Here is a 55,602-nt window from a genome sequence, read left to right on the forward strand (position 1 = left end):
TGAAAATACAGGTGGGGCGAGGGTAGAAATATTTTTCCTGAGTAGTCAGGAAACACGCTAAATTCGCTTTATAAGCATTTTTCATCCAAAGATGAAATTGTGGAAGCAATGTATCAGTTCCTCAGAGAACAGTCCAAGAAAAATGCCAATATAAAGGCTGTGGATTTCAGCCAAATTTTTCAAGGGAAAACTGCATACGAAGTATTGCAGGGAGTGGTGCAGGGTTATGTCAATATGAATCATCAGGAAAAACTGCTTACATTTTATAAGGTTATATATTCTGAGCGTAGCATTCAGCCGATGGCAGCCAGAATCGTTGCGGAAGAAACTGAGAGAATGATTATTGCAACAAAACAGCTATTTTATGCAATGGTGATACACAAGCTGCTTCATTTTGAAAATGCAGATATGAGTGCGGTCAGCTTTGCAATGACATCACGTCAAGGCAGGATGAAGAAGGTATTGTATGCAAGACAAAGATTGATGTTTGTGTAGGGACAGGATTTGGTTATAGTTGCAAGAGGGATAAGTATGATCCGACCTATTTATATACCTTGCCTTCAAAGCAGACGGCAGCCGGTGCAGTTGATATATTGTCCCACGTAATGGAGCAGTACTTCCAACCGAATGACGAGGCATATATCACAGATGTGCTCAGTGAAGCAGTAATGAAAGCCGTAATAAAATATGCCCGCAAGGCCATGGATGAGCCGGAAAATTACGAGGCGCGTTCCAATCTGATGTGGTCATCCACAGTAGCGCTGAATCATCTGCTTACCGTCGGAAAAGGTGGTGCATGGAGTGTTCATCCGATCGAGCATGTGATCAGTGCTTATTATGACATCACACACGGAGTTGGCCTGGCGGTACTGACACCTGCATGGATGAGCTATGTATTATCGGACATGACGGCACCCCGTTTTGCAAGATTTGCAAGAGAAGTATTTGGCGTAGAAGAGGCTGATAACCGGAAAGCGGCAGAGCTTGGAATCCAAAAGGTCAGAGCCTTCAATCAGTCACTTGAAATGCCGCAACTCTTTCTGAGGCGGGCGTACCGGAGGATTTATTTGATGAAATGGCATCAGAAGCAGTAAGGACAAGCACAATTGCCTCAAAGGCATACGTCAGGCTGGAGAGTTCTGATGTAAAGCAGATATTATTAAACTGCAAATAAGGAAGATAGTAATCCGGCATTCTTTTGATTTGGATGTAATGGAAGAAAAAAATAATATGAAATGTGAGATAGAGCGTATGGAAATAAACTATACGTTCTATTTTTGCCTTTTTGAGAAAAGGGATTAAATAACGATTGACATGACAATCTGATTTTAATCCTTTGTTCGTTTCTTTGAAAAAGATCGGGTGGAACTTTTGAAGCTGATGTGGCATAATCTTAGGGAGATTAAATCCATAAAAGTAGAGGAGTGTAGAGTTATGACGATTTTAAATCAGTTGAACAGCGCGCCCATGTACCTCATTTGCGGCGGTATTATTGCATTTGTGGCAGTCGTCTGTGTGATTTTCCTCATCAGAGCATATCAGGCGGGCAAGGCACTGGGAATGGATGAAACAAAAATGAAACGGACCATTATTTCAAGTGCAACCTTTTCGGTACTGCCGAGTATTGGAATTTTGCTGGGAGTCATTGCGCTTTCCGGAAGTCTGGGAACACCGTGGCCGTGGCTTCGTCTTTCCGTGATTGGAGCGCTTCATTATGAGACACAGGTAGCGCAGGCAGCAGCGGAGCAGGTGGGAATGACGACACTTTCTGCATCTGAAATGACAGCAACGTCATTTTCTACGATTGCTCTGTTGATGAGTATCTGTATTATGTGGGGCATGGTATTATCGATTTTCTTGAATAAGAAGTATACACAGAAGCTCACGAAGAATTCCTCCTCCGGCAAGTCGGGAACGGCCGGTTTTGCAGATCTTGCGATGACAGCAATGTTCATTGGACTTGTAAGTACCTACATTGGCCGTTACATCGGAGGCTTCATTTCTGAAAATGGTCTGTTTACCTTTCATGGTGATATCATTCCGCTTGTGGTTATGGTGGTTTCTGCACTGGTAATGGGAATCTTCGTATTTCTGTCTGAAAAGAAAAAGCTTGGCTGGGTAGACAGCTTTTCCATTGCGGGAAGTATGATTGCCGGTATGACAGCCGCTGTGATTGTCGGGCTGATCTGATAAGATAGATGAAGAAAAGCAGATACATAGAAGTGGATCACAATTTTAAGAAAGGGACAGGAGAATTATGGAAGAAAATAAAACAAGTACGTGGGAAGAATACCGGAAACGCACGCATGTAATCGGAAGAGTAGTAAGTGCCGTGACACTGGTTATGCTGGTAGGGGCACCGTTTTTGATGGGGAAAATTTTAGGAGCTTATCCGGATCTTGGAGCGGTGGCAAGAGCTTTTTTGTCCGTAGGACTGGTATGGCTGGTGAGCAGTGTGGCAGAGTTTTTGATCTACACACCGATGCTGGGTTCCGGTGGCGGATACCTTGCATTTATTACCGGTAATCTGATTAATATGAAGATTCCGTGTGCAGTCAATGCGCGTGATATGGTTGGAGCGAAGACCGGAACACCGGAAAATGAAATCATTTCTACAATTTCCATTGCAACCTCATCCCTTGTTACGATTCTGGTTTTGGCAGTCGGAGTCCTTTTAATGGTTCCGCTGCAGCCGGTTTTACAGAGTGAAGTATTGCAGCCGGCGTTTGAAAACGTGGTTCCGGCGTTATTTGGAGCGATGGCATATAAATATTACCGTAAGAATATGCATATCGCTGTATTCCCCCTTGTGTTGATGAGTGCGCTGTTTATTTTTGTGCCGGGACTGATCGGATCAACCAGCTTTATGATTATTCCGTCTGGTGCAGTTGCCATTCTGGTAGCGTGGATTTTCTTTAAGAAGGGAAAGAAGGAGAGAAAATCATGAAATATGTAGGATTGGTTTTACTGGGAATCCTTTTGATTATCATTTTATTGTTGCTGATTGCAATAGTCCGGACGCTTTTGATGCCGAAGAAAACTTCGAATTATAAGCCGGATGCAGATGAAAAAGAGGCACTTCGACTTGCCCAAAAGCTTTCCAAGATGGTACAGTGTGACACGACCTCACATGCCGGAGAGACGGAAATAGAGAAATATCTCGGATTTCATAAGGTTTTAGAGGAGCTTTTCCCGTTGGTACATAAAGAGCTTCAGAAAACCGAAATAGACGGAAATCTGTTATATTATTGGAAGGGAAAATCGTCCGAAAAGCCGATCCTTCTGATGAGTCATCAGGATGTCGTTCCGGCAGAGGGAGAGTGGATTCACGCTCCTTTTTCCGGAGATATTGCAGATGGTAAGGTATGGGGACGAGGCACGGCGGATACGAAGTGTACGGTAATGGCTTTTCTGGAGGCTGTGGAAGAACTGCTTGCGGAAGGCTTTGTGCCGCCGACGGACGTGTATCTGGCATCCTCCTGTACCGAAGAATGGGCAGGAGACGGAGCACCGAAGCTTGTAAAGGAACTGCAGAAAAGAGGAATCCGGCTGTTCCTTCTGTGTGACGAGGGCGGAGCTATCATTACGGAACCCGTTGGAGGAATTCCTGGAAACTTTGCAATGGTGGGTGTCTTTGAGAAGGGCAAGGCCGATGTGAAGTTTACTGCAAAAAGTAATGGAGGACATGCCAGCGCGCCGTCTAAGGGAACACCGATTGCACGCCTTTGTGCTTTTGTAAACGAAGTAGAGAAACATTCACCGTTCCAAAAGAAGATGCTTCCGGAGGTTTCTGCCATGTTTACTTCTCTGGCACCATATGCCTCTTTCGGGTTAAAGCTGGTGCTTGGAAATATGTGGCTGTTTAAGCCGCTCTTAAAAGCGGTACTTCCGAAGATCAGCGCACAGGCAGGAGCTATGCTGCAGACGACAATTGCATTTACCATGCAGTCCGGTTCCGATGCATATAATGTGATTCCGCAGGAAGCAACCCTTGGAGCCAATATGCGTTTTATTCCCCATCAGGGAGAAAAGGAAAGTCTTGAAATTATCAGGAATCTGGCTTCCAAATACGGTTTAGAGACGGAAATTATCCATTCCAATGACTATACAAAGCCCGTAGATATCCATGGTGAGGGCTATCGTCTGATGGAGCAGGTGATTGCACAGACCTTTCCGGGACTGCCATCCAGCCCTTATGTAATGACCGGGGCTACCGATGCACAGTTCTATAGTCCGGTATGTGACAACTGCATCCGCTTTGCGCCTGTGGTTTACGGACCGGAGCAGATGAAGGGCATGCATGGGCTGAACGAGTGCATGGAATATAACTGCCTGCCCGGCGCAGTGCAATTCTATAAGAATCTGATCTGCGCAGAGAAGTAGTTCAGGAAAGAGAGATATGACCAATTTAAAACACTGGACAAGCTGGTTCAAAAAAAAGACACCAGGCAAAAAGCTGTCCCCCAAAACAGGCAAAACAGAAGCTGGATATACCTATATCATGAGCGATCTGCACGGCTGTTTTGACGAGCTGAACGCGATGCTTGCAAAGATCGGCTTTTCGGATCAGGATAAGCTGATCCTGGCAGGAGATTATATTGACCGTGGAAGTCAAAATTATGAAATGCTATGCTGGATGGAGCAGGTTCCTCAAAATATCCTGCTGCTGCGCGGCAATCATGAGGAAGAGTTTTTATGTTATCTGGAGCTGCTTTTGGCAGTGCAGGAGAAGCGGCAGCTTGTGATCGATGAAAGCAGCAGCAAAGATCTGGAGCTGCTCTATCAGGAGACAAAGAACCTGATAGAGCAGCATAACCGGCAGGCAGACCAAATCCGGGTGTTCGATCATTACGGAACCCTGGAGGAGCTGATCACGGAACAGTGTATTTCCATGGCAGATCTGCGGCGGTGGGCAGCCAGGATGGAAGCAATGCCGTATTTTTGCAGATTTTCCCTGCCGGAGAGGGAATGTGTTGTAGTACATGCCGGATACCTGGAGCAGTTTCCGACAGCAGGTCTGACCGGAAAATATACCTGTGTCGAAGATTTTTATCTCCGGGCGCGGGAAGATGCGTATCTGGCAGGGGGAATCGAAAACGGGATGATCGTTGCGGGACATACGCCGACGCTATCCAAGGATTACATGATGTATAACGGCGGTCTGGTTTACCAGCATTATGATCCGCAGAAGAACTGTCTGTATTATGATATCGACTGCGGCTGCTCTTACCGTACTATTCGGGCAAACGCGCGGCTGGCGTGCCTGTGTGCGGAAACAGGAGCGATTTATTACTTGTAAAAAGCGTTCAAATAGTATAAAATCGGAAACGATAGGACTGCGAACAAAGGAGAACGGTAAAATGGCACTGAATAAAAAGCCTGTCACCGGTATGAAAGATATTCTGCCTGCAGAAATGCAGCTGCGGGATTACTGCATCAACGTGATTAAGGAAACCTACGGAAAATTTGGATTTACTTCTATTGAAACACCCTGTGTGGAATCCATTGGAAACTTAAACAGCAAGCAGGGCGGCGAAAATGAAAAACTGATTTTTAAAATTTTAAAACGCGGCGAGAAATTAAATCTTGCGGAAGCAAAAGAGGAGATGGATCTGGTAGACGGCGGTCTGCGTTATGACCTGACGGTTCCGCTGGTTCGTTTTTATGCAAATCATGCAAACGAGCTTCCGTCCCCGTTTAAGGCGCTTCAGATCGGCAATGTATGGAGAGCTGACCGTCCGCAGAGAGGTCGGTACCGTCAGTTTATGCAGTGTGATATTGATATTCTGGGCGAGCCTTCCAATCTGGCGGAGATCGAGCTGATTCTGGCAACGACTACGACCCTTGGCAAGCTCGGCTTTCAGGATTTCGTCATCCGCATCAATGAAAGAAGAATCTTAAAGGCAATGGCAGCCTACAGCGGCTTTGCAGAAGAGGATTATGATACGGTATTCATCATTCTGGACAAGATGGACAAGATCGGTGCAGATGGTGTAAAGGCTGAGCTGGTAGAGAGTGGTTTCGCAGCAGAAGCGGCAGACAAATATATGTCTCTGTTTGATGAGCTGACTGCAAACGGGAACAGCGTAGCATGGCTGGCAGAAAAGCTGGGGGATTTCCTCGAGCCTGAGGTTTCTCAGAACCTTTCTGAGATCATTGACAGCGTCCGCGCCACAAAGGCGTCTGAATTTGAGATCACCTTTGATCCGACTCTGGTGCGCGGTATGTCCTACTATACCGGAACCATTTTCGAAATTGCCATCCCTCAGTTTGGCGGAAGCTGCGGAGGCGGCGGTCGTTACGACAAGATGGTAGGCAAATTTACCGGAAAAGACGTTCCGGCGTGCGGATTTTCCATCGGCTTTGAGCGCATCATCCTGCTGATGATGGAAAACGGATTCCAGATTCCCGGACAGCCGAAAAAGATCGCATACCTGATCGAAAAAGGTGTATCCGGCGACCGCCTTTGCGAAGTGATCGCACAGGCGCAGGAAGCGAGAAAGAACGGCGATCAGATTCTGGTTGCGCGCATGAACAAAAACAAGAAGTTCCAGAAGGAACAGCTGACCAAAGAAGGGTACACGGATTTCGTAGAGTTTTATAAAAATCCGATCGAGAAACAATAGAATGCAGGCTCTGCGAGCATTCTGTTGTCATGAATCATTGCGTCAAAGCGCTGCGTGCCTGTTTGAGACGGTATTGGATGATTTAAGAAAATCTTAGGAAATTTTTCTGAAAAGAAACCGTTCCCTGTGATATCCTGTCGAGTATGGCAAACTGCCGGACAGGATATAAGGGAGCGGTTTTTTATATGACAAAAGAAAAAAGAAATTCGGAACCGGAGCTGAAATTGTGGGATAGCCCGGTGACGACGAAAAAATATACGAAGAACAGAAAAACAGGACAACTGGATCTTTTATGGGGCGAAGAACGGCCGCTGTTCGATGACTGGGATAACCGTATGGAGCAAAAAACGGCGCGTGCGCGGGATTGCCAGAGCTACAGCGACTTGGCGGTACGCCGTTCATCCGCTACGCAGTACGAACCGTCCATCCGCCGTCGTGCTACTGTACAATATGAAGCTCCTGCCAGGCGCCGCCCTGTACCGCCTGCTGCGCACAGGAAAAGGAGCTGCCGTCGTCGAACCCGCCTGCAGAAAGAATTGCAAAGCATTGCGGTTTATATTGCTGCGTTGCTGTTTTTAGTGCTGGCGGCGTTTGCGGTTTGGAAATTCGTCAGCATTTCGAAGAATCAGAGTACGGAAACCGGGGCGATTTCCCGGATTACCCAGATTCTGGAACAAAAAAAGTGCGAGAAACCGCCGATGGAAGAAGCACTCCTGACACCGAATCCATACTCCAGACCGCAGGATGCGCTTTCGACGGTTACGCAGCTGTATGTGCATTATACGGCGAATCCTGGGACATCTGCACGGCAGAACCGGGACTATTTCGAAGGACTGGCACAGACCGGGCTGACATCAGCTTCCGCACATTTTGTGATCGGATATGAGGGCGAGATTGTCCAGTGTATTCCGTTAAATGAGATGGCATATGCGGTGATTGGGGAAAACGACCACTCGATTTCCATTGAATGCTGCTATTTGGACCAGGACGGAAAATTTACGGATGCAACCTATCAGTCCCTGCTAAAGCTTTTGGGCTGGCTGATGGAGGAATACAATCTGGATGTTTCGGACGTAAAACGCCATTATGATGCGGGCGGAAAGCTCTGTCCGCTGTATTATGCGGAGCATGAGGATGCCTGGGAACAGTTAAAGCAGGATCTTTCCGACTATATTAGTGGGGAAAAAGTCTAAAAAAAGGTTTTCTATGAAAACGGTTTGTGCTAAAATAAACGCGACAAAAAAATCGCATAGACATAATAGCGGGTAAGGAGAAAAAATGAGCATCAGAATCGGAATTTTAGGATACGGAAACCTGGGCAGAGGCGTAGAGAGCGCAATCGCCCATAATGAGGATATGGAGTTAGTCGGAGTATTTACCAGAAGAAATCCGGAAAACGTAAAGATACGCACTGCAGGCGTAAAGGTGCTGGAAGCTTCTGAGCTGGAGCATATGCAGGATCAGATCGACGTGCTGGTTCTCTGCGGCGGAAGCGCGACGGATCTGCCGGCTCAGACCCCCAAATATGCAGCGGATTACAACGTTGTAGACAGCTTTGATACCCACGCAAGAATCCCGGAGCATTTCGCAGACGTTGACGCTGCTGCAAAAAAAGGCGGAAAAATCGGCATTATTTCCTGCGGCTGGGATCCTGGAATGTTCTCCTTAAACCGCTTATATGCAAACTGTATTCTGCCGGAAGGACAGGATTATACCTTCTGGGGCAAGGGCGTCAGTCAGGGTCATTCCGATGCGGTTCGCCGGATTGAGGGTGTAAAGGATGCCAGACAGTATACCATTCCGGTACCGGAGGCACTCGATGCGGTCAGAAGCGGCAAAAATCCTGAACTGACCACCAGACAGAAGCATACGAGAGAGTGCTTCGTTGTTGCCAAAGAGGGCGCAGATCTTGCAAAGATCGAAGAAGAGATCAAGACCATGCCGAACTATTTTGCAGACTATGATACAACCGTACATTTCATTTCTGAGGAAGAGATGAAGAGAGATCACAGCGGACTTCCCCACGGTGGCTGTGTCATTCGTACCGGCGTGACCGGAATGGACAACGAGCATAAGCATGTGATCGAATACAACTTAAAGCTCGATTCCAATCCGGAATTTACCGGTTCTGTTATCGTAGCTTATGCAAGAGCCGCTTATCGCATGAGCAAAGAGGGCATGAGTGGCTGCAAGACTGTATTTGATATCGCTCCGGCTTATCTTTCTTCCAGAAGTGCAGAAGACCTGCGCGCACATCTGCTGTAAAACGTAGCTCGAAAGGCTTTTTATCAGCGGCAGGGAAGGGGATAAAATTCCACTTTGCCGCAGGATGCTTTTCGCAGACAGAAAGGAGCGACCGGATGGTTCAAAACGGAAAAGTAAAAATTTATCTGGCGGATATCCGGCCGCTCCTTGATGAGACGATGCAGAAAAAGGCGCTCGCACAGCTGGATGAGGTTCGCAGACAAAAAGCATTGTCGTGCAGACAGACAAAACAGCGTGCGGCAAGTCTGACGGCAGGTCTTTTGGCAGAAGAGGCGAAACGCAGAAACGGATTTGACGGCTGTCCGGTGTGTTATACCAAAAACGGGCAGCCGTATCTTTTTATACAGGATGGGAGACGGGCATTTTTGAGCCTTTCCCATTCGGGAGATTATGCGGTGTGCGCTTTTTCTGACTGCCCGGTGGGCGTGGATCTTCAGCAAAGAACAAAGATCCGGCGCAGCGTTTTGCAGAAGTTTTATCTACAGGAACAGCTGGAGGCCTGGAAGAAACAGTTTGACAAGAAGGAAGAACTGTTCCTGTCAGAAGCAGAGACGGAGCGATTTTTACGGGAATGGACAGTCAAGGAAAGCTATGTCAAGCTGACCGGAACCGGGCTTTCGAGAGATTTGCGTGCACTGATGGTAGACTGGAACCAAAACAGGGTCGAGGAAGCAGACCGGCCTGGTTGGGGATCGAGGTTTTGTGAATACCCGGTTTTGGAGGATTATTTTTTATCCGCCTGCAGCTGCCCGGAAGAGGTGTGATGGTTTCTGTGCGGATACTGCCCGGGAAAGCCTTGAAACGCCGGAAGTTTTTATAAAAAACTTCTCTTATCGGAAAGTTTTTAGCTGACGGGGAATATACATGGGACATGAAGAAATGCAAAGCACTGTCTGCCGTCTGGCAGGCGGTATGCAGCAGGAGGCATGTCCATGGAAAAAAAGAAAACCGGAATTTCACAAACCGGTGCGCGGATGCCGGTTGTTTTGTTAAAAAGCCTGTTGGTGTCGTATCTTATGGCTGGGGCGCTGTTATTACTTCTGGCACTGTTGCTGTATCGGATGCAGCTTTCCGCACAGGCAGTGTCGATCGGAATTCTTGTAATTTATGCGGTGACAGCGGGACTTTCCGGTTGGCTTGCCGGAAAAGGAATGCAGGATCGGCGTTTTTTATGGGGACTTTTGACCGGGAGTCTGTATTTTTGTGTGCTGGCAGCTTTGACTTTGATAGTCAATCACGGTCTTCAGGATGTCGGTAATCACTTTTTTACTACACTGATGATCTGCAGCGGCGCGGGAATGCTGGGCGGAATGCTCAGCTGACGCCGGGAGAAGGGCAAAGACGCGGTTCATGACAATAGAATGTTCGCGGAGCGTGCATTCTATTGTATTGCGAATGGCGCGGGTAAACGGTAACATGAGTTCTGCCGCTTTGCAGCTCATTTTAAAAAAACACTTCCCCTATAGAAGAATCTATGCTATAATAAATTAAATTTCGAAAAGACGGCGCCTTTTTTGGCGTGACACATAAGGAGGTTATGTGAGATGAAGCACATCAAGACATTAACAACAAGAAACCTGAAGGAATCCATGAAGAAGGGCGGATGCGGCGAGTGTCAGACATCCTGCCAGTCCGCATGTAAGACATCCTGCACGGTTGGCAATCAGAGCTGCGAGAAGATGAAATAAGCAGACGACGCGACGAGATATAAGCAGCGATGCATATCGCTGCTTATTATGCGTTTAAGAGGAATACGAGAAACGAAAGGATTTTGGAAAGTGATACACCAGTATAAGAACAACGGCTACAATATCGTTATGGACGTCAACAGCGGCAGCGTGCATATTGTAGACGATGTGGTTTATGATGTAATCCCTCTGGCGGAACAGCTTGTTTCCGGCGGCATTCGGGATGTGGATACCGTGACAGCGGCAGTGGAAGCCTGTCAGAAGCTGACCTACAGCCACGACGAGGTGCGTGAGGCGGTAGAGGAGATTCTGGAGCTGGCGCAGGATAATGTCCTGTTTACAGAAGACATCTATGAAAAATATATCGGCAATTTCAAACAGCGCCAGACTGTAGTCAAGGCATTGTGCCTGCACATTGCCCATGACTGTAACCTCGCCTGTCAGTACTGCTTTGCAGAAGAGGGCGAATATCATGGCAGAAGAGCGCTGATGAGCTTTGAAGTCGGCAAGAAGGCGCTGGATTTCCTGGTAGCCAACTCCGGCAGCAGAGTAAATCTTGAGGTAGACTTTTTCGGCGGAGAACCGCTGATGAACTGGCAGGTTGTTAAGGATCTGGTTGCATATGGCAGAAGCCTGGAGGAGCCTCATAACAAAAAATTCCGCTTTACCCTGACGACCAACGGCGTGCTTTTAAATGATGAAATTATGGAATTTCTGAATAAAGAGATGAGCAATGTCGTTTTGAGTATCGACGGTCGGAAAGAGGTACATGACAGAATGCGCCCGTTTAGGGGTGGACAGGGCAGCTATGATCTGATTGTACCGAAGTTTCAGAAGCTGGCAGAGAGCCGTCACCAGACCAATTATTATGTACGCGGTACCTTTACCCATAATAATCTGGATTTTTCCGAGGATGTCAAGCATCTGGCAGACCTTGGTTTTGAACAGATCTCGGTAGAACCGGTTGTGACAGACCCCAAAGAGCCCTATGCATTGCGTCCGGAAGATGTTCCGCAGCTACTTGAGGAATATGACAAGCTGGCAGTCGAGCTGTTAAAGCGTCAGAAAGAGGGCAGAGGCGTCAACTTCTTCCACTTTATGATCGATTTAAGCGGCGGCCCGTGTGTGGCAAAGCGCCTTTCCGGCTGCGGCTCGGGTACAGAGTATCTGGCGGTAACACCCTGGGGCGATTTTTATCCCTGCCATCAGTTCGTCGGCAACGAGAAGTTCCTGATGGGCAACGTGGACGAAGGCATTGTGCGTCCTGACATCGTGGACGAGTTCAAATGCTGTAATGTTTACGCCAAAGAAAAGTGCAGAAGCTGTTTTGCAAAATTTTACTGCAGCGGTGGCTGTGCTGCCAATTCCTATAATTGTCACGGAAAGATCGACGACGTCTACGAGCTTGGCTGTGAGCTTCAGAAAAAGCGCGTGGAATGCGCGATTATGATAAAAGCGGCACTGGCCGACGAAGAAGAATAAGGAGTACGCAAAATGAGCAAGAAGAAAGGCATCATTACACTTGTCTGTGTGATCGCGTTTCTGCTGGCAGGTACCTGGACTGCGGTATTCGGACTGGATAGTGCAAAGACAGGCTCCGCTGCAAATATTAAGCAGGGACTTGATCTGGCAGGCGGCGTAAGCATCACCTATCAGGTGGTGGGAGACGAAGCACCCAGCTCGGAGGATATGGCAGATACCATATATAAGCTCCAGCAGCGTGTAGACAATTATTCCACAGAGGCGCAGGTATATCAGGAGGGCTCCGACCGGATCAATATTGAAATTCCCGGAGTAACTGACGCAAATGCGATTCTGGAAGAACTGGGTAAGCCCGGTTCCTTAACCTTCCTGGATAAGGACGGTAAGGAAGTATTAAGCGGTACGGATGTAGCAGATGCACAGGCAGCCTATCAGACCAATAGTATGAATAATCAGGAGCCTGTTGTATCTCTGACTATGACTGCAGATGGAACCAAAAAGTTCGCTGATGCGACAAAGGCAGCATATCCGAACCATGATGTTATTTACATCGTTTATGACAATCAGGTGATCAGTGCACCGTCTGTACAGGCGGAGATCACAGACGGCAAGGCAGTCATCAATGGCATGAGCTCCTTTGAAGAGGCGGAAAACCTTGCTTCTACCATCCGTATCGGCGGTTTGAAGCTGGAGCTGGAGGAGCTGCGTTCCAACGTAGTAGGCGCACAGCTCGGATCTGCAGCGGTCCGTACGAGCCTGATTGCCGGTGCAATTGGTCTTGCGATTGTTATTGTTTTCATGATCGCTGTTTACTGGATTCCCGGTGTTGCAAGCTCCATCGCACTGTGCATTTACACGGTGCTGGTTGTTCTGCTGCTGAATGGCTTTGATGTTACCCTGACCCTGTCCGGTATCGCAGGTATCATCCTGTCGATCGGTATGGCAGTCGATGCAAACGTTATTATTTTCGCCAGAATTCGGGAAGAAATCGCAACTGGCAAAACTGTAAAATCTGCGATTCAGATCGGTTTTAAGAAAGCGCTGTCCGCGATTATCGACGGCAACGTAACGACGCTGATCGCAGCTGTTGTACTGTACTTTATGGGTACCGGTACCGTCAAGGGCTTTGCCCAGACCCTGGCACTCGGTATCGTCGTTTCCCTGTTCACTGCGCTGGTTGTAACCAAGCTGATCCTGAACGCATTTTATGCGATGGGTATCCGCAATGAGAAATTCTATGGCCGTGCAAAAGAGACAAAGGTAATCGATTTCCTGGGCAAAAAGAAGATTTTCTTCATCCTGTCTGCAGTTGTCATCATTGCGGGCTTTGTGACAATGGGCGTGCATAAGGGCAATGGCGGCGATGCGTTAAACTACAGCCTGGAGTTCAAGGGCGGTACTTCTACCAGTGTAGAGTTTAACGAAGATATGAGCATCGAAGAGCTGGATGAAAAGGTCGTTCCGATCATCGAGGAAATCAGCAAGGATGCAAACGTACAGACCCAGAAGGTGCAGGGCTCCAATCAGGTTATCTTCAAGTCTGCAACGCTGGATGTTTCCCAGAGAGAAGAATTAAATTCCAGACTGGAAGAGGAATTTGGTGTAGATCCGGAGAAGATCACAGCAGAGACCATCAGCTCCACCATCAGCTCTGAAATGCGTACCGGCGCAGTATCTGCGGTTGTGGTATCTACCGTGTTGATGCTTCTGTATGTATGGTTCCGTTTCAAGGATGTCAGATTCGGTGCCAGCAGTGTAGCTGCACTGGTACATGACGTACTGGTGGTACTTGCGTTCTATGCGGCGGCAAGAGTTTCTGTCGGCAATACTTTCATTGCATGCATGCTGACGATTGTCGGTTATTCGATCAATGCGACCATCGTTATCTTCGACCGTATCCGTGAGAACATGACCTCTTATAAGACAAAGGAAGAGCTTGCGGCGATTGTAAACCGCAGTATTTCCCAGACACTGTCCAGAAGTATTTTCACATCCTTGACGACCTTTATTATGGTTGCAGTGCTGTACATCCTGGGCGTGTCCAGTATCAAAGAGTTTGCACTGCCCCTGATGGTCGGCATTGCATGCGGTACTTATTCCTCCATCTGCCTGGCGAGCGCGTTCTGGTATCTGCTGCGCACCAGAGTAGGCGGAAAGAAAGCAGAGAAGGATAAAAAGGCAGCAAAATAATGGCAAAATGGTACGTTGCCGCAAAAAAGGCGGATTTTAATGGCATCGGGCAGAGGTTTTCCATCAGCCCGGTGCTGGCCCGCGTCATACGAAACCGGGACATCGAAGGAGATGAAGCAATTGAAAAATATCTCCACGGCACGATCCGGGATCTGTATGATCCGGCATTTTTAAAAGGAAGCCGTGAGGCGGTGCTGCTGCTGAAGGATAAAATCAAAGGACAGATGCCGATTCGCGTCATCGGAGATTATGATGCGGACGGCATCTGTTCTTCTTATATCTTGAAGCGCGGTCTGGAAGCCTGCGGCGCGGTGGTGGATACGATGATTCCACACCGCATGAGGGATGGTTATGGTTTAAACGAACATCTGGTAGACGAAGCTTACGCAGATGGGATCGACACGATTCTGACCTGCGATAACGGCATTGCAGCGTATGCACAGATTGAGCAGGCAAAAAAATACGGAATGACTGTGATTATTACGGATCACCATGAAATTCCATATGAGGAAGAACCCCTTGCAGAGCCGGATCCGGAAACAGGAGAGACATCCAGACGGCGGTATAAAATTCCGCCTGCAGATGTGGTCATCGACCCGAAGCAGCCGGGAGACACTTATCCGTTCCAGGAGATCTGTGGTGCGGTCGTTGCATTTAAACTGATGCAGCTTTTATTTGCAGAGTTCGGCTTTGACGGGATTTCAACAGATTTGACATCCGGAAAAAGAAGCCTGTTGGATGAACTGCTGGAATTTGCGGCGTTTGCAACGATTTGCGACGTTATGCCGTTGCGGGAGGAAAACCGGATTTTGGTGCGGCACGGGCTGGAGCTGATGAAACAGACGCAGAATGTCGGATTGCATGCGCTGATGGAGGTCAACCAGATTTTACCCTGGCAGGATGGAAAGCTGGGGGCATTTCATATCGGCTTTGTGCTCGGCCCGTGCCTGAACGCCTCCGGGCGTCTGGACAGCGCGCAGCGCGCGATGGAGCTTTTGGACAGCAAAACAAGAGAAGCTGCGGTAGCGCAGGCAGCATTTTTGAAGCAGTTAAACGACAGCCGGAAAGAAATGACAGAGGAATATGTCAAAATAGCGGTAGAGATGATCGAATCCGGCCCCTTAAAGGACGACCGTGTTCTGGTTGTTTTCCTGCCGGACTGCCATGAGAGCATCGCCGGTATCATCGCAGGAAGAATCCGGGAACGCTATTATCGCCCGACCTTTGTGCTGACCAGAGGCGAAGAGGGCGTAAAAGGCAGCGCGCGTTCGATTGAAGGTTATCATATTTATGAAGAAATGACGAAATGCAGCAGCTTTTTCACCAAATATGGCGGGCATAAGATGGCGGCGGGGCTTTCCATGCGGGAAGAGGATGTGGAGCCGTTCCGTCAGAAAATCAATGAAATATGTACGCTGACGGAGGACGATCTGCAGGAAAAAATTCATATCGATGTTCCAATGCCGGTATCTTATGTATCGTTTAGGCTGGTGGAGGAGCTGGAATTGCTGGAGCCCTTTGGAACAGGCAATTCGAAGCCGGTATTTGCACAAAAAGATCTGAAGTTTGTTTCGGCTCGTGCACTCGGCAAAGCAGGAAATGTGCTTCGTTTTACGGTGGAGGACAGCGAGCAAAAACGCTGGGAGATGATGTATTTTGGTGGAAAGGACAATTTCGAAGCCTATGCGGCGGAAAAATACGGACAGACTGCGCTGGACGGACTGTACAGCGGAAAAGGCAGTCCGCTGTATTTTGACGTCGTGTATTATCCGGGCGTCAATACCTGGCAGGGAAATACGAAGCTGCAGCTTGTGATGCAGCAGTACCGGTAACAGAGCCGCGCGATGGTGGCGAAAAGCTGATATTTTTTGACAACGCGAAATGGATTTTAGACGCAGTTTATAACTTTTAAGAAGCTTTTTAGAAACTGTACACAAAATGCTCACAATTTTCGGGTATCATAGATTTCAGATAGTAGAACAACTCACTATCTCCCCCCTCATAAGAAAGTGAAAGCTCTGCATGAAAAATGCAGAGCTTTTCACTTTCTTTTTTTTATGCTACACTGAAACAGGAGCCTAGTGTGAAAAATAAGCGTGATCGCTTATTTTTCACACAGCTATTTGTGCCGCAGGCGTCACAAAGTAGCTATTATCGCAGAACAGAACTGGAAGTTCTGCTCGCGATTCCTTCGGCGCAAAGCGCCTGCGGAATGGAGATTTTTATGACATATGGGATATTTGGATGGCAGGCAGGAGAAAAATCAGAAAGCAGGGAGAGGCAAGATGCGCTCTGAATGGATAAAAAAGGCGGCTGCAGCATTGCTGGCAGCCCTTTTACTGGAACTGATACCGTGTCAGTTCTCGTTCTGGACGACGGTGACAAAAAAAACAGAGGATCTGACTGCGCGGGCGGAAATTCTCGCGGGTTATACGGCGATCGAGGAGCTGGATCAGGACGTGGCGAGCGGCGCTGCGGCAACGCCAGGCGATCAGACAACGGAAGGCGGCAGTGCACTGTACCTGCTTGACGGCAGCTACCTGGATGACGCGGGCTATCTGCATGTCCCGGACGGCAGCCTGACGCTGCGGGTAAAAAATTATAAAGGCTCGCTGCAACGGATTTTTTTGAATCTGGATTTTTTGTACAATCAGCCTGTTCTGGCAGAGGTATTTGCACGGGACGAGGGAAACAGCTATCCTTATATCCTGGGCGACGGGCGAATTTTGCTGCAGTCGGTTCCGGAAAATCGGTATTTAAAGGTGTATCCGTATGGACAGGTGTCGGATTTCTATATCCGCATCCAGACGGCGGACGCCTCTGGAAATGCTGCCGCAGGAAGCTATGGCGAGCTGGTTGTAAAATACCAGGGATTGACTGCAAATGGAACGATTCCATTCCACTTTCGAGCGGGACGCTTTGTGGTTTTGTGGGCGGCTGTGTTTGGAATGCTTTTGCTGAAAAAAGACAGCAGGCTGCATCAGATCAGCTTTGACGCGCAGGATGCGCGCGGTCGTCAAAAGCGGTTTGTAGTTGTATTGGGGTTTACAGCAATATTGCTGGCAGGGGCATTTTTCTCCGTCCGCATCAATCCGGCATGTCGACAGAACTTGGCAGTGCATCACGCACAGTACCAGGAGCTGGCAGAAGCACTTTCGGAGGGGAAAGTCAGTGTCGGGGATGCAGAAGAAGCGCTTTTAGCAATGAAAAATCCCTATGATACCATCGCACTGCAGGCGGCGGGAATCGGCTATCGGGCGGACTATGCCTATTACAATGGGAAATATTATGTGTATTTCGGTATTGTCCCAGTGCTGCTATTGTATTTGCCCTATTATCTGCTGACGGGGGGCGCGCTGCAAAACTATGTGGCGGTATTTGTCTTTTTTGTAGGATTTATCATTGCGGCGGCTGGGTTTGTCTATGAACTGATGAAACGGTATTTTAAGGAGCAGCCCTTTTATCTGTGGGCGGTAGGAACCGGGATGCTCGTCGGAAGCTATTCGATGTTTTATCTGTTAATTCGACCGGATCTTTACCATGTGCCGATTATTGCGTCCGCGATGTTTGCAACAGGGGGACTCTGGCTGTATCTGGCAGGGCTGAACCGTCCGAAAAAAGCGGTGGGGCTGTATGCGTTTGGCTCTTTCTGTATGGCTCTCACGGCAGGATGCCGACCCCAGTTTATCCTGTTTGCAGCACTGGCGGTTGTTTTGTTCTGGGAGAGGGTCTTTGTAAAAAGGGAGCTGTTTTCAAAGAAGGGCTGGAGACAGACAGCTGCGCTTGTTGTGCCCTATGTGCTGATTGCGGCCGGACTGATGGCGTATAATGCGCTGCGGTTTGGCTCCCCCTTTGATTTTGGTGCGTCCTATAGCATGACGAGCAACGATATGACACACCGCGGCATGAATTTGGAGCGGATTTTGTATGGAATCTGGTATTTCCTGTTCGAGCCGATGCAGCTGGAAGGAAAGTTTCCGTATTTGCAGAGCGCGTCGATTGCGACGGATTATCTCGGAAAACTGGTAACGGAAAGTTGGTTTGGCGGGATTTTCGCCTGCAGTATGCTGACCTGGGGGATTTTTTTGCTCGGCAGACTCAAAAAAAGCGGTGTACTTTCCAAAGAACTGACGTGGTTTTGCTGCGTTTCCCTTGCAGCAGCGCTTGTGATTGGCTGTGTGGATGCAAACGGCGCGGGAATTTTGATCCGCTATGGCTGCGACGTGTCCTTTGGCATCTTTTTGGCGGCGGTTGTGGCAGTGCTTGGGGCAGCGAAAGCGGCGCGGCAGAAAAAGGTCTATGGCCTGTATGTTGCCTGGCTGCAGGCAGCGATTTTCTTTCAGGCAGCGGTGTTGTTTCTGATTTTGGTCAATAAGGACGGCAGCATCAACCTGCAGACCGGAAACCCGGCGTTATATGAAACGATCCGGGCAGCATTGCGATTTTAAAACCTGAATTTTTCTGTATTTGAAAGGAATAAATGAAAGAAGAAAACAATGACTCAGAGAAAAGCTTTTCTTACGAAGGAACAGAGCCTGATGCTGCGCGGAATTGCCATTTTCCTGGTTCTGATTAGCCATTATGCAGTGTGGATTGGGGAGATATTTCACAGCGATCTGCTGGAATATGGGCTGGGCAGGTTCGGTGTTTACGGTGTGGATTTATTTTTTGCAGTGTCCGGCTACGGGCTGGTCAAAAGTGTTGGGAAAAAGAGAATCAACGGAACATTTTTGTGGAAACGTTTTAAAACTGTCTATTTACCGTATCTTCTGATTGTGGGACTGATTACGGTCTATGACGGTGGAATTTTGGGAATGACAGGATGGGTTTCGTTCCTGACCGGGGCAGAGTATTGGTATATCCGAAATATTCTGGTCTTTTATCTGGCGTTTTACGTTGTTTACCGGCTTTCTGACAGATCGTGGGTGCGGATGCTTTTGATGGCACTCTGCCTGACGGCGTATTTCGGACTGCTGATCTGGCAGGGACGCGCGCTGTTCTGGTACATTTCCAATGTTACATTTTTGTTTGGAATGCTGCTTGCGCAGTACGAAAGGCAGCTGTTAAAGGCGGCGGGGTTTTTGTATCCGTTACAGCTTCTGGCACTGGCGGTCGGAATGTATTTTGTCGTCAAAACGGAACTGGCAGGCTATACCGTGATCCCTCCGCTGGAAGAAAAAATCCGCAGCGGTCTGCTTGCAGGGCTGATCTGGACGTATCTGATGGTGCAGGGCTGCGCATTTTTGCATGAGAAAATCCGGTGGTTGGAAGCAGTGGGCAGCTTTTCGCTGGAGCTGTATCTGTGCCATATGTTTGTGTTTTACCGCGTTGTCAATGACTGGCTGCCACAGCAGGAAAATGTTGTGCAGATCGTGGCTGCCGCCACAATTGCAGTTGCGCTCGCCTGGGTAATCCATATGCTGTTTGATCTGTTATGGAAAGCGGCGGCCGCGCTGAGTGGGAGATGAGTGTGGAAGGAATTATGCTTACTTATCATAAAACAACAGAAGAAGAAAAATATGTGATTACGGAGTGGAAATATCCTGGAGAATATGCAGTGTATGATTCTACACCGTATGAGGAACAGAAAAAAAGAGGCTTTGGGTTTGCCAATCCTGCGAACCATTTTTACTCTTTTTATGATGAAACGGCGCTGGTCGGTTTTATCAATTTATACGAAGAGGAAACAGAAATCTTTTTCGGAATCGGCGTAAATCCTGACTGCTGCGGCGAAGGCTATGGGCAGCAGATGACGAAAACCGCCTGTGAAATATCGAAAGAACTGTTTGGGAAAAAGCCACTGTATCTGGAGGTCCGGACATGGAATAAAAGAGCGGTCAGCTGCTATCAAAAGGCGGGCTTTGTAATCAAAGGTGAGCCGATCCGTCAGACGACGTCAGCCGGGGAAGGTGTATTTTATCATATGGTGCAGGAAAATAAATGAGTTGTCAGATTTATGGTATGACAACAATAGAATGCACGCTCTGCGAGCATTCTATTGTCATGAATAAAAGAGCTTTTGATTTTCGTCGATATTTGGTATGATGGATATACAATGCAGAAGACATAAAAACCACCAGTCCTGCACTCGGGGCGGAAATGAGAGGGAGCATGAAAAAAAGAAACAAAAAAACGGCAAAAATTTTGGCTGCAGTTCTGACGGCAGCGCTTGGGGTATGCGTGCCGGAGATGACGCTGCAGGCGGCAGAGACACTGACATCCGTACAGATTCAGATGCCGGGTTTTGTGGTGGAGCAGTTCAGTGCGCCGAGACTGATGAATGTGACAAAAAATGCTGTTGTCCGGACGCTGCCGGACCATAACGCGGAAAAGCTTACGTCCGTGACGGCAGGAAATACCGTTTGGGGCTGGGGCCAGACCAACACCGGTTGGTATTTTGTACAGGTTGGCAGCCAGATTGGCTATGTCCGTTATGAAGCGGCAGCGTATGCGACGCAGGATCAGATCACTGCGATACAGGCTCAGGCAGCCACAGCAGCGCAACAAGCCGCAGCAGCGCAGGCTCAGGCGGCCCAGCAGGCGCAGATCGCGGCAGCAGCTGCAAATCAGCCGGCAGTGGCGGCAGGAATTGTCTTCATTGGGGATTCCCGGATGGTGACGCTCAAGGATGCGGTAGAGCGCAACTTGGGCAGCTGCGCGGCAGCAGTCGTTGCCAAAAACGGAAGCCGGCACGAATGGCTGCACGACACTGGGATCCCGCAGGCGGACAAGATCATCGGCAAAGGCAGCAGAGTTATCATCAACATGGGCGTCAACGATCTTTCCGATGCGGATAAATATGCAAAGGATGTCAATTACTGGGCGGCAGTCTGGAGTGCAAGGGGCGCGCAGATTTATTATGCGTCTGTCAATCCGGTCTGGGCAAACAGCTATGGGATGACGGAAGAACGCGTAAAATTGTTCAACGACCGCTTAAAAGGACAGCTGATTCCGCAGATTATCTGGCTGGACAGCCACGATTACCTGATGAGCGTCGGTGTCCATGCGTCGGACGGCGTACACTATAAGGACGATACCAATCTCGTACTGTATCAGTATTACCTGAGCATGATCGGCGCGATTTAAACAGTTATTTATAAAAAGGCGTGTGGAAACGATTGTTTAGTTTCACATGCCTTTTTTGTAAAACTGCCATATAATCGAAAATTATAGAGAAAAACACCTGTGTTTCACGTTCTAAAGGATAATTCTAGGACACATAATAATTTACCAACACAACCAGCTTATCTGTAATAAAACGGAAAGGATAAAAAAGCTATGAAATTTATATATGCTACATATAACCAACGCTGCAATAGCATTGATATAACCACTTTTGATAATATGCTTTTACGAATTGACTGTAATAAGGCAGAGGATGGATTGAAGACTACACCTAATTCACAGTGTGCATTGAATACTCTTGCCATTGACACCCCTATGGAGTATGCCCGGTTGGTCCTGGATAACGAGATGCAGGCTTGGGTGGATGCTGAAGATTGTTTAGATGTGTGGTAAATCAATCGTGAAAAATTTGGATGAATTAAGGATGAATATGTGGTAGAATAACCCATATGGTAGACTTGTTCAAAAGATTATCAAATCGAAATTTGTTACTCTTTTTGGAGGTGAATTGGTAATGATAAAATTAAAAATGTCTATTGAAGATATAAGTGAGTATCAGACAGGTATTTTACCAAAGAATGCTGTTAAAATAGAAACACCTCAGAGCATTGAAGAGATGATGAAAAAAGCGGCACCTATTGCAGCGGTATTATGTGTTTTAATGTTTGTAACGATGCTGTGTAAAACAGTTATGAACAAGACAGTTGTTATTTCGCATGTATTTATTTTGATTGGTTTTTGCCTGGGGTATATTTGTTTGGTGATACACGAGTGGTTACATGGGATTGTCTATCCGAGAAACGCACTGGTTACGATAGGTAAAATAACGGGTAAGATATCATTTGTTGCATTAGCATCATATCCGCTGAAGCGTAGAAGGTTTATTGTAATGTGCCTATTACCATTTGTGCTTGGAATAATACCATTATTGATTTTTATTGTTAGTCCGGCAGAATATAGAGAACTAAATGGACTAATGTTTGGCATGTCATGTATGGGTATGGTTTCGCCATTTCCCGATGTATATAATGTTTTTATTGTCTTAAAAAATGCAAATAAAAAAGATGCAATAATGTTTTATAAAAACGATATGTATAAGGTATCGTAAATTCCAGTTGTGCGCCCAGCTAAGGGTGTGTAGTCAAGCCGGTGGGATTCCGGTTTATCCAAGGTTTAGCCAACCAGATAATAGCGAGTCTTGGGATGATGCCGGTAACGGCATCTGACAAGCGTAGACAGCAAGAAAGCAGGGTTGAATAGTGATTGAGCTTCGAAACGTTAACTTCAGTCGGTCGACGTCTTAACTGGTGCGGAAGACAATATCATGTAATGCGATATGGCGAGTGTTATGTGGCACTGCGGAGTCAGAGAACCAATCATGTTTTACATTGTGAATACACATCAACTGGGGAGAACCTGCCATTTCTCGAAGAAGAGTATGAAATTGCAACTGAAAACGGAGTATTTCAAATGAATGGTAGGTGGTCGGACAATCCCATAGTACTGTAGAAATCGGGCAATGCCGATGGAGGGAAGGGGATTGCATAGTAAAGGTCTTACTGAGGACACATTATCCGTACTCAGGGACGGAGGAAATAATGGAAACGAAATTAGTAAGAATAGCTGAGATATCGGCAACATCAAAACATCCTATATTTACATCAGTGTACCACTTGATAAATGAAGATATGCTAAAGCAATGCCATAAGGAATTAGATGGGAACAAAGCAGTCGGAATTGACAAGGTAACTAAGGATGAGTATGGGAAGAACCTTGATAGAAATATCAAGGAACTGGTACAGAGGTTGAAAAACAAATCCTTTAAGCCACTTCCGTCACTGAGGGTATATATACCTAAAGGAAATGGAAAGAAACGACCATTAGGGATTGCTTCCTATGAAGATAAGATTGTACAAATGGCAGTGAAGAAAATACTGGGAGCTATTTATGAACCGAGATTCCTAAACTGCATGTATGGATTCAGACCGAATAGGGGGTGTCACGAAGCAATAAAAGAAGTATACCAACGGATAAGCTATGGAAAAATCAGCTATATCGTAGATGCCGATATCAAAGGTTTCTTTGACCATATCGACCATGATTGGATGATGAAGTTCCTTGAATGGAATATACAGGATAAGAACTTATTGTGGCTAATACGTAAATACCTTAAAGCAGGAATAATGGAGCAAGGAAAATTCGAGCCAACAGAGGAAGGTTCGGCACAAGGCTCAGCAATGAGTCCGATGCTTGCAAATATATACATGCATCATGTGCTGACGCTGTGGTTTAAGCTGGTGGTGCAAAGGGAAATGCAGGGAGAGTGTTTTCTCGTCAACTTTGCGGATGATTTTGTTGCAGGATTTCAATATAAGTCAGAAGCTGAAAGATACTATAAAGAGTTAAAGGAACGAATGGAAAAGTTTGGACTGGAGCTGGAAAGTAGTAAAAGCAGACTAATTGAATTTGGGAGATTTGCAGAGCAGAATCGTAGAGCAAGAGGAGAATGTAAGCCTGAAACATTTGATTTTCTGGGATTTACCTTCTACTGTAGCAAAACTCGAAAGGGAGGTTTCGTGCCAAAGGTACAGACTTCAAGAAAGAAGTTAGAGCAAAAGGTTAGAGCATACAAGAACTGGATTTACGATAATCGAAATCGACCAATGCGAGAAATAATTAAAGAGTTGAACGTAAAACTAATTGGACACTATCGGTATTATGGTGTTACATGGAATTTTCGGAAGATAACAACATTCCTGCATAGAGTACAACAGTTTCTATTCAAAGCCATGAATCGGAGAGGTTGTAGACGGGCATACACATGGAATGGATTTGTGGAAATGCTCAAGTATTACCCGTTAGCAAAACCTAAAACGTACTATTGTTTATATTGAAGCGAATGTTACTATGAGGAGCCGTATGCGGGAAAGCCGCACGTACGGATCTGTGAGGGGCTAAGATTGAGAGGTCTTAGTCTACTCGACTGTCGAACACATGAAAATTTGAAGTTTCGTAAGGATTTTTAAAACTGTCTCATTGTATGGTTTCGTTTATTAAGATATGATTGGCTTGGAGGTGATACATTATGGCAAATGAAGATAAAAAAGATTTTAATGCTATGCTTATGGATAGTAAGGATATGCCAAAAGTTCAAATCATAACAGATGAAAAGAGCATCGAAAAATATGGTGGAGATAAAATGTATTTTGCCCCACCTATTGACTACGACAAAGTAATGCAACTTGTGCCTTGTGGAAAATTACTTACAGTAGGTACAATAAGGGAATTCTTTGCTAAACAAAATGGTGCCGATTTTACAGAGCCAATTACAGCTGGAATTTTTGTTTCGATAGTTGCATGGGCTAGTTATCAGCGTGCAGAAGATAAAACCCCTTATTGGAGAACATTAAAAGCAAAGGGGGAATTAAATGCAAAGTATCCAGGAGGCGTTGAGGCACAAAAGGAGATGCTTGAAAAAGAGGGACATATCGTAATCCAAAAAGGTAGAACCAATATTAAGTATTATGTTAATGACTACGAAAAAGCATTATTTACATTGTAATAGATAATGTGAAATTTCCGAGTTTGTCAAAGCAACAGCTTTCGCCATTCTCTTTTCTACAAACTGGAATTGTCTAAAATAGTAAAGCCGTACCGCTTGCTATTTTTTCTTTTACTGCTGAAACAGTATCTTTGATTGAATGCGTAGTTGTATCTATAACATTTAATTCATAGATTCCTAAATTGGAAAATTGCTTCCACATTGTTTCAACTAATTCAATATTTGTTTCTCTGTCTAACTTTGAGCGTTCGATAGCTCGCTTCATAGTTTCTTCTTTACTTGCCCTTAAAACGATATAGTGTACTTCATAATGCTCTTGAACAATGTTGAGCCACGGCTCTAAAAACCACGGTCCTACAATGCCATCTACAATTACATCATATCCACCACGAGCATATCGCTTCGCAGCTTCTAAAAACGCTTCAATGACAATCAAATTTTGCTCATTTGATTCTGGCAAATGCGGTGGTATTGCCCCTTTACTCAAATAATGATAAAAGTCATCTGTGTGCATATGCACAGACTTTTCCAAATCTGATTCTTTTGCAACAGCAGATGCCGTTGTAGTTTTTCCTGTCCCCGGCGCACCTGTGATTACAATAATTCTACCTTGATTCATCTATATTTTACCTCCACAACTTCAGATTTGTTAAATTCATATCCACATTATAGCAAAAAAATAACGACACTGTATATCACTTTCGTAACATACAATGTCGTTACTTTTATTTCCTTCGATACACTAAACAAAACATATTCCTGTATACGATAATATCATATACAGAGTTCGACTTGTTTAGCTTTAGTGGACTAGACGGGAGTCGAACCCGTGTCCAAAAGCCCATTCCCTGTCCTTCTACTATCATAGTCTGTCTATTTGCCGCCGGTCTTGCTCCGGCACGTTCCCTCCTGAATCCGGGAGCAGACACCCTGATCCATTCGGTAGCTTCATGATACGCCTGCAGGGACAAAGCTTAACCTGCATCGTTTCTCACATAGTTGATGCCCGGGTCTTAAAGTGTGAGTGCTCTAAGTCGGACAGCTGCCATTAGGCAGCGTATGCTAATTCGTTGTTAGCGTTTGTATTTAATTTGTGATTTGACGCATCACCTGCGGATAGCTTCTCCAGCTGCAAGACCCCTGTCGAAACCTTGACTAGCCCTTGATCAGAATTATTATAAAGGTTTACAGACGGCATGTCAATGCCTTTGCTGCTTCGATTTAACGCATATTTATACCTTTTTCCCCATAAAATAATATTACGAATGAAATGCTGCGTGTGAACTTGTAACGTTCCAGCAAGAATTGTTTGTACGGATCAGGAGGTCAGATGGCAAAAAAGAAAAGCAATCCGGAGTGCCGTCGCAGTTTGACAGACCGATCGGAGCTGCAAAAGTTTGTGCTGCATTTGCTGCAGGGCGCGATGATCGGGATCGGGGCAGTGCTTCCGGGAATTTCAGGCGGTGTTTTAAGCGTAGTGTTTGGCATTTACGAACCGATTATGGCATTTTTGTCAAACCCCAGGGAGGCACTTTCACAATACGGCAGACTTTTGCTTCCGGTGCTCTTGGGGGCAGCGGGCGGATTTTTGCTCTCTGCGCGTGCGATCGGATTTTTCCTGACACGCTATGAAGTTTTGTCGGTGTGCCTGTTTGTCGGGCTGATCGTCGGAATGCTGCCGTCGATGTTTCGGGAGGCAGGAGAAAAAGGAAGGAGCAGGTGGGATCTGTATACGCTGGCGGGGGCGTTTTTTACGGTGCTGATCCTTTTGAGTCTCGTGCGTCGGATCAGCGTTTCGATTCCGCAGGGGCTTTTTGGAAATCTGTTCTGCGGCTTTTGTGTGGCGCTCAGCATTATTGTGCCCGGAATGAGTTTTTCTGCACTTTTGATGCCGCTTGGGCTCTATACGCCGTTTATGGAAGACGTCGGAGCAGTGTACCTGCCTGCGGTTGTTCCGGCGGTGCTGAGCGCAGGCGTGACGATGGTGCTTCTGGCAAAACAGATCACGCGGCTTTTGGAACGACATTACTCGGTTGTGTTTCATGGGATCATCGGGATTGTTTTGGCGGCGACGCTGGTGATTGTGCCGTTTTCTGCGTTTGGAAATCCGAAAACGTCGGCAGTGAGCCTGCTTTGCCTGACGGCAGGCGCCGGGACTGCACTACTGTTTTCCATGCTGGAGGAAATGTAACGAGCGACGCTGTGGGGCGGCAGCCAGTTTTTTTCCGTATAGGAAGCGCAGCGTGCGGCGTATGTTGACTGAGGATGGGCGGTGCGCAGCATTGTGGAAAACGGGATGTCGAAGGAAAGTTTATCCTTTTTTAATATTTAATTCCCGACTGGTATATTGCATTTTGGGCGGAATGCAGTAAGATAGACTGGTATCAGAAGAGAAAGCCGCAAACCTGGCGGCGGAATGAGAGGCAGCATGAAAAACAATTGGAAAAATAAAATGATGCAGTTTATGCAGGGACGCTACGGGGCAGATCAGATGGGACAGATGCTTTCGGCAGTCAGCATGGTGTTTCTGATCATTTCCCTGTTTTCCAGAAATCAGGCATGGTTCTTGCTGGCGGTGATCGGAATCGTCTACAATTATTTCCGGATGTTTTCCAAAAATATTTCAAAGCGCTACGCGGAAAACCAGAAATATCTGAAGATGACGGCGGGAATCCGGAGAAAGCTTGCTTCCTGGAAATCCCAGCTTGCACAGCGCAAAATTTACCATATTTACAGATGCCCTGGCTGCAAACAGAAAATCCGTGTGCCCAGGGGGCGCGGCAAAATTGAAATCCGCTGTCCTAAATGCAATACCAGATTTGTAAAGAAGAGTTAAGAAGCCTATGTTTGGATATATTATCGTAAATAAACAAGAATTGAAATTTCGGGAATTTGACGTATATCAGTCCTATTATTGCGGGCTTTGCCAGAGCCTGAAAGAACGCTTCGGCAGACGCGGACAGCTGACGTTAAGCTACGACATGACGTTTGTTGCGCTGCTTTTGTCTGCGCTGTATGACGAGCCGGTGGAAAGCTCCACCTGCAAATGCGTGGCGCATCCGTTTGAAGCGCATGCGACGAGTCGGAGCGTGTTTACCGATTACGCGGCGGATATGAATCTATTACTGTCTTATTATAAATGTCTGGACGACTGGACGGACGAACGCAAATGGAAAGGGCGTCTGCGGGCGGCAGCGCTGCGCGGCCGTGACAAAATGGTGGAAGCGCGCTATCCGGAGAAAGCGGAGCATATTTATACCTTGTTGGAGCACATCCATCTGTACGAAAAGGCGCAGGAGCCTGACGTGGATCTGGCGAGCGGCTGTTTTGGCGAAATTATGGGCGAAATCCTCGCCTGTCGGAAGGATGAATGGGAAGACGACCTGCGCAGGATGGGATTTTTCCTCGGAAAGTTTATTTATCTGATGGATGCCTACGAGGATATGGAAAAGGACGAAAAAGACGGCAATTACAACGTATTTTTACTGCGCAGGAAGAAGCTTTCCGATGACGAAGCATTCGAACAGGAAGCCTATCAGATTCTGCAGATGATGATGGCGGAGTGCTCCAGAATATTTGAAAAGCTTCCGATACTGGAGCATGCGGAAATTTTACGCAACATCCTGTATTCCGGCGTATGGTGCCGTTATGAGATGATACAGAAAAAGAGGAAACAAAAGGATGCGTGACCCTTATCAGGTACTTGGCGTGTCTCAGGATGCGTCGGAGGAAGAAATCAAAAAGGCATATCGGAAACTGAGCCGGATGTATCATCCGGATGCCAATATCAACAATCCGAACAAGGCGCAGGCGGAAGAAAAATTTAAAGAAATCCAGCAGGCGTACCAGCAGATCATGAAGCAGCGCGAGCAGGGCAGCAGCCCTTACGGCAATCAGGGCTATGGCTACGGGAACAACGGCTATGGAAATGGCGGGAATGCACAGAATGGCTACGGAGGTTATAGTGATTTTGGCGGGTTCGATGATTTTTTCGGCGGCTTTGGCTTTGGCGGCTTTAGTTCAGCGGGCGGCTATGGACAGAATGGCTATGGACGGTCAAACGCCGGTGCGGATGACGAAGAATCCGTTTATTTCAGGGCTGCGCTTAACTATATCAGCAGTGGACATTATAAAGAAGCGTTGAATGTGCTGAACAATATTCCGCAGCACAGCGCGCAGTGGTATTATTACAGCTCCATCGCAAATCAGGGACTTGGAAATAATGCGGCGGCGCTGGAACAGGCGAAAAAGGCGACGGAGATGGAACCGCAGAACGCAGAATACGCAGGCTGGCGGCAGCGGATGGAGTCCGGCGGCAGCTGGTATACCGGACGACAGACGCAGTATGGTGGAATGCCGGTATCCAGTGGCAGCGGATTTTGCTGGAAGCTGTGTCTGGCAAACCTGATCTGCAACCTCTGCTGTGGAGGCGGGGGATTATGCTGCGGCGGTATGCCGGCAGGATATCATTTATGACAATAGAATGCTGCAGAGCGTGCATTCTATTGTTGAGAAAGGAGATACTTTATGCAGACAATTGTGATTTACTCCAGTCAGACAGGAAATACCAGAAAGCTTGCAACACAGATTTTTGCGGCGATTCCTGGCGATTCCAAGGACTTAAAAAATATTGACGAATATCGGGAAAAGGACGCGGAGCTTTATTTTGTCGGTTTTTGGGTGGATCGAGGCGACTGTGACGAAAAGACAGTAGAACTGCTTTCAGGTCTGCATGGCAAAAAGATCGCCCTGTTCGGAACCTGCGGGATGGGAAACGATCCTGCCTATTACCAGAAGGTGATCGACCGGGTAAAGACATGGATTCCGGAAGATAATGAATATATGGATGCATTTCTCTGCCAGGGTAAGATGCCGATTCAGGTGCGCAGACGCTACGAGGAAATGGCAAAGAGCGGACAAAATACCGAACAGATTCAGGCTATGATCCGAAATTTCGACCGGGCGATGCTGCATCCGGATCGGGCGGATGAGGCAGCGGCAGCAGATTTTGCGGTACAGGTCTGGAAACGGATCGGATCATGACGTGCAATCCAATGTGCAGCGCCGTTTGGTACCACAAAATACAAGGATCATTTTTTTACATGTAAAATGCAAAAATCCCCATTGCTTTTGAAATTGTCTGTGGTATATACTACACAGAGTAATTTACAAAGGGAAGGGGATTTTTTATGGTAAAGGATATGACAGAAGGCAAGCCCGGAAGACTGATTCTGGAATTTGCTATCCCTCTTTTACTGGGAAATTTATTCCAGCAGTTTTACAGTCTGGTGGATACTGCGATCGTTGGAAAGTTTCTGGGCGTGGATCAGCTGGCGGCGGTAGGCTCCACCGGCTCGATCAACTTTTTGATTATCGGGTTCTGTATGGGAATCTGCAGCGGTTTTGCGATTCCGATTGCGCAGAGGTTTGGAGCAAAGGACGAGAGCGGAATGCGCCGCTGTGTAGCCAACAGTGCATGGGTATCTGTGATCTTTGCAGTGGTGCTCACGATCGTGACGGTGCTTCTGTGCAGAAATATCCTGCAGTGGATGCGGACACCGGAAAATATCATCGACGATGCATGGATGTATATCGTCATCATTTTTGCGGGAATTCCTGTGACAATTCTCTACAATCTGACTTCAGCGATTATCCGTGCGATGGGAGATTCCAAAACACCGGTTTATTTTCTGGTGATGTCGGCACTGTTAAATATTGTACTCGATCTGTTCTGTATTCTGGTACTGAAAATGGGTGTTGCGGGCGCAGCGCTGGCAACCGTGATTTCTCAGGCAATTTCCGGTATCTGCTGTCTGGTCTATATGATCCGCAAATACGAGATTTTGCGGATGCAGGGAACAGAAGGAAAGGCTGACCCGGAACTGCTGCTTCGTCTGGCAGGAATGGGTGTTCCGATGGGATTGCAGTATTCCGTTACGGCGATCGGCAGCGTTATTTTGCAGAGCGCGGTCAATACGCTCGGTTCCACTGCGGTTGCAGCGGTTACGGCATCCGGGAGAATCAGCGGATTTTTCGTCTGCCCGTCCGATGCGCTGGGTGCGACGATGGCGACCTGGGCAGGGCAGAATATGGGCGCGAAGAAGCCGAAGCGAATCCGTGAAGGACTTCGGATGGCAAATATTTACGGAATCGTGTATGCACTTATTGCATTCGGTATCCTGGCAGCTGCCGGTAAGTATATGGCGCTTTTGTTTGTGGACGGGACAGACCCGGAGCTGATGAATCGGATTCAGCAGATGCTTCTGATCAATAGCGGAAGCTATACGTTCCTGATTCTGGTCAACAATGTCCGCTTCCTGATTCAGGGAATCGGATTCAGCACGCTGGCAATTTTCTCCGGCGTGAGTGAAATGATCGCCCGTGGTATTGCAGGCTTCGTGCTCGTTCCGATGTTCGGATTTCTGGGCGCGTGCGTTGCAAATCCGCTGGCATGGCTGTTTGCAGATCTGTTCCTGATTCCGGCGTATCTGTATGTCATGCGGCGGGTGGAAGATTTCTTTGCCGGGAAACGGGAGCAGCTGTAAGCGGTTTGGTGATACCGGAACAAAGATCAGGAAACCTCCTGGAAGCAAGCCTACATCGGATTTCCGACTTTTTGCCCCTGGCATCACAAGTTCACATTTCTGACATATTTTTCTGCTACACTGCGGATAGATGAGTGATGACAGTTGCCGCGCTGCGGCAGATGAGGAGGCTATATGGACAGACAGAAGATTCTTGTGGTAGACGATGAGAACAGAATGCGCAAACTCGTAAAAGACTTTTTACAGAGAGAAAATTTTGAGGTACTGGAAGCAGGAGACGGAAGCGAGGCACTGGATGTCTTTTTTGCCCATCAGGATATCGCGCTGATAATTCTGGATGTGATGATGCCGAAGATGGACGGCTGGCAGGTATGCCGGGAGATCAGGTCCTATTCCAAAGTGCCGATTATCATGCTGACGGCGAGAAGCGATGAAAAGGATGAGCTGCAGGGCTTTGATCTGGGCGTGGATGAATATATTTCCAAGCCGTTCAGCCCGAAGATTCTGGTAGCGAGAGTAGAGGCGATTCTGCGCCGCACCGGTAAAAGCGCACAGGAAAATGAGGTACTGGACGTTGGAGGAATCCATCTGGACAAGGCGGCGCATATGGTGGAGATCGACGGCAGAAGCGTCGATTTAAGCTATAAGGAATTTGAACTGCTGACTTATTTTATGGAAAACAGAGGAATCGCTCTTTCAAGAGAAAAGATACTGAATAACGTATGGAATTATGATTATTTCGGCGATGCCCGTACGATTGACACGCATGTAAAAAAGCTGCGCAGCAAGCTGGGCGATAAAGGCGAACTGATCAAGACCATCTGGGGAATGGGGTATAAGCTCGATGCATAAAAAAGAGAGAAAGACCGCAAAGCGGACGTCCATTCGCAAACAGTTTGCAGGGATTTTTATCGGTTTGATGGCGGGGACGATTCTGCTTTGCTGGTTTTTAAACAGCGGTTTTTTGCAGAAATATTATATCTCGAATAAAAAAGCAGTTCTGATGCGGATGTATGAGGAACTGGGAGAGGCGGTTGCAAACGGCGAGATTGATACGGACGAATATCAGCTTTCTCTCCAGCAGCAGTGCTCGAAGTATAATTTGTCTCTGCTCGTGCTTAATGCGAATTCCGAGGTGGTTGCGGACTCCGGCGGCGGTTCTGAATTTTTGAAGCAGCAGCTTTTACAGCATCTGTTTGCACTAAGCGGCGAGAAGTACGAGATTATGGAAAACGGCAATAATTATATTGTCGCACGCGTTTCAGACAGTCGGGCGCAAATGGAATATATAGAAAGCTGGGGCATTCTGACGGGCGGATACTTTTTTATTGTAAGAAGTGCGCTGGAAGGAATCCGGGACAGCGCGAAAATTGCGAATACGTTCCTTGCAAGCGTCGGTATTTTCTCAGCAATTATCAGCGGTATTGTGATCTGGATTGTTTCCCGCAGGGTGACGACGCCGATTCTGCAGCTGGCGGACATTTCGGAACGAATGTGCCATCTGGATTTTGAAGCCCGTTACAGCGGAAACAGCAAAAACGAAATCGGCATTCTTGGCGAGAATATCAATCAGCTTTCCGATACGCTGGAGCATACGATTTCAGAGTTGAAAACGGCGAACAATGAATTAAAAAAGGACATCCAGAAAAAAGAAGAGATCGACCAGATGCGTCGGGAGTTTCTGTCGAACGTTTCCCATGAGTTAAAAACGCCGATCGCACTGATCCAGGGCTATGCAGAGGGACTTTTGGAGGACGTCAATTCCGATCCGGAGAGCCGGAAATTTTACTGCGACGTCATTGTGGACGAAGCGGCGAAGATGAACAACATGGTCAAAAAGCTTCTGACGCTCAACCAGCTCGAAGCCGGCAACGACGTTGTTTCGATGGAGCGCTTTGATATTACGGCACTCGTGCACAACTATCTGCAGTCCGCAGATCTTCTTGCGAAGCAGAACGGCATTTCCGTCCATATGGATCAGACGAAGGAGATCTATGTCTGGGGCGATGAATTCAAGATCGAAGAAGTTCTGATGAACTATTTTTCCAATGCGGTCAACCATTGTGAAAAAGAAAAGGTTGTCGAGGTAAAGATCGAGGAAATGGACGGGCACGCCAGAGTTTCGGTGTTCAATACCGGTATGCCGATCCCGGAGGATTCTCTGCCGCATCTGTGGGAGAAGTTTTACAAGGTGGACAAGGCGAGAACGAGGGAATACGGCGGAAGCGGTATCGGACTGTCGATCGTCAAGGCAATTATGGAGTCGATGAACCAGAAATACGGCGTAATCAATTACGAAAACGGCGTTAGGTTCTGGTTTGAACTGGAGCTTGCCGGGGAAGAATCGGAGATTACCCCTGCAATTTCTGAAAAAAACAGTTGAAATATGAGGTTTTTTAGGATACACTTGTATAGTATTGAAACCGTGATTATTTAGGAGGAAGATTTTATATGATTTCTGCAGGTGATTTCAGAAACGGCGTTACCATTGAGTTTGAGGGCAATATTTACCAGATTATTGAGTTCCAGCACGTTAAACCTGGTAAAGGCGCTGCTTTCGTTAGAACCAAGTTAAAGAATATTAAGAGCGGCGGTGTTGTTGAGAAGACTTTCCGTCCTACTGAGAAATGTCCTACTGCCCGTATCGAGAGAAGAGATATGCAGTACCTGTACAACGACGGTGATCTGTATACTTTCATGGATATGGAAACCTATGACCAGATCTCTCTGAACCAGGATGCAATCGGCGATGCTCTGAAGTTCGTAAAAGAGAATGAAGTCTGCAAGATCTGTTCTCATAACGGCAGCGTATTCGCAGTGGAGCCCCCTCTGTTCGTAGAGCTGGCAATTACTGAGACCGAGCCTGGCTTCAAGGGCGATACCGCTACTGGCGCAAATAAGCCTGCTACCGTTGAGACCGGCGCACAGGTTTATGTACCGCTGTTCGTAAACGAAGGCGATGTCATCAAGATCGACACCAGAACCGGTGAATATCTGTCCAGAGTATAAATTTTGAAAAAACAAAGAACCCGGTCGGTCGGCAAAATGCTGACGAATACCGGGTTCTTTCATATTTTCTGATTTGGGCAGATGTGGCTCAAATTACACATTTAGCGACAAACTAGCGACAAATTAGCGACAAATTCTATAGTTTGTTCACATAGCTCAAAAGTTCATCCATAGAAATATGAGTGTAAGTATTGTAGAGGATGCTTTTGGGTTTGTGCCCCATTATTTTTTGCATGTACAATTCGGGAATTCCGGCTTCCGTTCCCATTGATGCAAACGTGTGCCGGGTATCGTGGAACTTGTGTTCGTGTTCCAAAGCTTTATTGATTCTGGGCAGATCTCGTGCGCAGAAGTTATTGTAAGTAATCACTGTCCCGGCATCGTTAAGGATGATATTTGTTTTGGATCCCCGATGGGGATTGTCAACGAACGATCTGACAAGTGGAAGGACCCTGTCGTGCATCGGAACCTTCCGCTCACTTTCCTTGTTTTTTGCAAGATTCTTGGGGACATAGATATATTTTTCTTCAAAATTCACATTCACAATTTCATTTTTCAATAATTCATTGACTCTCATACCGGAGTAAAGCAGGATCAGCAGGATTTTGTATTGCCACTTATCTGAATTTTGCCACAGGACGGCGATTTCAGCCTTGCTGAATGGAATGCGGTCTATGACAGGGTCGCTTTCTTCAATGTTGATGTTTGCGGTGCAGTCTTTTGTGACCAGGTTCATATCCATAGCGTATCGGATCACGGTACGGATCACGGACAGGACGCTTTTCTTTGTCGAGCTGCCGGCTTCAATCCTATCCAGAACGTCTTCGCAGATCGCTTTATTCAGGTTTCGGATTTCCATGTCATAAATGCATTCACAATGCTTGTATGCCGATAGCTTTGATGTGACGCTTTTATCTTTTAGAAGCTCATATTCTTTTGATTTTTGATAAATCTCAAACATTTCCCGAAATGTGATATGGGTGTTGCTTGTATCGTAAGGATTTTTATGATATTCGGAAAGGGCGCTGTATGCTTCGTCGTAGGTTTCAAAGTATCCGATTGCCGCCGGAAGGACAGGTGAGCCGGTAAGGTGATAGCCGGTGCATTTAGAGTAGGCGGCAAAAGGTCTCCTGCGCTTGCCAGAGAGCCTTTTAATGGTGCCAAAATTGTTAGGTAGCCTGTGGTACTTCCGGGGCTTTTGAAATGGTCTACGAGGCGCAGCCGTCTGCGGTGGGGCGCTTTGGCTGATGGGGTATCCGCATTTGGGGCAGGCGAAAGCTTTGTCAGAAACAGAATTTGAACATTCGGGGCAGTTAATCAGTGCCATAACATTTCCTCCTTGTTTTAAAAATGGGTATAAAAAATACACCTATGCAGGTGCAGGAGGTTTGTGGTATAATTCTTTTGCTGTGAAGATTATACGGGTTCCTGACCTGCATAGTTTTCTGGGATTGTCCCGGTGTTGGTAGCACCGGGACTTTTCTTGTGTTTTAGCCGTTCAATAGATCATCAATGCAGATCGCAAGATCGGGATAAATCGAAACGGCGACAGTCTGCGAAAACGTAAACATAACCGGCACATTATCCCCGGAAAAATCGCAGACCGTAGTGCGTTCTCGGATTGGATCGACGATCCAGTATACCCGAACACCGGCATCGAGATAGAGATTCATTTTTTTGTAATAGTCCATTCGGGAGCTGGACGGCGATACAATTTCCACGATCCAGTCTGGAGCTCCAGTGCAACCCCGGTCTGTGAGCTTGCTGTGATCGCAGATAACGGATATATCCGGTTCCACCCAGTCTTTATCGTCTGCGTCGAGATTTACGGCAAATGGGGCAGGGTAGACCTTGCAGGAACCGCCGTGCTCTGCAATATAAGAGCGGATTTTCCAGTGCAGGGCGGATAAAATTTCCTGGTGCATCCGACTGGGGGGAGCCATGTTGTAGAGCTGCCCATCGATCAGCTCCGCGCGCTGTCCGTCTGGTAAGTTCCAGTAGTCTTCGGATGTGTAGGTGTGTTGTTTTGGTAAAGGCATAGGCGATTCTCCTTTCAATGAGAGTTTCCGTTATTGAGCTTTTTAGATAAAGAAAGCAGTTTATCTCTATCCCATAGCTTAACGCCGAGCGCAGTTGCTTCTTCTATTGCTTGCTTGGTAAAATAGCGGTTAGTCATAACAACTGCTATATCCCTGTGGTAAATACTTTTTCCGGTGTGTGCTTGTTGTATGGCGGCATTTCCGATGCTTGAAGCATAACATTTACATTGTATAGCGTAAGTTATATCATCCTTTTCAGCTAACAGATCAATTCCGTGATCTCCAGTTTCTGATGTAAGTTGGACATTTTCAAAGCCGTTGATTATTAGTAAATTAAGGCAGAATTTTTCGAAAGTTATGCCATCCATTTTATCCATTTCGTGGATGATAGCATGTGATGGTATATCCCTCGGTGTTGGGTCTATGCCAATAATTTTCTTTACTTCTGGAAAATCGCAAATATACAATAAATCCAAAAACGATTTAATGGATAGATTGTGAAAATCAAGTTTAGTAAAAAAGAGACAATAAATACCTAAACGATGATTATTAAGCAATAGATTAGTGATATATTTTTCAAAGTGTGGAGCTTTTTGTACCGCAAATAGTTCATCTATAATGAAGATTATTTTGGGCAATTTATTATCTGGTTGTTTCAAATTATACGCATCAATATTTGTTGCATTACAAGAAACAAATTTTTCTATTCTATCATTCCTTTCGGATATTAGCCAATCTATAAGAAACGGCAGTTTAGTAATGTCATTTACAACGGGTATGAGTAATTGCGGAAAAGCGTTATACTTCCTGTAGGGCAAAAGATTGTTATCATATATGATTGTTCTCATTACATCTGGAGAGTTATGAGAAAATAGGAAGTCTATTATTTCAGCTTGCTGATTTTCACTAATTTTATATACGAGAATATTTTTGAAATCTTTTAAATATTCTCCATCATATAAACAATATGTCGTAGTGAATTGCGTTTCTGCTTTTAGAAAGTTATTTTGGAATGTATCCTTTGGAAGAAAATTAGTTTCCAAAAATATTTCTGGGTCATTTGAATTTGATATATCTTTTAAAAGCTGTTCAAAATCGTTAGAATTCATAAGAACTCTGCGAGGAGATGTGCCAATTTCTTCTCCGACTACATGAGTTTTAGCCAGTTGATCCATGATTTGTGCAGCACGATTAAAACCAATTTTAAAAATACGTTGCAATATTCCAATAGAAGCCATATTTTTCTTTATTACAACTCTTCCTGCTTCTCCGAAGTAAGGATCAAAAACTTTTTTAGACATCTTATTCTCCCGTACATGTATATTATTTCATTCTTAATTCAATCAAATTGTTTTGATATCCCGTAGCTCTTGCAACCTGGTCTATGGTGCAGTCCTGGTATTCCAGCAAAACTTCATCCGATATCAATAATTCCATCGCAAACTTATTGGCTTCGATCTCATTTTTTGAGTTGAGCAGCAGTGTTTTATTTCGTATAAAATAACAGTTTTCCTTTCTGTGCAGGATTGCGTGCCCGAGCTCATGAGCCATTACTAGTTGTTTATCGTGGTACGATAGGTTCTGGTTCAAAAAAATGTATCTGTGATTCTTTAAAAACATATAACAGCCCTCATACTTCAGATCACCGAACTGATATAAAATGTTCAAACGGTCGGCAATTTCAAAAGGGTCTGATGTGCTATATTTCCGTTTATAGTAGTTGACAATCTTTTTGATGTCCTGCAATCAAATCACCTACTTTTTATATTTCTTAGGAGTGTATTTCTCCTTGTTGATTATTTTCAGGCGGCGCAGGGCAATCTGAAGCTCGTCGCGGAACAGATCAGCAGCTTCGGGGTCAAGGGCTTCGCCGTTGTAGCTGGCAGGACCATCTTCACCGGCGGTGAGCTTTGCCATGATGTTGTCAACGTCTTTGGCGATGTCCTTGTTGTCTTTTTCTGTTAATCCATCGTTTTCATCCCATCCCATTAAATAAGAAGGGGAAACATGCCCGACTTTTGCAGCCGCCTCGATCTTATCTGATGGGATGTTAGTTATTATGTTATTTTCGTATTTATATAGAGTTTGCTTAGAAACATTTATTTTTTCAGCAAATTCAACTTGACTTAAGCCTAATTGAGTTCTCAATTCTTTGATTCGTTCGCCTACAGTCATAAGAAACTCCTTTCATATCTTTAGTAACTCAATAGTAGCACAAAAATGTTAGTAATGCAATAAAAAATATCTTGACAAGTTACAAAAAGGTGCTATACTGAAAGTAACTTAAAAAGATACGGAGGTGATAAAGTTGATTCGGACAGATGAGTTAAAGGGAGTGATTGCCAAGAATGGTTATTCTCAGTCAGATGTGGCTGGAATGATTGGAGTTACGCCGAAAACGTTCTATGAAAAAATGAAGATTGGTGTTTTTGGAAGTGATGAGATTCAGATCATGATTGAAAAACTTCATATCAATGATCCTATATCTATTTTTTTTGCTAAAGAGTAACTTTTAAAGATACCGGTGAAATTGATTCCAAAGGAGGTGGAGAGAAGATGGGATATGCTTCAAAGAATGCCAAAAAGCACAATGATAGAATTTCTGACCAAGAAAAAGTTTATCACTGTGCTTATTGCAAGGGAGTTGTTCTGAAAACAGACCATTACTGTCAATATTGCGGAAAGAAATTAAGGAAACAGAGCTTTTTTGGCTGTTTCGCTCACTACATCAACGAGAAGCTGGCGAAGAGATTCCCCAATAAAAGAGGCGGCTTTTGAAACTCCTTTTCTATATTTTGCGACAGCAATTGGCGTAGTGGGAGTATCGGTTATCAGTTCAGGAATTGCTGTCTTGATTAAATCTTTGGATATTTCGTCTAAATCATCATCCAAAGAAAGCAATTCGACAGCATTATCCAGAATGTTTTGAGTCCAGGGATAAGGCGCACCACATTCGTAGCAGTAGAAAGGCTTGGTGTAATTACGGGGGCCTACCACAATGACGCCAGGGGTCTCCCAGAGACCGCGAAGCGATGCGCGACAGTTGAGACAACGAGAAAAGGTTTCCTTTCCACAAACAGAACAGTATTTTTGAGAGTTGGCCTGCGCTTTACTGACAATATGGCCGTTCAAACAAATTGTGGCTCCAGAGTAAGGCATATTAGGGTTCTCCTTTTGTCGATACTTGGCTCGGACATGAGCCTGTACACCGATTATAGGAAAGATAAGGAGAAAAGACAAGCGGGAAGATAATCATCTTTTCCAAACAGAAGATGGGAGGTGAGAGCGTTGACAGTATGTGATAATTGCGAGAAGCAGATTTTAGTATCTGACAATGGATATGCCATAAACATTGAACATAAAGGTTCCATTATCAGATACGATGGATGTTCAGTTGAGTGCTGTGCGAAAATATTCCGAAACTTAGCTGATGAATGGGATAAGGACAGTTGCAATTAAGGTTAAGGTAGCCATAATCGCTGCAATTAAAGTACAAATGAAAGCAATAAAATTACGTTCTTTTTCTGCAATATATTCTATTGCAATACAGGAAATGCAATAGGTTGTTTTTCCCCTTTTTGAAGAATATTTTTCGTTTTCTTTGCATTCGTACTTGGAAGTGATTATTAAACCGTTCTTTTCCATAGAACTTAGATACTGTTCCAGATCTTTTGAATTGCATTTTAATTGACTGGATAAATCTGAAAGTAGCATGGGACCTGGTGCATTCGAAAGGGTTTTGATGATTGATTTTTCGTTGAGCTTACGAGGATTGATGTTCTTTTGCATATGCATATCTCCTTTAAGTTTGTAAGGGATATTTTATCACGAAGCAGAGATATGAACAATAACCAGAATTATGAGGTGCGAATGCTTTCCGGGTTCGTAGGGATCTGGAGAAAGCAGTGAGCGGCGTCGGTTCAGAAGGGAGGTGAGAGGAATGAGCAACTATTTAAATAGGGAGTGCGACCGTATCCCTAAATTCCGTATGGAAATGACAGGGAGAAGGGGCGTTGAAATCTGGATTGACGGGGTAAATATTTCACAGGGCGTTCGCAGTGTTACATTTTCAGCGGAAGGCTGTGAAAAATCTCCGGTATTAAATCTTTCGCTTGATGTTGGAGAGTTTAGTTTTTTGCCTGAACGAAATCTAATATCGAGGGCAGAGACAATAAAACAATCCACTGCCCTTGATACTATTAAGGATGCTGTTAGAGAAGTGAGTAAGACATCCGTTATCAATTTGCAGAAATAATCGCAGTAAGCAAGGGACAAGGAGGGTAAATGAACGAATTACAAATTTTTAATTCGGAAGAGTTTGGAGAAATCCGAACAGTAACCATTAATAATGAGCCGTGGTTTGTTGGCAAAGATGTGGCGGAGGCGCTGGGGTATGCTGAACCGAGAAGTGCGGTATCCAAAAAAGTTGAAGAGGTAGACAGAGGTGTTGCCGAAATGGAAACACCTAGTGGAAAGCAAAATATGACTATCATCAACGAATCTGGTCTTTACGCTTTAATCTTCGGCAGCAAGCTTGAATCAGCAAAGCGCTTTAAGCACTGGGTAACATCTGAAGTGCTTCCGGCTATCAGAAAGCATGGGGCTTATGCGGTAGATGAGCTGTTGAATAATCCAGAAATGGCTATCAAGGCTTTCACTGCTCTGAAAGAGGAGCGTGAGAAAAACAAGAGGCTCCAGACGGACGTTGACCGCATGAAGCCAAAGGAAATCTTCGCAGACGCTGTATCTGCCAGCAAGACATCTATTTTAATCGGAGATTTGGCAAAGATTCTGAAACAGAACGGCATAAACACGGGGCAGAACCGGTTGTTTGAAACGCTGCGGAAAGATGGCTATCTGATTAAACAGAAGGGAAACAACTGGAATATGCCGACGCAGCGGGCTATGGAAATGGGGCTGTTTGAAATCAAAGAATCCACTCATATAGATGGGAATGGATGCAATGTTACCACGAAAACGACAAAGGTGACAGGAAAAGGGCAGCAATATTTCATCAACCGCTATTTAAAAATTGGATGAAAGGAGTGAAAACAGTGAGCACATGCGAAAGAGTAAGTTTACTGGATGCGGCAAGGGAACTGGGAATGAATCCGCAGGGATTGCGCGAGTACATGAAGCGCGGACTGATTGATATTGGTCTTGTCCTTCCAAATTCAAAAGGGACTGGATTCCGCTACATCATTATGCGGGAGAAGCTTAACAGGGTCATGGGAAAAGAAAGAGAAGGTGTGTTTTATGGAACAGAAGAAAATCGACAAGCTTTATGAGCTGCTGGAAGAAAAAGAGCGGAAAAGGATACCGAAGCGGCTGCGGCGCTGAGGTGGGCAATATTCGAGCTGGAGAACAGGAGGTGAAAGTAAAGATGGACAAGTCTGATGTGTGTCTGATGACCGGATCGGTGTTGATTACGGCAGCGCTGATTATGTGGGAGACGTTTGGCATGATGATCACGCCAACGGTACTGACAGTTGCTGCCGGCGGCTGCTTTGTGGCAACAGTGCTGTGCGCGGCACGCGAGGAAGAATTAAGAAGCCGGAAAAGAAAGCGGCGCTGAACCGACCAAAGTACCAGCGCCAAAGAAAAAATATTACGCCTTTAGTATAAGGCGGGAATGGAGAGAATGCAATGATTAAATCAGAAAACGGAGAAGTAACCATAAAAGGATCGGGCTGGGATGTCCTTGTGGATTTTTCGGTGGCATCTGCAGCTGTGACCGAAACGCTTTTAAATAGTGGCGTTCCCAAAAGAACGGCAAAGGATGTTTTGTGGAAAGCGCTGAATGTGGGCATGGAAGAAGCATTTGACATAAAGCGTGAGACAATGCCGGAAATGGATGAAATCGAGAAAGCAATGGATGAGCTTTTTGAGAGATTTCAGAGATGTCTGAAGGAGTGACATGTATACAGGTCAGAAATAATCCGGAGAGAATGCAAGCCCGACAATAGATATGAAAGCAAAAGCGCAAAAGCGCATGAAAAGAATTATGCAGGCAATGCAGGAGACTGAACAGGAGGTAAGAGAAGAAAATGAGTACATTGTATGAAATCACAGGCCAGTATCTGGCACTGTATGAAATGCTGGAATCAGCGGATGAGCTGGAGATGAAAGTTATCACGGACACCCTGGAAGGAATGGATGGGGAGCTGAAAGAGAAGGCAGATGCTTATGCCAAGATCATGACAGAGCTGGATGCAGAGGCAGCAAAGTTTGAAAAAGAGGCAGACCGTCTGGCAGAACGTGCCGGGCAGCTGCATTCCAGAAGCAAGCTGCTGAAAGACCGGCTGCGCAGCGCAATGATCCTCTGCAACCGGAAAAAAATTAAAACAGACCTGTATTCCTTTGCAATCTGCAAAAACGGAGGAGCTGCTCCGTTGGAAGTCGATGAAACTGCAGTCACGGACGATTATATGAAAAAGATTCCGGACACGGCAAAGATCCGGGAAGCACTGACTGCCGGCAAGACGCTGCCGTTTGCAGAACTGAAAGAGCGAGGAGAGCATCTGAGGATTAAATAACCGTTGAGAGAAGTTATCAAACTAAGCTGCCAAAAAGCAGCGGAACCGTAGGTAGGTTATCAAAACAGGAGGAAATACCAATGAGCCATGTGATATGCATTGCCGGAGAGTCCGGCACCGGAAAGACAACATCTATGAGAAAGCTTGACCCGAAAACAACGTTATATATCGACTGTGATAAGAAAGGACTTTCCTGGAAGGGCTGGAAAAGCCAGTTCAATGGAGAGAGCAAAAACTATCTGGTGACGGACTTCCCGCAGGTTGCGTTGCAGGCGCTTCGTAAGGTCAATGAGCAGAAGAACATGAGCCATATCAAGGTAGTTGTTGTGGATACGATCAACGGCCTGATGGTAGCGGATGAGATGCGCCGGTCAAAGGAAAAAGGATATGACAAGTGGCAGGATCTGGCGCAGAGTATTTATGAGCTGATCGATTATTCCCTGACCATGAGGGACGATGTGACAGTTGTGTTTGTGGCACATACGCAGACAGACCATGATGAAAACGGATATATGTTTACGCGGATCAAGACATCCGGAAGAAAGCTGGACAAGATCACGCTGGAAAGCAAGTTTTCGACAGTGCTTCTGAGCAAATGCGTGGACGGACGGTATGTATTTGAGACGCAGGCAAACCTTTCCACAGCAAAGAGCCCGATGGGTGCTTTTGAGGACAAGGAAATTGATAATGATATCACTGCAGTGATCGAAGCGCTGAAAGAGTACTAGAGGAGAAGAAAATGAAAAAATGGAATGATTACGAGAGCACGCAGGCATACTCGGAGAATGAGAAGCTGCCTGTAGGAGGATATGTTTTAAAGGTGCAGAATGTGCGTCTGGATGAGGGTAAGAACGGAAACAGTGACGTACTGGTAATTGCCTTTGATATTGCAGAGGGAGAGCAGGCAGGCTTTTATAAACGTAATTATGACTCCCAGACGCAGGAGGACAAGAAGTGGAAAGGTGTTTACCGCCTGTACTGCCCCAAGGACGATGGTACTGATCAGGACAACTGGACGAAGCGCCGGTTTAAGACCGTCATGGAAGCATTCGAGTCTTCCAACGAGAAATACCATTGGAACTGGGATGAGAAGACCCTGAAAGGCAAGATGATCGGCGGACTGTTTAATAACAAGGAATACGACTTTGGCGGCCGGCACGGGTTCTTTACAAACTGCCACAGCCTGACAGATGCGCAGAGGATCCGCGATGGAAAGTTTACGATCCCGAAGGACACGCTGCTGAAACCTGAGAAAGGTACCTATCCGGCAGGTGCCACACCTGGGACGGATGGTTTTATGAATATTCCGGACGAGATTGATGAGGAACTCCCGTTCTAAAGGAGGCCGGAATGAATCATTTTGAAGTAGATGACTGCCTGCGTTCCATGGTAATACTGGTGGATACGCGGGAACAGGATACAAAACGGGCGAGGGAGCGGTACGGCCGCTTCCCCTGCGATTATGTTAGACAAGCTTTATCTTATGGCGATTATGCTTATAACTTCGTTCTGCCGGACGGAAAGCGCTTTTTAGAATATTCCTCGCATGAGGTCATATCTCCAATCGTAGTAGAACGGAAGATGAACCTGGATGAGCTGGCAGGATGCTTTACCCGGTCGAGAAAACGTTTCGAAGCAGAATTTGCCAGGGCAAAGGAGAACGGAGCGAGGATTTATCTGCTGGTGGAAAATGCCACCTGGGAGAAGCTTTTGGCAGGGAAGTATCGCAGCCAGTACAATCCTGCTGCCTTTCTAGCTTCCATCCTTGCATGGCAGAACCGCTATGACCTACAGCTGATCATGTGCAAGGAGGAAACGACTTCGACTCTGATTTATGAGATCCTGAAACGGGATTTGAAAGAGCGGCTGGAACGCGGAGAATTTGACCTTCCGGCAGAGGATGGAGCATGACAAGGGAAGAGATTAAAGAATCGGTATCTATGCAGGAAATCCTGCAGCACTGCGGGATGCCTGCTCCAAACAGGGCAGGGTTCATCCCGTGCCCTTTCCATAAAGGCGACAGGACACCTTCCATGAAGATTTATCCCAAAGATTACCATTGCTTTGCATGTGGGGCAAACGGGGATATTTTTACGTTTCTGGAACAGTATGAGGGCATCTCGTTTCGGGAAGCGTTCCTGGAGCTGGGAGGGGAATATCCGGATGCGAAAAAGGAGAGCTGGTTTGCACGCCGCCGGCGTCAATATGAGCGTCAGAAGCGGCAGGAAACGGCAGCTGGCAGAGCGCGGGCAGAAGAAGCAGAGAAAGAGATACTGCGCCGGACAATTAGGCTTCTGTGGACGTGTGTGCGCCTGTTTGAGCCATTGTCGGACGCATGGTGTGATTCTTATAACCAATTACAATTTGCAGCGTATAAGCTGGAATATTTAAACAGGAAGAGGTGAATACAGATGCAGAGCATCGCTTCCATGACTGCATCAGACGTGATTTCGGATGCGGCGCTGGATGAAGTTTTTTCAGAAAAGGATGAAATACAGAAGGCAAAGCTACTTTTGACGCTGGAAGACAAAGCGACAGAGCTGGGAGTGAAGTCAAAGTTCCGGGCAATGGTTGCTGCTTACAAGCGTGTGGAAAAGCAAATGCGGACAGCAGCCAAAAGCAATACTGCAGCATCCCTGGATAACTGGACGAACTTTGAAGGACCCTATGACCGGATGTATTGCGGGGCATGGATTGCCAGGGAAGACGGGGTGTGGGCGCAGAATACCGGAACCATGGATGTACAGGCCTGCTATCATCCGATCCTGCCGATAGAACGGCTGAAAAACCTCGAAACAGGAGAAGAGCAGATCAAGCTTGCCTATAAACGGAATGGGCGCTGGGATGAGATCATCGTGCCCAAAACCATGGTAACATCCGCCAACCGGATCGTTGCCCTGTCCGGACGCGGAATTTCCGTGACCAGTGAAAATGCGAAATTGCTAGTGCGGTATCTGGCGGACGTGGAGAACATGAACGAGAAATATATTTCCGTGCAGTATTCCAGTTCTAAACTTGGATGGGTCAGGAATAATTTCCTGCCATATGATACGGATATTATTTTTGATGGCGATATCCGTTTTAAACCGATTTTTGAATCGATCCGGTTAAAGGGGAGTGAGGATACCTGGTACCGTCATGCGTCAGAGCTGCGCAGATCCGGAAGAATCGAAATAAAAATGATGCTGGCTGCATCCTTTGCCAGCGTGCTGATTTCTCCGCTGGGAGGGCTGCCGTTTATCGTGGACCTCTGGGGCGAAACCGAAGGCGGAAAAACCGTGACACTGATGCTGGCAGCGTCGGTCTGGGCAGATCCGGATGAAAGCAATTATATTGGGGACTTTGAAACTACGGACGTTGCCCTGGAAGCACGCGCAGATCTTTTGAACAGCCTGCCGATGATTCTGGATGATACCAGTAAAGTATCGTCAAGGATCCGGGACAACTTTGAAGGCATGGTATACGATCTGTGCTCCGGAAAAGGTAAGTCCCGTTCCAACAAGGAGCTTGGAATGAGCAGGGAAAACAAGTGGAGGAATGCGATCCTGACAAATGGAGAGCGCCCCTTATCGTCTTATGTGACGCAGGGCGGAGCGATCAACAGAATTCTGGAAATTGAGTGCGGGGATAACCTATACCGTGATCCGCAAGAGACGGTTGAGACGTTAAAAAAGAACTATGGATATGCCGGAAGAGACTTTATTGATGTGATCAAAAATATGGATCCGGAAGAGCTGAGGGAGATGCAGCGGAAGATCCAGGCAGAGATATATGACGATGAAAAGATGCAGAAACAGAGCATTTCCCTGTCTATCATCCTGACTGCAGACCGGATTGCGACAGATTATCTGTTCAAGGACGGTCAATACCTATCCCTAGAAGAAGCAAAAGAAGTGCTGGTGGACCGTGATGAGCTATCGGATAACGAGCGCTGCTATCAGTACATATTGAGTGAAGTAGATATTAACCGGGCGAAGTTTGACCCGATGAGCAATACAGCGGAAAAATGGGGAGTGATCGAAAAGGGATATGCGATCATCTACAATAATGTGATGGATTCCATCTGCAAAAAGGGAGGATTTTCCAAGAAATCGTTCCTGAACTGGGCAGGACGGGAAAACCTCCTTCAGACACAGGCCGGAAACATGACGAAGTTAAAGAAAGTATCCGGCACGGCTGTGCGCTGCGTATGGCTGAAAATGGAACGGGATAGTGCACCGGAAGAGGATAATTTTGTCAGCATTGATGACCTGCCGGAGTGCGTTCAGGAAGAGCTCCCGTTTGACTAAAAGGTAACAGGTAACAAAGGTAACAGCGACTTTTTACATGTATATACGAGAAAAAAATATAAGAAAGAGAAGAATTGAGATATTTTTCAGCCTATATAGGAGGTACAAAATTTACTGTTACTTTGTTACCGATGTCCAAAAAGCTTGTATGTATGCGGTCTTGTGCGGTTACAGAAAAGTTACATAGCTATTTTAGAGGTGTTACATAATCAATATTTTGTTACACGGAGAGAATCAATGGATGAAATGAAGGTAATCTATCAGATCCAGACAGAAATATGGCATCTGTTTAAGAAATATGGAGTCAAACGTTTGAAGGAAGATGAATGGGATGAGCTGTATCGAGAAGGTGATCAGGTGTTAAAAAAATACAGGGCACTTAACTCGGACATGGAACAACTGTTCGAAGATATGTACATAGCCCTCAGAAAATATTACCAGCGGAGGGAAACGACTGATGAAATCTAGGAAGGAAAAAAAAGAAATCCATATCTGTCAGGTATGCGGTAAGGAAATCATGTTGGATGAGGCGTGTGAGTATTCCATGACAAAAAGGCGGACAGAATTATGGTTTCACAGACGATGTATTGAAAGGGGAAAGAGATGAAGACGATATTATTTATCGTGGCTTTGTTGGCCTTAATCGGCATCGGCGCGGCGGTGCTGTACAAGATTGGAGAGACGATCGTGGAAATTCAGGATGCGACCAGCTGCGGAAAGCCGGCCAGGAAGGAGCACGAGGATGGACGTACTGAAAAGAGTAAACCGTGAGCTGAATCAGGAGATGCGTAAGCAGGTCGATCTGATTTACAGTGCGGCAGCAATTGCCTTTGCCCGGTACTGGGATAAAGGATGGGGGCCAGAACGGATCCGAAGGATTTTTGATAAAACGCTTGAGACGTGGAATGAATGCGGAGCCACAAACCAGATCAGTATGATCCAGATGCTGGAAAATGAATCTGGAATCGAGCTGAGGATCCCGGAAACAGACAAAGGGTGGCGGGATTTGGCATACCTTAATGCACAGATTGACATGGGGAGAATGTCCGCAGCCCAGATTGTATATATGAGGCAACGGCAGAAGAAATGGATCGGCGCAATGCTGATGGCGTGCCTGTTTCTTTCCCTGCATCGCAAATATGGTTTCGGGAAAGACAGGCTTGTGCGGCTGATGGAGCAAATTCATGAAATTGAAGCGGAGTTCAATTTTGACAGAAAGAAACTTGTTGCAGCTTGCCGGACGGAGGCAGGGGTAAACCTGCAGCATAAATTTGGAGGATGATATGAATAGACTGACAGAAAAAGACGACCAGGGAAATTGGCATCTGAAAGGTGTCCGCTAGGAGCAGCTCCATGAGGGGCAGGTTATCACGGGAGAACTGCAGGAAAAGCTGTATGGGGCACTCTGGAAGCTGATGGAGTACGAGGATACAGGGGTGGATCCGGAAGAGGCAGAAGCACTGCTGGAAGAGTACAGAGAGCTGTATAAAACTGACCTTATTAAGGAGGGATAAGAAAATGGACAAAAAGGATATTTTAGGAATGTTGGGCATAATAGCGGCTGCGGCTTGGCTGATACTATTTATTCTGGCGTTTAGTATGGACCCCACCAGCAGAATGGGAGATGTGTTAATACTCTCAGCCTTTGCTGGGGTGTTGCCTATGATTTTTTTCACGATTGGTGATTAGCCAGATGTATTTTGCAAAGGCGAAAATGATCATTTAAAGGAAGGAAAAGAGCTATGAAAAATTGGAAATTACCATTGATTATCGTAGGAGCAGTAGTTGCAGTAGTTTTGTGGTGTGTGTTTGGAGTGCAGTCAGTACAGAATCGAGCAATCAGCCTTGAAGAATCGGTCTATACCGCTGAATCTGACATTAAAGTGCAGGAGAAACGCAGGGTTGACTTGGTTTATAATCTGGCAGACTGTGTAAAACAGTATGATCGGCATGAATCAGAAACATTGACTGGACTTGCAGATGGAATGAGCGAAGGGAACAGTGTAGAAGATGTAAATACTGTGATTGCGGCAGTTACATATGCTTATCCAGAGTTGAAAAGCAATGAGAATTATAAGCAACTCATGAATGAATTGTCTATTACCGAAAACATGCTTGCCCAGTACCGGGAAAATTACAATAAATCCGTAACAGCTTATAACAGGTATGTAAAGAAGTTTCCAGCAAGAATCTTCCTCGACTGGACAGGCTATGAGGTTTTGAAATTTCAGCGGTTGGATTATCAAGCACCAGTTGACGCACCGCAGGATTTATTTGGAGAATAGCTTATGGAAATAACCAAGCGCGAAATCATCATCAGCGTTGCAATCGCCGCCGTTATGCTAATAGTCGGTTTCTTTATATCTGGAAAAATAACTGATATGCAGAACGATAAGAACGCCGAATACCAGAAGGCAGTGCATATTGAGGACTCTGAATTATTTCGGTATGGCATGGACACAAATGTTGGAAATGCTTTTGTGTATGGAGATTTGCAAGCGGTTGATACAGTGACTTTTGATGAGATTGGCGGGGAATATCTTCATGTTGAAAAGATAGAAGAACGATATGAACGCCATGAAAGAGAAGTGACAGAAACAGATTCAGAAGGTAAAAAGCACACAAAAGTAGAAGTATACTATGAATGGGAAATCGAGGACAGAGAAAGCAAACATTCCGAAAATATTATGTTTTGTGGTATCGAATTTCCGCATGATAAAATCCCGTATTCTCTGGACAATCACATAGAGACAATAAAATCTGGGAGAGAATATAGTTGGAAGTCTGGGGAATTTGTAAAGGTACGGTACAAGTATTACGGGACATCCTCTAAGCATACAGGGACTGTATATACCAAGTTATCGGACGGAACGATTTCGGATAATTCCAGATTTTTCAAAGATTATACCATTGAGCAAGCATTAGACAGTTGTACGCATAGTGTTGCGAATGAAATGTTCTGGGCTTTATGGATAGCTCTGACTGCAGGTGCTGTAATTGGATTTTGCTATTTTGATAACAAGTGGCTGGAAAATTAAACTGATATTTAAGTAAGAAAGTGGATGAGAAAGAAGGTGGCACCGATGGATAAGAAACTTTTATCCGACTACATAGACGCCTGTGAGCTGATCCGGGAGACCGAGCAGCAGATCAGGCGGCTGCAGGATAAGCAGAGCGAGACAACGCAGGACAGCGTAAGAGGCAGCAACCCGGATTTCCCCTATAATGCGCAGCATTTCAAAATCGAGGGGACAACCTTTTCGATGCGAGACGACGCGCGCCTATTGGAAAAGAAAAAGCTACTGGCAGACCGCCGGGCAGCTGCCGAAGAAACACGAGTGCAGGTGGAACGCTGGATGGTTACGATCCCGGCACGGATGCAGCGGATCATCCGGTGGAAGCTCTTTGAGGGGCTGACATGGGAAGAGACGGCGGCGAAGTTGGGGCGGAAGGCGACTGGGGACAGTGTGAGAATGGAATTTACAAATTTCATGAAATAATTTCGTTTTTTTCGCTTTTTTCGGTTTTAAAATGTTATAGTATAAACTGACAGTAGTGGATAAGACACTACTCCCCTACACAATACATCCTTGAAAGGCACCAGACTGTGGAAACGCGGTTGGGTGCTTTTTATGATACCATATTTGGTAGTATGGATTTTTGCCGAATTATGGTGTATGATGAAGAAAAATGTATTATGTGGGAGGAATTTTTTATGGCAGGTTGGGATGATATATTAACGGAATTGAATCATACGATGTCTCCGAGTGATTTTGTACGGAGAAAATATTTAAAACAACTTTCTGAATGCACGGGAAGAAACACCATTGCGTACTATTCAGCATTTTTGACGAGACCGAATGTTCAAAATATTGATATAAATGATTCCGATATGACGGGATTTATGAATGCACTAAAAGGAATGGATTGTACCAAAGGATTAGATTTAATTTTGCACACTCCAGGAGGATCGCCAGCGGCAGCAGAGGCTATTATTAGTTACCTTCGGAGCAAATTTAATAATGATATTCGCGTTATTGTGCCACAGATAGCTATGTCAGCAGGAACGATGATGGCATGTGCTGCAAAAGTCATTATTATGGGAAAGCAATCAAGCTTGGGACCGGTAGATCCTCAATTTAATGGAATTCCAGCATATAATATACAGATGGAATTTGAGGAAGCTAAAAATGACTTAGCAGAACATCCTGAGAATATGCAGTATTGGGCTATTAAGTTACAACAATATCCGGCAGCCTTTTTAAAAACTGCGATAGATGCAATAAAGCTTTCGGGAAGTTTAGTTGAGGAATGGTTAAAAACAGGAATGTTTGAAGAAAGCGAATGGGAAAAAGTAAACTTGATAGTTGCAAAATTAAATGAGCATGATGATTCTAAAACACATGGACGACATTTTAACATTGATTTTTGCAAGAAAATAGGCTTAAAAATACTTTCAATGGAGGAGGATGACCGTTTGCAAGATGCAGTGTTGAGCGTTCATCATGCATATATGCTTACGTTCGGAGGAAGTGACGCAGTTAAAATAATAGAATGTCAAAATGGAAAAGCAGTAATAAGTCATTGAAAAGTGTTGAATAATAACTCTGTGTAGGCTACAATATAGCAAATGGAGGGAAGAACAATGGCGAAACAAAATGAGTCCGTAGATGAGCTTTATTCGTTTTTGGGAATAAAGAATCAGAAACAAGAGATTAGGAATACGCTGAATTTAGGAACTCTAAATAAAAATTTAAATACAAACAGACCAACGGCATTGAATTTTGATCACAGACAGATGTGGAATAATAGTATAAATATGACAAGGTGAAAGATTAAGAAGCAGGCATAACAACCTGCTTCTTTCTTTTTCCCTAAAAATCCGGACCATTAGATCAGTGGCAGATCATCCGGCTCATAACCGGTCGGTCGCGGGTTCGATTCCTGCATGGTCCATTGCCGACATGTGTCGGGACTCCACCCTCTTAGCGGAATGCTGTGAAAGACCGTCGCAAGGTCTGAGAGGGTTTGTAACATCAAAACAAATGAATGAGAGGTGGTGAGGTTGCCGCGGAAAGCAGATGTAAGGGTAGAGCAAGCCCATGAAATGTACCAGCGGGGAGCAAAGCTGGTTGAGATTGCAAATCAGCTCGGGTTGCCTGAGGGGACAATCCGGAGCTGGAAAAATAGACAGAAATGGGATTGCAACGTTGCAAACGGAAAAAAACGCAACGTTGCGAAGCGAAAGCGCGGCGGTCAGCCAGGAAACCACAACGCGGAGGGAGCTGGTGCACCGCTGAAAAATCATAATGCTGAGAAACATGGTCTTTTTCGGAAATATCTTCCGGAGGAGACCTTTTCTATTATCGCAGAAATGCCGGTTAATCCATTGGATGTGTTGTGGGACCAGATACAGATTGCGTATGCAGCGATAATCCGGGCACAGCAGATCATGTATGTGCGGGATCAGACGGACAAGACGCGGGAAATGGTAAGTAATTCGGTAAATGGGGAATCGTGGAAAACGCAGCAGGCATGGGACAAGCAGGCGGACTTTTTAAAATCGCAGGCAAGAGCACAGAGCGAGTTGCGATGCATGATAAAGCAGTATGATGAAATGTTGCATAAAAACTGGGAACTGGCAACAGATGAACAGAAAGCGAGGATTGAACAGATCCGATCCCAAACAGCTGTGCAGGATGAGAAAAGGAACCGCGGTAGTGATGCGGCAGCTGCCATTGTGGAGAACATGCAGACGCTGGCAGAGATTCTGAAAGGTCCGCAGCCAAACCGAAACATTGAAGATTACGAGGAGTGATAACATGATTTTGTGTTACGACGATAAGACGAAAAAAGTGATTGAGAAAACTGGAATGATGGTAATTGAATTTAAGCGGATGGTTTACAGAACGTCGAATATTATGGAGACAATCAAAAAAATGGTTAAAACAGCCGCGAAGGCTCTTAACGATATTTTTGAGGCTAAGGGAGTGCTGAATCATTTTCCAGAGGCATTCTGGGAAACTCTTGAGGAATATGCGGGAATCCAGAAAAGAAGATGGAGGCTCGTGCGCGCGTTGGATAAGCTTTGTAATGGTGTGAATACGAAACCAGCAGCTCACATACAGCCTGCATACCATTGCCGTAGCAACTGCTGAGGAGTGATGTGAATGAATAAACCAGCGCCGTTCTCTGCTCGGCAAATGGAATATTTCAGACGGTGTTTCGATAACTGGTTTAACGTCGCGGAGGGCGGCAAGCGTGGCGGAAAGAATGTGCTGCAAGTTATGGTATTCTGTACGCTGTTGGAAACGCACAAAAATAAAATCCATCTCGTTGCAGGCGTTTCCGTTGCGACGGCGAAGCTTAATATTTTGGATTGCGACGGATACGGACTGCTGAATTATTTTGAGGGACGCTGCCGGGAAGGAAAGTATAAAGACCGTGACTGCGTTTATGTGCAAACGAAAGCCGGAGAGAAGGTTGTGCTGGTGTCGGGCGGCGGGAAAGATGGGGATGAGAAGCTGATCAAAGGCAATACCTATGGGATGGCTTACATCACGGAAGCAAATGAATGCCACCCGAAATTCCTTCGGGAAGCATTTGACAGAACACTTTCCAGTTCCGACAGAAAAGTATTCCACGACCTGAATCCAAAAGAAGAGGGACATTGGTATTATACGGATATCCTGGACTTTCATGAAGAAAAAAAGCTGCAGAATCCGGAATATGGCTATAATTATGGGCATTTTACGATCGCGGATAATTACAGCATATCCGGCAGCAGGCTACGGGATATCCTGGCAACATACCACAAGGGGACAGTCTGGTACGAGAGAGACATATTGGGAAAACGAAAAGTAGCGGAGGGAATCATCTTCCGCTATTTTGCTGATTGTCCGGATCCATATCTCTTTACAGATGCACAGCTACAGGAATGGTTTGAAGTTCGCATCAAGCAAGCGCAGCGAGCAGGAAAAAAGAAATGGTTGGATCGCATTACGATCGGCATTGACTTTGGTGGAAATGGATCGAAAACCACTTTTGTCATGATGGGCTGGCTGAACGGATACCGGAACCTGTTTGTACTGGAAGAAGATTCCCTGCCGGTTACCGAAGAGGTTGACAGTAAGCGGATTTGTGATAAGTTCGTTGAATTTTACCGCATGGTGATCGGGCAATACGGAGATGTTGACTGGATATTCCCCGACAGTGCCAGTACAACAATGATTAACAGCCTGCGAAATGCAGCGAAGTCCGCAGGATTGCCGTGGCGCAGCATCAGCGGATGTCGGAAAAACCCGATCACAGAGCGACCGAAGACTGTTGATATGCTGTTTTCAATGGGACGGCTTATGATCAGTCGGCGATGCACAAGCGTAATCGGAGCGATCAGCCGTCTACGGTGGGATCCGGATCACCCTGACCAGCCAGAAGATAAAAATATTGCTAACTGCAATGACTGGTGGGACGCCTTTTGTTATTGCTGGTTGGATTTTGTAGAGTATGTAGACCTTGGGAGGTGAGGACAGTGGAAAACTGTGTGACAGATTATCTTTTAAAGCGCGGATACCGAGTGAATACGACTGCGCTTGAGCTGATCCATGCGTGCGACGATTGGTATGCGAATCGGAAGATTCCAGAGTTCCACCGCCGGAACACAGTCCAGAATGTACCGTATGACCTGAAACAGTTAAACCTTGCGAAGCGGTGTTGCAGCGATGATGCGAACCTGTGCGAAATCCTGGATGTGAATGCAGGAAGCACGGAACAGCAGAAAGATTTTGTAAATGCAATATTGGCGGACAGCGAGTTCCAGACACAGTACAGGAAGCAACTGGAAAAGGTATCCGCGGATGGAACGGCAGCGTGTTATGTACGCCTGGATGATGCAACGATCATGAAAAGTGGCAGGGTGCAGGGCGGGCGCATCCGGCTGAACTATGTGGAAGCAGAAAGCTACATTCCGCTGACCGTCGAAAATGATGTCGTGACAGAAGCGGCTTTTTCCGGGACCGGACTGGAAAAAGGGAAAAAACAGACAACTCTGGTGATCTTTACGAAAGACCGGGCAGAAAACTATACCGCGGAGACAGCTGTGTTTGACGAGTATGGAGCGAAGATAGAAGATAAGTCCATCGTGTTACGTTTGGGGGATATGAAACCGTTCGCGGTATTGCAGAATGCAGAGGTCAACAACCTTGACGATATGGTTGGGTATGGACTGCCGAAGCTGCACAATGCGA

Annotated in this window: 66 protein-coding genes, 1 tRNA gene, 1 other RNA gene and 1 pseudogene (1 of these 69 only partly in view); 59 read left to right on the top strand and 10 right to left on the bottom strand. The window is 46.0% G+C overall.

Annotated elements, in window-relative coordinates; genetic code table 11:
• Nucleotides 1–99 precede the first annotated feature (99 nt).
• From ACLTOQ_RS04835 to ACLTOQ_RS04945, 23 genes are all read left to right on the top strand, one after another.
• The gene (locus tag ACLTOQ_RS04835) at nt 100–495 is read left to right on the top strand and encodes a hypothetical protein (protein WP_412318927.1); all 396 of its coding nucleotides are present in this window, start codon (nt 100–102) and stop codon (nt 493–495) included.
• Complete coding sequence (locus tag ACLTOQ_RS04840; RefSeq protein ID WP_412319050.1) at nt 480–1,094, top strand: iron-containing alcohol dehydrogenase; 615 nt, start codon at nt 480–482, stop codon at nt 1,092–1,094. Before ACLTOQ_RS04835 ends, ACLTOQ_RS04840 begins: the two co-directional genes overlap by 16 nt.
• Before the next feature lie 340 nt (nt 1,095–1,434).
• Complete coding sequence (locus ACLTOQ_RS04845; protein ID WP_412318928.1) at nt 1,435–2,190, top strand: DUF5058 family protein; 756 nt, start codon at nt 1,435–1,437, stop codon at nt 2,188–2,190.
• Between the two features lie 67 nt (nt 2,191–2,257).
• Complete coding sequence (locus tag ACLTOQ_RS04850; protein ID WP_337598923.1) at nt 2,258–2,947, top strand: hypothetical protein; 690 nt, start codon at nt 2,258–2,260, stop codon at nt 2,945–2,947.
• Entirely contained in the window at nt 2,944–4,383 is a 1,440-nt protein-coding gene (locus ACLTOQ_RS04855) for a M20/M25/M40 family metallo-hydrolase (RefSeq protein WP_412318929.1), read from the top strand. The genes ACLTOQ_RS04850 and ACLTOQ_RS04855 overlap by 4 nt, the downstream gene beginning before the upstream one ends.
• Before the next feature lie 16 nt (nt 4,384–4,399).
• The gene (locus ACLTOQ_RS04860; protein ID WP_412318930.1) at nt 4,400–5,299 is read left to right on the top strand and encodes a metallophosphoesterase; all 900 of its coding nucleotides are present in this window, start codon (nt 4,400–4,402) and stop codon (nt 5,297–5,299) included.
• A 61-nt stretch (nt 5,300–5,360) separates the two neighbouring features.
• Entirely contained in the window at nt 5,361–6,626 is a 1,266-nt protein-coding gene (hisS, locus tag ACLTOQ_RS04865) for a histidine--tRNA ligase (RefSeq protein WP_118497384.1), read from the top strand.
• Between the two features lie 185 nt (nt 6,627–6,811).
• Entirely contained in the window at nt 6,812–7,819 is a 1,008-nt protein-coding gene (locus ACLTOQ_RS04870) for an N-acetylmuramoyl-L-alanine amidase family protein (RefSeq protein ID WP_412318931.1), read from the top strand.
• Between the two features lie 85 nt (nt 7,820–7,904).
• A complete protein-coding gene (locus ACLTOQ_RS04875; protein ID WP_337598115.1) occupies nt 7,905–8,891 on the top strand; it encodes a diaminopimelate dehydrogenase in 987 nt (328 codons plus the stop codon).
• Nucleotides 8,892–8,986: 95 nt separating this feature from the next.
• Nucleotides 8,987–9,655, top strand: a complete 669-nt coding sequence (locus tag ACLTOQ_RS04880) for a 4'-phosphopantetheinyl transferase family protein (RefSeq protein WP_412318932.1) — start codon at nt 8,987–8,989, stop codon at nt 9,653–9,655.
• Nucleotides 9,656–9,823: 168 nt separating this feature from the next.
• Nucleotides 9,824–10,213 carry a TIGR04086 family membrane protein gene (locus ACLTOQ_RS04885; protein WP_262586583.1) on the top strand — a complete coding sequence of 130 codons (390 nt, stop codon included), beginning with the start codon at nt 9,824–9,826 and terminating at the stop codon, nt 10,211–10,213.
• A 222-nt stretch (nt 10,214–10,435) separates the two neighbouring features.
• A complete protein-coding gene (gene scfA, locus ACLTOQ_RS04890) occupies nt 10,436–10,579 on the top strand; it encodes a six-cysteine ranthipeptide SCIFF (RefSeq protein WP_021916040.1) in 144 nt (47 codons plus the stop codon).
• Nucleotides 10,580–10,669: 90 nt separating this feature from the next.
• Nucleotides 10,670–12,061 (top strand): thioether cross-link-forming SCIFF peptide maturase, encoded by a 1,392-nt coding sequence (gene scfB / locus ACLTOQ_RS04895; RefSeq protein ID WP_021916041.1) that lies wholly within the window; start codon nt 10,670–10,672, stop codon nt 12,059–12,061.
• 12 nt (nt 12,062–12,073) lie between these two features.
• Nucleotides 12,074–14,251 carry a protein translocase subunit SecD gene (gene secD / locus ACLTOQ_RS04900; RefSeq protein ID WP_308727754.1) on the top strand — a complete coding sequence of 726 codons (2,178 nt, stop codon included), beginning with the start codon at nt 12,074–12,076 and terminating at the stop codon, nt 14,249–14,251.
• Nucleotides 14,251–16,083 carry a single-stranded-DNA-specific exonuclease RecJ gene (locus tag ACLTOQ_RS04905; protein ID WP_412318934.1) on the top strand — a complete coding sequence of 611 codons (1,833 nt, stop codon included), beginning with the start codon at nt 14,251–14,253 and terminating at the stop codon, nt 16,081–16,083. The genes secD and ACLTOQ_RS04905 overlap by 1 nt, the downstream gene beginning before the upstream one ends.
• A 399-nt stretch (nt 16,084–16,482) precedes the next feature.
• Nucleotides 16,483–18,699 (top strand): hypothetical protein, encoded by a 2,217-nt coding sequence (locus ACLTOQ_RS04910; protein ID WP_412318935.1) that lies wholly within the window; start codon nt 16,483–16,485, stop codon nt 18,697–18,699.
• 48 nt (nt 18,700–18,747) lie between these two features.
• Nucleotides 18,748–19,719 (top strand): acyltransferase family protein, encoded by a 972-nt coding sequence (locus ACLTOQ_RS04915; RefSeq protein ID WP_412318936.1) that lies wholly within the window; start codon nt 18,748–18,750, stop codon nt 19,717–19,719.
• Nucleotides 19,720–19,721: 2 nt separating this feature from the next.
• The gene (locus ACLTOQ_RS04920) at nt 19,722–20,195 is read left to right on the top strand and encodes a GNAT family N-acetyltransferase (RefSeq protein ID WP_412272035.1); all 474 of its coding nucleotides are present in this window, start codon (nt 19,722–19,724) and stop codon (nt 20,193–20,195) included.
• A gap of 167 nt (nt 20,196–20,362) precedes the next feature.
• Nucleotides 20,363–21,337, top strand: a complete 975-nt coding sequence (locus ACLTOQ_RS04925) for a hypothetical protein (RefSeq protein ID WP_412318937.1) — start codon at nt 20,363–20,365, stop codon at nt 21,335–21,337.
• Nucleotides 21,338–21,529: 192 nt separating this feature from the next.
• Complete coding sequence (locus tag ACLTOQ_RS04930; RefSeq protein WP_117959611.1) at nt 21,530–21,769, top strand: DUF6061 family protein; 240 nt, start codon at nt 21,530–21,532, stop codon at nt 21,767–21,769.
• Nucleotides 21,770–21,890: 121 nt separating this feature from the next.
• The gene (locus ACLTOQ_RS04935) at nt 21,891–22,484 is read left to right on the top strand and encodes a DUF3267 domain-containing protein (protein ID WP_015522488.1); all 594 of its coding nucleotides are present in this window, start codon (nt 21,891–21,893) and stop codon (nt 22,482–22,484) included.
• A gap of 490 nt (nt 22,485–22,974) precedes the next feature.
• Nucleotides 22,975–24,270 (top strand): group II intron reverse transcriptase/maturase, encoded by a 1,296-nt coding sequence (ltrA, locus tag ACLTOQ_RS04940; RefSeq protein ID WP_009323505.1) that lies wholly within the window; start codon nt 22,975–22,977, stop codon nt 24,268–24,270.
• A 191-nt stretch (nt 24,271–24,461) separates the two neighbouring features.
• Entirely contained in the window at nt 24,462–24,938 is a 477-nt protein-coding gene (locus tag ACLTOQ_RS04945) for an MGMT family protein (protein ID WP_117959612.1), read from the top strand.
• A gap of 73 nt (nt 24,939–25,011) precedes the next feature.
• On the opposite strand, the gene ACLTOQ_RS04950 is transcribed toward ACLTOQ_RS04945, so the two are convergent.
• Both ACLTOQ_RS04950 and ssrA read right to left on the bottom strand, forming a co-directional pair.
• Nucleotides 25,012–25,557: an AAA family ATPase gene (locus ACLTOQ_RS04950; RefSeq protein ID WP_412279616.1), complete on the bottom strand. Its 546-nt coding sequence runs from the start codon at nt 25,555–25,557 to the stop codon at nt 25,012–25,014.
• A gap of 184 nt (nt 25,558–25,741) precedes the next feature.
• Nucleotides 25,742–26,100: a transfer-messenger RNA gene (gene ssrA, locus ACLTOQ_RS04955) on the bottom strand.
• A gap of 168 nt (nt 26,101–26,268) precedes the next feature.
• Between ssrA and ACLTOQ_RS04960 the strand changes: the two genes are divergently transcribed.
• From ACLTOQ_RS04960 to efp, 9 genes are all read left to right on the top strand, one after another.
• Nucleotides 26,269–27,129: a DUF368 domain-containing protein gene (locus ACLTOQ_RS04960; RefSeq protein WP_262586560.1), complete on the top strand. Its 861-nt coding sequence runs from the start codon at nt 26,269–26,271 to the stop codon at nt 27,127–27,129.
• 237 nt (nt 27,130–27,366) lie between these two features.
• Nucleotides 27,367–27,774, top strand: coding sequence for a hypothetical protein (locus tag ACLTOQ_RS04965; RefSeq protein WP_117959615.1), 408 nt, complete (start codon nt 27,367–27,369; stop codon nt 27,772–27,774).
• A gap of 7 nt (nt 27,775–27,781) precedes the next feature.
• Nucleotides 27,782–28,627 carry a DUF5685 family protein gene (locus ACLTOQ_RS04970; RefSeq protein WP_117959616.1) on the top strand — a complete coding sequence of 282 codons (846 nt, stop codon included), beginning with the start codon at nt 27,782–27,784 and terminating at the stop codon, nt 28,625–28,627.
• A complete protein-coding gene (locus ACLTOQ_RS04975) occupies nt 28,620–29,414 on the top strand; it encodes a J domain-containing protein (protein WP_262586558.1) in 795 nt (264 codons plus the stop codon). Before ACLTOQ_RS04970 ends, ACLTOQ_RS04975 begins: the two co-directional genes overlap by 8 nt.
• 51 nt (nt 29,415–29,465) lie before the next feature.
• Nucleotides 29,466–29,981, top strand: coding sequence for a flavodoxin family protein BilS (gene bilS / locus ACLTOQ_RS04980; protein WP_021915307.1), 516 nt, complete (start codon nt 29,466–29,468; stop codon nt 29,979–29,981).
• A 146-nt stretch (nt 29,982–30,127) separates the two neighbouring features.
• A complete protein-coding gene (locus tag ACLTOQ_RS04985) occupies nt 30,128–31,483 on the top strand; it encodes an MATE family efflux transporter (RefSeq protein ID WP_412318938.1) in 1,356 nt (451 codons plus the stop codon).
• Between the two features lie 174 nt (nt 31,484–31,657).
• The gene (locus ACLTOQ_RS04990) at nt 31,658–32,335 is read left to right on the top strand and encodes a response regulator transcription factor (RefSeq protein ID WP_308727743.1); all 678 of its coding nucleotides are present in this window, start codon (nt 31,658–31,660) and stop codon (nt 32,333–32,335) included.
• Nucleotides 32,328–33,866 (top strand): ATP-binding protein, encoded by a 1,539-nt coding sequence (locus ACLTOQ_RS04995; RefSeq protein ID WP_412318939.1) that lies wholly within the window; start codon nt 32,328–32,330, stop codon nt 33,864–33,866. Before ACLTOQ_RS04990 ends, ACLTOQ_RS04995 begins: the two co-directional genes overlap by 8 nt.
• 68 nt (nt 33,867–33,934) lie before the next feature.
• Complete coding sequence (gene efp, locus ACLTOQ_RS05000) at nt 33,935–34,492, top strand: elongation factor P (protein WP_117959621.1); 558 nt, start codon at nt 33,935–33,937, stop codon at nt 34,490–34,492.
• 136 nt (nt 34,493–34,628) lie between these two features.
• Here efp and ACLTOQ_RS05005 read toward each other — a convergent pair whose 3' ends face one another.
• The 6 genes and pseudogenes from ACLTOQ_RS05005 to ACLTOQ_RS05030 form a co-directional block, all read right to left on the bottom strand.
• A complete protein-coding gene (locus ACLTOQ_RS05005) occupies nt 34,629–35,819 on the bottom strand; it encodes a tyrosine-type recombinase/integrase (protein WP_412279594.1) in 1,191 nt (396 codons plus the stop codon).
• A gap of 163 nt (nt 35,820–35,982) precedes the next feature.
• Nucleotides 35,983–36,531, bottom strand: a complete 549-nt coding sequence (locus tag ACLTOQ_RS05010) for a Uma2 family endonuclease (protein WP_412279593.1) — start codon at nt 36,529–36,531, stop codon at nt 35,983–35,985.
• A gap of 14 nt (nt 36,532–36,545) precedes the next feature.
• Nucleotides 36,546–37,379, bottom strand: coding sequence for a restriction endonuclease (locus ACLTOQ_RS05015; protein ID WP_412319051.1), 834 nt, complete (start codon nt 37,377–37,379; stop codon nt 36,546–36,548).
• Nucleotides 37,380–37,607: 228 nt separating this feature from the next.
• Nucleotides 37,608–37,814: pseudogene (locus ACLTOQ_RS05020) on the bottom strand (DNA translocase FtsK); the annotation flags it as partial.
• Between the two features lie 40 nt (nt 37,815–37,854).
• Nucleotides 37,855–38,277 carry an ImmA/IrrE family metallo-endopeptidase gene (locus ACLTOQ_RS05025; protein WP_412318940.1) on the bottom strand — a complete coding sequence of 141 codons (423 nt, stop codon included), beginning with the start codon at nt 38,275–38,277 and terminating at the stop codon, nt 37,855–37,857.
• Between the two features lie 9 nt (nt 38,278–38,286).
• The gene (locus ACLTOQ_RS05030; RefSeq protein WP_412279591.1) at nt 38,287–38,706 is read right to left on the bottom strand and encodes a helix-turn-helix domain-containing protein; all 420 of its coding nucleotides are present in this window, start codon (nt 38,704–38,706) and stop codon (nt 38,287–38,289) included.
• Between the two features lie 133 nt (nt 38,707–38,839).
• On the opposite strand from ACLTOQ_RS05030, the gene ACLTOQ_RS05035 reads away from it, so the two are divergent.
• Nucleotides 38,840–39,040, top strand: a complete 201-nt coding sequence (locus ACLTOQ_RS05035) for a helix-turn-helix domain-containing protein (protein ID WP_412279590.1) — start codon at nt 38,840–38,842, stop codon at nt 39,038–39,040.
• A 179-nt stretch (nt 39,041–39,219) separates the two neighbouring features.
• Here the strand turns inward: ACLTOQ_RS05035 and ACLTOQ_RS05040 are convergent, their stop codons facing one another.
• Both ACLTOQ_RS05040 and ACLTOQ_RS05045 read right to left on the bottom strand, forming a co-directional pair.
• Nucleotides 39,220–39,690: a DUF2321 domain-containing protein gene (locus tag ACLTOQ_RS05040; protein WP_337623122.1), complete on the bottom strand. Its 471-nt coding sequence runs from the start codon at nt 39,688–39,690 to the stop codon at nt 39,220–39,222.
• 264 nt (nt 39,691–39,954) lie between these two features.
• Nucleotides 39,955–40,320, bottom strand: a complete 366-nt coding sequence (locus ACLTOQ_RS05045) for a hypothetical protein (protein ID WP_412318942.1) — start codon at nt 40,318–40,320, stop codon at nt 39,955–39,957.
• 151 nt (nt 40,321–40,471) lie between these two features.
• On the opposite strand from ACLTOQ_RS05045, the gene ACLTOQ_RS05050 reads away from it, so the two are divergent.
• The 26 genes from ACLTOQ_RS05050 to ACLTOQ_RS05175 form a co-directional block, all read left to right on the top strand.
• The gene (locus ACLTOQ_RS05050) at nt 40,472–40,786 is read left to right on the top strand and encodes a hypothetical protein (RefSeq protein ID WP_412318944.1); all 315 of its coding nucleotides are present in this window, start codon (nt 40,472–40,474) and stop codon (nt 40,784–40,786) included.
• A 29-nt stretch (nt 40,787–40,815) separates the two neighbouring features.
• Nucleotides 40,816–41,571 (top strand): phage antirepressor, encoded by a 756-nt coding sequence (locus ACLTOQ_RS05055; RefSeq protein WP_412270753.1) that lies wholly within the window; start codon nt 40,816–40,818, stop codon nt 41,569–41,571.
• Between the two features lie 5 nt (nt 41,572–41,576).
• The gene (locus tag ACLTOQ_RS05060) at nt 41,577–41,819 is read left to right on the top strand and encodes a hypothetical protein (RefSeq protein ID WP_412318946.1); all 243 of its coding nucleotides are present in this window, start codon (nt 41,577–41,579) and stop codon (nt 41,817–41,819) included.
• Nucleotides 41,816–42,106: a hypothetical protein gene (locus tag ACLTOQ_RS05065; RefSeq protein ID WP_412318947.1), complete on the top strand. Its 291-nt coding sequence runs from the start codon at nt 41,816–41,818 to the stop codon at nt 42,104–42,106. The genes ACLTOQ_RS05060 and ACLTOQ_RS05065 overlap by 4 nt, the downstream gene beginning before the upstream one ends.
• Nucleotides 42,107–42,177: 71 nt before the next feature.
• A complete protein-coding gene (locus ACLTOQ_RS05070) occupies nt 42,178–42,447 on the top strand; it encodes a hypothetical protein (protein WP_412318948.1) in 270 nt (89 codons plus the stop codon).
• 131 nt (nt 42,448–42,578) lie between these two features.
• The gene (locus ACLTOQ_RS05075; protein WP_412318949.1) at nt 42,579–43,067 is read left to right on the top strand and encodes a siphovirus Gp157 family protein; all 489 of its coding nucleotides are present in this window, start codon (nt 42,579–42,581) and stop codon (nt 43,065–43,067) included.
• 80 nt (nt 43,068–43,147) lie between these two features.
• Nucleotides 43,148–43,795 carry an AAA family ATPase gene (locus ACLTOQ_RS05080; protein ID WP_412318950.1) on the top strand — a complete coding sequence of 216 codons (648 nt, stop codon included), beginning with the start codon at nt 43,148–43,150 and terminating at the stop codon, nt 43,793–43,795.
• 11 nt (nt 43,796–43,806) lie between these two features.
• On the top strand, nt 43,807–44,406 hold the full coding sequence (locus ACLTOQ_RS05085) for a hypothetical protein (RefSeq protein ID WP_412318951.1): 600 nt from the start codon (nt 43,807–43,809) through the stop codon (nt 44,404–44,406).
• A gap of 11 nt (nt 44,407–44,417) precedes the next feature.
• On the top strand, nt 44,418–44,978 hold the full coding sequence (locus tag ACLTOQ_RS05090) for an ERCC4 domain-containing protein (RefSeq protein ID WP_412318952.1): 561 nt from the start codon (nt 44,418–44,420) through the stop codon (nt 44,976–44,978).
• Nucleotides 44,975–45,472: a CHC2 zinc finger domain-containing protein gene (locus ACLTOQ_RS05095; RefSeq protein WP_412318954.1), complete on the top strand. Its 498-nt coding sequence runs from the start codon at nt 44,975–44,977 to the stop codon at nt 45,470–45,472. Before ACLTOQ_RS05090 ends, ACLTOQ_RS05095 begins: the two co-directional genes overlap by 4 nt.
• Before the next feature lie 6 nt (nt 45,473–45,478).
• A complete protein-coding gene (locus tag ACLTOQ_RS05100; protein ID WP_412318955.1) occupies nt 45,479–47,356 on the top strand; it encodes a DUF927 domain-containing protein in 1,878 nt (625 codons plus the stop codon).
• A gap of 237 nt (nt 47,357–47,593) precedes the next feature.
• Nucleotides 47,594–47,824, top strand: coding sequence for a hypothetical protein (locus tag ACLTOQ_RS05105; protein WP_412318956.1), 231 nt, complete (start codon nt 47,594–47,596; stop codon nt 47,822–47,824).
• Entirely contained in the window at nt 47,814–47,963 is a 150-nt protein-coding gene (locus ACLTOQ_RS05110; RefSeq protein WP_412318957.1) for a hypothetical protein, read from the top strand. Before ACLTOQ_RS05105 ends, ACLTOQ_RS05110 begins: the two co-directional genes overlap by 11 nt.
• Nucleotides 47,960–48,127 carry a hypothetical protein gene (locus ACLTOQ_RS05115; RefSeq protein ID WP_412318958.1) on the top strand — a complete coding sequence of 56 codons (168 nt, stop codon included), beginning with the start codon at nt 47,960–47,962 and terminating at the stop codon, nt 48,125–48,127. Before ACLTOQ_RS05110 ends, ACLTOQ_RS05115 begins: the two co-directional genes overlap by 4 nt.
• Nucleotides 48,099–48,638: a hypothetical protein gene (locus tag ACLTOQ_RS05120; protein WP_412318959.1), complete on the top strand. Its 540-nt coding sequence runs from the start codon at nt 48,099–48,101 to the stop codon at nt 48,636–48,638. Before ACLTOQ_RS05115 ends, ACLTOQ_RS05120 begins: the two co-directional genes overlap by 29 nt.
• 236 nt (nt 48,639–48,874) lie before the next feature.
• Nucleotides 48,875–49,045 carry a hypothetical protein gene (locus ACLTOQ_RS05125; protein WP_412318960.1) on the top strand — a complete coding sequence of 57 codons (171 nt, stop codon included), beginning with the start codon at nt 48,875–48,877 and terminating at the stop codon, nt 49,043–49,045.
• Between the two features lie 53 nt (nt 49,046–49,098).
• Complete coding sequence (locus ACLTOQ_RS05130; protein ID WP_412318961.1) at nt 49,099–49,641, top strand: LemA family protein; 543 nt, start codon at nt 49,099–49,101, stop codon at nt 49,639–49,641.
• Between the two features lie 3 nt (nt 49,642–49,644).
• The gene (locus ACLTOQ_RS05135; RefSeq protein WP_412318962.1) at nt 49,645–50,394 is read left to right on the top strand and encodes a hypothetical protein; all 750 of its coding nucleotides are present in this window, start codon (nt 49,645–49,647) and stop codon (nt 50,392–50,394) included.
• Between the two features lie 45 nt (nt 50,395–50,439).
• Nucleotides 50,440–50,856, top strand: a complete 417-nt coding sequence (locus ACLTOQ_RS05140; protein WP_412318963.1) for an RNA polymerase subunit sigma-70 — start codon at nt 50,440–50,442, stop codon at nt 50,854–50,856.
• Nucleotides 50,857–50,975: 119 nt separating this feature from the next.
• Nucleotides 50,976–51,944, top strand: coding sequence for an SDH family Clp fold serine proteinase (locus tag ACLTOQ_RS05145; RefSeq protein ID WP_412318964.1), 969 nt, complete (start codon nt 50,976–50,978; stop codon nt 51,942–51,944).
• Between the two features lie 57 nt (nt 51,945–52,001).
• Nucleotides 52,002–52,187, top strand: a complete 186-nt coding sequence (locus tag ACLTOQ_RS05150) for a hypothetical protein (RefSeq protein ID WP_337623151.1) — start codon at nt 52,002–52,004, stop codon at nt 52,185–52,187.
• A 53-nt stretch (nt 52,188–52,240) separates the two neighbouring features.
• Nucleotides 52,241–52,312 (top strand) — tRNA-Met (locus ACLTOQ_RS05155).
• Between the two features lie 109 nt (nt 52,313–52,421).
• Nucleotides 52,422–53,174 (top strand): phage terminase small subunit, encoded by a 753-nt coding sequence (terS, locus tag ACLTOQ_RS05160; RefSeq protein ID WP_412318966.1) that lies wholly within the window; start codon nt 52,422–52,424, stop codon nt 53,172–53,174.
• 4 nt (nt 53,175–53,178) lie between these two features.
• Entirely contained in the window at nt 53,179–53,514 is a 336-nt protein-coding gene (locus ACLTOQ_RS05165) for a hypothetical protein (RefSeq protein ID WP_412318967.1), read from the top strand.
• Nucleotides 53,515–53,526: 12 nt separating this feature from the next.
• Nucleotides 53,527–54,882, top strand: coding sequence for a hypothetical protein (locus tag ACLTOQ_RS05170; protein WP_412318969.1), 1,356 nt, complete (start codon nt 53,527–53,529; stop codon nt 54,880–54,882).
• A 5-nt stretch (nt 54,883–54,887) separates the two neighbouring features.
• Nucleotides 54,888–55,602 carry the 5' portion of a hypothetical protein gene (locus ACLTOQ_RS05175; protein WP_412318970.1) on the top strand. 680 nt of this gene lie beyond the right edge of the window, so only the first 715 of its 1,395 coding nucleotides appear in the window; the start codon lies at nt 54,888–54,890; its stop codon lies beyond the right edge, outside the window.

This window comes from Gallintestinimicrobium sp., from assembly GCF_046968865.1.
In the GTDB taxonomy this organism is placed as follows: Bacteria; Bacillota; Clostridia; order Lachnospirales; family Lachnospiraceae; genus Gallintestinimicrobium; species Gallintestinimicrobium propionicum.

What these genes read in the sequence shown, in the direction of transcription:
- ACLTOQ_RS05090 (WP_412318952.1), top strand. Translation starts at nt 44,418, where the DNA reads ATGAATCATTTTGAAGTAGATGACTGCCTGCGTTCCATGGTAATACTG.
- ACLTOQ_RS04870 (WP_412318931.1), top strand. Translation starts at nt 6,812, where the DNA reads ATGACAAAAGAAAAAAGAAATTCGGAACCGGAGCTGAAATTGTGGGAT.
- ACLTOQ_RS04970 (WP_117959616.1), top strand. Translation starts at nt 27,782, where the DNA reads ATGTTTGGATATATTATCGTAAATAAACAAGAATTGAAATTTCGGGAA.
- ACLTOQ_RS05045 (WP_412318942.1), bottom strand. Translation starts at nt 40,320, where the DNA reads ATGCAAAAGAACATCAATCCTCGTAAGCTCAACGAAAAATCAATCATC.
- ACLTOQ_RS05110 (WP_412318957.1), top strand. Translation starts at nt 47,814, where the DNA reads ATGAAATCTAGGAAGGAAAAAAAAGAAATCCATATCTGTCAGGTATGC.
- ACLTOQ_RS04930 (WP_117959611.1), top strand. Translation starts at nt 21,530, where the DNA reads ATGAAATTTATATATGCTACATATAACCAACGCTGCAATAGCATTGAT.
- ACLTOQ_RS04925 (WP_412318937.1), top strand. Translation starts at nt 20,363, where the DNA reads ATGAAAAAAAGAAACAAAAAAACGGCAAAAATTTTGGCTGCAGTTCTG.
- ltrA (WP_009323505.1), top strand. Translation starts at nt 22,975, where the DNA reads ATGGAAACGAAATTAGTAAGAATAGCTGAGATATCGGCAACATCAAAA.
- ACLTOQ_RS05170 (WP_412318969.1), top strand. Translation starts at nt 53,527, where the DNA reads ATGAATAAACCAGCGCCGTTCTCTGCTCGGCAAATGGAATATTTCAGA.
- scfA (WP_021916040.1), top strand. Translation starts at nt 10,436, where the DNA reads ATGAAGCACATCAAGACATTAACAACAAGAAACCTGAAGGAATCCATG.
- ACLTOQ_RS05065 (WP_412318947.1), top strand. Translation starts at nt 41,816, where the DNA reads ATGAGCTGCTGGAAGAAAAAGAGCGGAAAAGGATACCGAAGCGGCTGC.
- ACLTOQ_RS04860 (WP_412318930.1), top strand. Translation starts at nt 4,400, where the DNA reads ATGACCAATTTAAAACACTGGACAAGCTGGTTCAAAAAAAAGACACCA.
- efp (WP_117959621.1), top strand. Translation starts at nt 33,935, where the DNA reads ATGATTTCTGCAGGTGATTTCAGAAACGGCGTTACCATTGAGTTTGAG.
- ACLTOQ_RS04995 (WP_412318939.1), top strand. Translation starts at nt 32,328, where the DNA reads ATGCATAAAAAAGAGAGAAAGACCGCAAAGCGGACGTCCATTCGCAAA.
- ACLTOQ_RS05050 (WP_412318944.1), top strand. Translation starts at nt 40,472, where the DNA reads ATGAGCAACTATTTAAATAGGGAGTGCGACCGTATCCCTAAATTCCGT.
- ACLTOQ_RS05150 (WP_337623151.1), top strand. Translation starts at nt 52,002, where the DNA reads ATGGCGAAACAAAATGAGTCCGTAGATGAGCTTTATTCGTTTTTGGGA.
- ACLTOQ_RS04855 (WP_412318929.1), top strand. Translation starts at nt 2,944, where the DNA reads ATGAAATATGTAGGATTGGTTTTACTGGGAATCCTTTTGATTATCATT.
- ACLTOQ_RS05015 (WP_412319051.1), bottom strand. Translation starts at nt 37,379, where the DNA reads ATGAGAACAATCATATATGATAACAATCTTTTGCCCTACAGGAAGTAT.
- bilS (WP_021915307.1), top strand. Translation starts at nt 29,466, where the DNA reads ATGCAGACAATTGTGATTTACTCCAGTCAGACAGGAAATACCAGAAAG.
- ACLTOQ_RS04965 (WP_117959615.1), top strand. Translation starts at nt 27,367, where the DNA reads ATGAAAAACAATTGGAAAAATAAAATGATGCAGTTTATGCAGGGACGC.
- ACLTOQ_RS04950 (WP_412279616.1), bottom strand. Translation starts at nt 25,557, where the DNA reads ATGAATCAAGGTAGAATTATTGTAATCACAGGTGCGCCGGGGACAGGA.
- ACLTOQ_RS05095 (WP_412318954.1), top strand. Translation starts at nt 44,975, where the DNA reads ATGACAAGGGAAGAGATTAAAGAATCGGTATCTATGCAGGAAATCCTG.
- ACLTOQ_RS05030 (WP_412279591.1), bottom strand. Translation starts at nt 38,706, where the DNA reads ATGACTGTAGGCGAACGAATCAAAGAATTGAGAACTCAATTAGGCTTA.
- ACLTOQ_RS04905 (WP_412318934.1), top strand. Translation starts at nt 14,251, where the DNA reads ATGGCAAAATGGTACGTTGCCGCAAAAAAGGCGGATTTTAATGGCATC.
- ACLTOQ_RS05165 (WP_412318967.1), top strand. Translation starts at nt 53,179, where the DNA reads ATGATTTTGTGTTACGACGATAAGACGAAAAAAGTGATTGAGAAAACT.
- ACLTOQ_RS05010 (WP_412279593.1), bottom strand. Translation starts at nt 36,531, where the DNA reads ATGCCTTTACCAAAACAACACACCTACACATCCGAAGACTACTGGAAC.
- ACLTOQ_RS04960 (WP_262586560.1), top strand. Translation starts at nt 26,269, where the DNA reads ATGGCAAAAAAGAAAAGCAATCCGGAGTGCCGTCGCAGTTTGACAGAC.
- ACLTOQ_RS05005 (WP_412279594.1), bottom strand. Translation starts at nt 35,819, where the DNA reads ATGGCACTGATTAACTGCCCCGAATGTTCAAATTCTGTTTCTGACAAA.
- ACLTOQ_RS04910 (WP_412318935.1), top strand. Translation starts at nt 16,483, where the DNA reads ATGGGATATTTGGATGGCAGGCAGGAGAAAAATCAGAAAGCAGGGAGA.
- ACLTOQ_RS04990 (WP_308727743.1), top strand. Translation starts at nt 31,658, where the DNA reads ATGGACAGACAGAAGATTCTTGTGGTAGACGATGAGAACAGAATGCGC.
- ACLTOQ_RS04975 (WP_262586558.1), top strand. Translation starts at nt 28,620, where the DNA reads ATGCGTGACCCTTATCAGGTACTTGGCGTGTCTCAGGATGCGTCGGAG.
- ACLTOQ_RS05120 (WP_412318959.1), top strand. Translation starts at nt 48,099, where the DNA reads ATGGACGTACTGAAAAGAGTAAACCGTGAGCTGAATCAGGAGATGCGT.
- ACLTOQ_RS04850 (WP_337598923.1), top strand. Translation starts at nt 2,258, where the DNA reads ATGGAAGAAAATAAAACAAGTACGTGGGAAGAATACCGGAAACGCACG.
- ACLTOQ_RS04985 (WP_412318938.1), top strand. Translation starts at nt 30,128, where the DNA reads ATGGTAAAGGATATGACAGAAGGCAAGCCCGGAAGACTGATTCTGGAA.
- ACLTOQ_RS05080 (WP_412318950.1), top strand. Translation starts at nt 43,148, where the DNA reads ATGAGCCATGTGATATGCATTGCCGGAGAGTCCGGCACCGGAAAGACA.
- ACLTOQ_RS05105 (WP_412318956.1), top strand. Translation starts at nt 47,594, where the DNA reads ATGGATGAAATGAAGGTAATCTATCAGATCCAGACAGAAATATGGCAT.
- secD (WP_308727754.1), top strand. Translation starts at nt 12,074, where the DNA reads ATGAGCAAGAAGAAAGGCATCATTACACTTGTCTGTGTGATCGCGTTT.
- ACLTOQ_RS05085 (WP_412318951.1), top strand. Translation starts at nt 43,807, where the DNA reads ATGAAAAAATGGAATGATTACGAGAGCACGCAGGCATACTCGGAGAAT.
- ACLTOQ_RS04935 (WP_015522488.1), top strand. Translation starts at nt 21,891, where the DNA reads ATGATAAAATTAAAAATGTCTATTGAAGATATAAGTGAGTATCAGACA.
- ACLTOQ_RS04915 (WP_412318936.1), top strand. Translation starts at nt 18,748, where the DNA reads ATGACTCAGAGAAAAGCTTTTCTTACGAAGGAACAGAGCCTGATGCTG.
- ACLTOQ_RS05055 (WP_412270753.1), top strand. Translation starts at nt 40,816, where the DNA reads ATGAACGAATTACAAATTTTTAATTCGGAAGAGTTTGGAGAAATCCGA.
- ACLTOQ_RS04945 (WP_117959612.1), top strand. Translation starts at nt 24,462, where the DNA reads ATGGCAAATGAAGATAAAAAAGATTTTAATGCTATGCTTATGGATAGT.
- ACLTOQ_RS04885 (WP_262586583.1), top strand. Translation starts at nt 9,824, where the DNA reads ATGGAAAAAAAGAAAACCGGAATTTCACAAACCGGTGCGCGGATGCCG.
- ACLTOQ_RS04845 (WP_412318928.1), top strand. Translation starts at nt 1,435, where the DNA reads ATGACGATTTTAAATCAGTTGAACAGCGCGCCCATGTACCTCATTTGC.
- ACLTOQ_RS05140 (WP_412318963.1), top strand. Translation starts at nt 50,440, where the DNA reads ATGGATAAGAAACTTTTATCCGACTACATAGACGCCTGTGAGCTGATC.
- ACLTOQ_RS04875 (WP_337598115.1), top strand. Translation starts at nt 7,905, where the DNA reads ATGAGCATCAGAATCGGAATTTTAGGATACGGAAACCTGGGCAGAGGC.
- ACLTOQ_RS05040 (WP_337623122.1), bottom strand. Translation starts at nt 39,690, where the DNA reads ATGCCTTACTCTGGAGCCACAATTTGTTTGAACGGCCATATTGTCAGT.
- ACLTOQ_RS05135 (WP_412318962.1), top strand. Translation starts at nt 49,645, where the DNA reads ATGGAAATAACCAAGCGCGAAATCATCATCAGCGTTGCAATCGCCGCC.
- ACLTOQ_RS05115 (WP_412318958.1), top strand. Translation starts at nt 47,960, where the DNA reads ATGAAGACGATATTATTTATCGTGGCTTTGTTGGCCTTAATCGGCATC.
- hisS (WP_118497384.1), top strand. Translation starts at nt 5,361, where the DNA reads ATGGCACTGAATAAAAAGCCTGTCACCGGTATGAAAGATATTCTGCCT.
- ACLTOQ_RS05130 (WP_412318961.1), top strand. Translation starts at nt 49,099, where the DNA reads ATGAAAAATTGGAAATTACCATTGATTATCGTAGGAGCAGTAGTTGCA.
- ACLTOQ_RS05070 (WP_412318948.1), top strand. Translation starts at nt 42,178, where the DNA reads ATGATTAAATCAGAAAACGGAGAAGTAACCATAAAAGGATCGGGCTGG.
- ACLTOQ_RS05075 (WP_412318949.1), top strand. Translation starts at nt 42,579, where the DNA reads ATGAGTACATTGTATGAAATCACAGGCCAGTATCTGGCACTGTATGAA.
- ACLTOQ_RS05100 (WP_412318955.1), top strand. Translation starts at nt 45,479, where the DNA reads ATGCAGAGCATCGCTTCCATGACTGCATCAGACGTGATTTCGGATGCG.
- ACLTOQ_RS05125 (WP_412318960.1), top strand. Translation starts at nt 48,875, where the DNA reads ATGGACAAAAAGGATATTTTAGGAATGTTGGGCATAATAGCGGCTGCG.
- ACLTOQ_RS04880 (WP_412318932.1), top strand. Translation starts at nt 8,987, where the DNA reads ATGGTTCAAAACGGAAAAGTAAAAATTTATCTGGCGGATATCCGGCCG.